We start from the raw sequence: 48100 nt of genomic DNA, 5'->3' as shown, positions 1-48100 counted from the left end.
CCTCAACGTCTTCGTCATCTCCGCCATCGCCAGGGACGTGCCGATCCTCTCGACCTATCGCGGTGTCATCCCCTTCGTCGCCGCAGATATCCTGCGGCTCGCCCTCGTCGTCACCTTCCCGGCGCTGGCATTGTGGTTGGTGAACGTTCTGAGCTGAGGCCTAGTCGACGACGACGTCGACGAAGAGTTCGGATGTGCCGCTGCCGATGCTGCTCGTGCCGGTGACGGCGAAGACGAAACGGTCGGTGCCGCTGAAGCCTGGATAGGGGGTGTAGACGACGCCGGTATGCCCGTCGGCGACCAGCCGTCCGCCGCGCGGCCGCTCGACGATGCTCAGCGAGTCATAGTGGCTCTGTCCGCCGGCCTGCAGGCTGATGCGGCAAGGTTCGCCCGAGACGCTCATGGCGATATGCCCGGGCTGGCCCATGACGAAGGGGCGGGCGGCGACGTTGCAGCGTGCGGAAGCTGCCGACGTGGTGACGGTGAGGGCGGCCAGGGCGAGCGTGGCAGCGCGTAACGGGTGCCGCATGGTCAGCCTCCTTGGCCTCATGCCCGAAGGTCGGGCGCCTGACTAAGCCTCATTCCTCGGACATGGTGGCCTATGCGGCCGCGTCAAGTTCGGCTCAGCCGTTTCGCGTTCGCCCTGGCACGCCGTGCCGCCGGACGCGCCGCCGCGACACCGATGGCGAGAAGCCCGTGCGCCACGTCATCGGTCGACATCTTGCCCGTCGCCGAGTTGATGGCGAGACGTCCCACTGCGAAGGCGGCGTCGAGAGAGCCTTGCGTCGCCGCGTCCATCTTCTCGGAGATCATTCGCATCGCCTCGCCGCGCGACGACACATCCCATGCCGTCGCGGGATCCGACATCAGGATCATGCGATGGGTGATGGTGACAGCCGATGCGACGGCTGCCGAAGCGGACAAGTTGGCAGCGCCCATGGCGGCCTCGGTAAAGCGTGGCATATACCAGAAGAACAATGCGATCCCTCGACCGACCAGACGGGTTGCGTGACCATAGGGCAGTTTGCGACCCTTTGTTTAAATTTCAACGGGGGTGCCCGCGCATGGCTGCCGCGCTGCAGGACGTTCTGCCGAAAGATCCGGACTTCGAGGCGAGGGCCCGTGCCAGCTTCGCGCGGCAGAGCATGATGGCGACTCTTGGAATGAGCCTCGAAACCGTCGCTCCCGGCGCGGTCGAGATGGCGATGCCCTATGCACCGCACATCCTGCAGCAGCATGGCTTCGTGCACGCCGGGGCGATCTCGACGCTGGTCGACAATGCCTGCGGATTCGCGGCGATGACGCTGATGCCGAAAGGTTCGGGCGTCCTCACCGTCGAGTTCAAGGTGAACATGATGTCGCCCGGCAAGGGCGACCGCTTCATCGGCGTCGGCCGGGTCGTCCGGCCAGGCAAGACGATCATGGTGACCCTCGGCGAGTGCTTTGCGGAGACCGGCGGCGAGCGCAAACTCATCGCGATGATGACCGCGACGATGATGGTGGTCGAGACGCCAGGGATCGTCGATTGAGGAGCGAAACATGACGGATCTCATCGTCGAGACTTCAGGCCCGGTCACCACCTTCATCCGCACGCGGTCAGCGGCACGCAACGCCATGAACCCGGAAGGTGCCGAAGCGCTCAGCCGGGCGCTTCTTGCGTTCGAGGCGGATGCAAGCGCCAGTGTCGGGGTCCTTTGGGGCGCGGGCGGCGCCTTCTGCGCCGGTTTCGACCTCAAGCATGCGGCGGCTGCTCCCGACGGCACGCCATTCGGGGGCGATCTCGACATCCCCGATCACGACTCAGACTGGCCGCGCGGGCCGATGGGGCCGACCCGGCTCGCCCTGACCAAGCCGGTGATCGCGGCCATTGCCGGACCGGCTGTCGCCGGCGGCATGGAACTGGCGCTGTGGTGCGATCTCAGGGTCATGGAGGAAGACGCCTATATGGGCGTCTACTGCCGCCGCTGGGGCGTGCCGCTGATCGATGGCGGCACCGTGCGCCTGCCGCGCCTCGTCGGTCAGGGCCGGGCACTCGACCTCATCCTCACGGGCCGCAAGGTGGAGGCGGACGAAGCGCTGCGGATCGGCCTTGCCGACCGGGTGGTGCCGAAAGGCTCTTCCCGCGAGGCCGCAGAGGCGCTGGCGCACGAGATCGCGCGGTTTCCCCAGGGATGCCTCAGGGCCGACCGCGCCTCGGCCCTTGCGCAATGGGACCTGAGCCTGACCGAGGCGCTGCGCAACGAGTGGCGCACGTCCTCGGCCATGGCGGTGAAGGAGGGGATCGCTGGCGCCGGGCGATTCGCCGCTGGAAAGGGCCGCGGCGGCGATTTTGGATCGATCTGATCAGCGCAGCGCCGCCTTGATGACATTGTCGCCGACGCCGACCTCGCGCGCCGTGGCGGCGATGGCTTCCCAGGTGCCGTCTGAGAGCGGCACGCCCTGTTCGAGCTTCTTCGCCCGCGAGCGCAGTTCGGCCTCGCCCGGCACCAGAACCTCGCCGCCGGCCTCGACCGGCCGCGCGCTCTTGTAATAGGCGACATAGTCGGCGCATTCGGCGGGGAAGAAGCCGTCGGGATCGACCACTCTGGGGTCGATATAGATCGACATCATGCCGTTGCAGAAGCGCTTGTCCGGCCCCGTCGTGCCGGCGCCGGTGAGCGCCCCGCCGAGGATCTCGCACATGAAAGCGAGACCTGAGCCCTTGTGCTCGCCGAAGGCCCGGATGGCGCCGGGGCCGTTCATCGGGTCACGGGTGCCCGGGCCGGCCGGATAGGGGCCGTAGAGCACCGCGGGGTCGTTGCTCATGGTGCCGTCCGGCGAGATCAGCGCGTCCGGCGGGATGGGCTTGCCACCGAGAGAAGCGACGAGGACCTTGCCTTCTGCCACCAGGGACGTGGCGAAGTCGAGCAGCAGCGGCGCCTCGCCGGGCCGTGGCACGCCGATGCAATAGGGGGCCGTCGACAGCCTGCGGTCGACGCCGCCGTGGGGAGCGACGAGGATCGAGCCGACGACATTGACGAAATGGATGGAGACGAGGCCCTCGGCCGCCGCCATCTCGGCGAAATCGCCGATCCGCCCGAGATGGCCGGCCTTGCGCAGGGCGACGGCCGCGAGGCCGTGCTGCTTCGCCTTGGCGATGCCGATCCGAACCGCCTGGGGGCCGACCGTCTGGCCGAAGCCGTAATGGCCGTCGAGCACGGTGATGGCCGGCGTGTCGACGATGGCGGTAACGGACTTGCCGGCCTCGACGCGGCCTTCCTTCAGCCAGTCGACATAGCGCGGGACACGGGCGACACCGTGGCTGTCATGGCCGGTCAGGTTGGCCTCGGTGAGATAGTGGCCGATCCGGCGCGCCTCGTCGCCGTCGCAGCCCGCCCTCTCGAATATCGTCGCGACGAGCCCCGCGAGGCGCTCTGCATCGACCGTGGCCATGGACATCCTCCTGTGTTGTTTTGTGTGATCATGGACGCAGGCAGGGATCGCGGATAGGGCCGTGCCGGCACGGTCGGCCTGCATCACCGGCGCTTCCGGCCGGGGGCGCCGCCGTCTAGGCTGACGCAGTCTCAGGAGTTTACGATGCCGACACCCATCCCCGCCCTGACCCCCGGCCGCCTGGCGCGCCCGGACGGTGCCGTCATTCAATACGAGGTCGGCGGCGAGGGCCCTGTCGTGGTCTTCGCCCATGGGCTCGGCGGCAACCATCTGAGCTGGTGGCAGTCGGCGCCGGCCTTAGCCGCAACGCACCGGGTCGTGGTCTTCTCGCACCGGGGATTTGCGCCGTCGACGGCGCCGGGAGGCATGGCCGATCCGCAACTCTTCGCCGGTGACCTGATCGCCCTCCTCGATCACCTCGCGGTTCGCAAGGCGGTGATCATCGGCCAGTCCATGGGTGGCTGGACCTGCGTCGAGACGGCGCTGGCGGCGCCCGATCGCGTCGCGGGTCTCGTGATGGCCTGCACCACCGGTTCCTTCGACTACGACCGATTCGACGATCCGGGGGTCAAGGACTGGCGGCAGGCCATGCCGGCCGTGCTCGCCGACCTTTCTGCGCGTGGCATCCACCGGGCCGCTGGAGCCCGGATGGCCGAGGGCAATCCGCCCCTCCACGCCCTCTACCAAGGCATCGACCGGCTGACATACGGCCTCGACAAGGAGGAAGTCGGCAAGCGCATCCGTACCCAGCGCACACGCGGCGCCACTGACGCAGCCCGTATGGCCTGTCCGGCGCTGTTCGTCATCGGGTCCGAAGATCCGCTGATCTGCCCGCGCGGGATCGAGCTCGTTGCCGGCACCTGGCCGCAGGCCCGGACCCACGTGGTCGCCGAGGCAGGCCATTCGGTCTATTTCGAGCGCGCCGAACTGTTCAACCTGCTGGTCGCCGAGTTCCTCGAGTCGATCGCATGGGTCTGATCAGTTGCCCAGGAAGGAACGCGGAGCCACCGGCGATTCCTTCATGATGAGGATCGAAACCCGGCGATTCGCAGCCAGATGGGGGTCGTCCGGGAACAGCGGCTCGCTGTCGCCCTTGCCGGTGACGGCGAAGATGCGGTCGGGCGGCAGCCCCTGTTCCTCGAGGATCATCCGGACGGCGTTGGCCCTGTCGGCGGTGAGGTCCCATGGCCCGTAACCCGGGCGGCTGAGGACCCGCGCACCGGATGTATGGCCGGTGATGGTGACCCGGTTGGAGAGCTGGCGAAGGGCCGGGGCCAGGGCAGCGATCAGGCGGCGCGTACGCTCGTAGGGCTCGCGGCCGTCGGGCGGGAACATGGCGCGGCCGTCCTGGTCGACGATCTGGATGTCGAGCCCGTCCGGCCGCTCCTCCATGATGATGTTTTTCGAAAGCTCGGCTATTTCCGGGAAGGCCTGCAGCGCCTGCCGCAGGCTGGCGGCTGCAAGCGCCATGCGCCGGTCGGCCAAGGCGTTGATCGCGTCGGGATGGCGCTCGTCGGTGCGCGGCGCAGGGCGGTCGGTGGGCGATTCGGGGGTTGAGGACAGGTTCTGGATGAACGGCCGGGTCGGAATGCCGTGCAGCTCGACCATGCCGGTGAGCAGGGTGTTGCTGGTCGTGCCGAAGGCTTCGCGGAACGAGCCGGTCATCATGTGCTTCTTGCGATCGTCCTGGCTCGACGTCGCGACGATGACGACGAAGAACGACATCAGCAGCGCCATCAGGTCGGCGAAAGTCACGAACCAGCCGTGACCGCCCGCGTGTCCGTCGCCCTTGCGCTTTGCCATCGTATCCTCAGGCCGCTTCGGTCATTGCATGGCGATCGTGCTCGCTCAGGTAGGCAAGAAGCATCTCCCTCACGATCTGCGGGCTCTTCTGGTTCCGGATCTGGATCACGCCATCCATGATGATCGACCGGCAAAGGTCCTCTTCCGCCATCTTCAGATGGCATTTGTCGGCGATGGGCATGCAGACCATGTTGGCGATGACGGCGCCGTAGAGGGTCGCGAGCAGCGCCATGGCCATGATGGGGCCGAGCTTCGAGGGGTCGGTCATGTTGGCGAACATGTTGACCATGCCCAGCAGCGTGCCGATCATGCCGAAGGCGGGGGCGCAATCGCCGATCGAGCGGTAGATCTTCTGAGCCTCGTCGAGCTCGGCGTAGACCTTGTCCTTGTCGGTCTCCATGGCCTGGCGGATGAAGTCGACATCGTAGCCGTCGGCGATGTAGCGCACGCCCTGAGCCAGGACCGGATCCGAGATGTCCAGCTTTTCCAGGGCGTTGGGCCCCTGCTTGCGGGCCACATCGGCAATGGTGGCGATCTCCTCGACGAGCTGGCGCGGGCTGATCGAGCGCATCGCCATGGCCGCCTTGAAGCCCATGGGAATGCCGTGCATCACCACGCCGAGGGGATAGCGCGTCAGCGTCGCCGCGAAAGCGCCGCCGAAAATGATGATGACCGCGTGCTTGTCCGCATACTGCGCGAAATTGCCGCCATCGATGATGATCAGTCCGACGAGGACGGCCACACTCGCGACCAGGCCTAGGACTGTGGCGATATCCATCGAAGACTCCGAACGCGCAACCCTGCTGGTATCTGACACTAGGAGATGCCGCCTAAGACTTGTTTAAGGTTGCCAGGGCGTTGCCGGTTTTCGGACGACTTGCGGAGCCTGCCGTCCGGCAGCTAAAGGGCTAGAGTGACGCACGGAGACCAGTTGCCATGAAGACAATGATCCTCGGAGGTTTGACGATCGTCGCCATGGTCGGGCTCGCCGGCTGTGCGCAAACCCAGTCCTCCGCGCCTCCGGGACCGCCCGTTGTCAATGCGACGCCGCCGCCGTTGCCGCCCGATCCGGCGCTGGGTCCGCACGCGACACAGGGCGCGGCCCAGCCACAGAGTGGCCGCCGCACCCGCTGAGGCGCCACCTTTTCGCCACGGCTTGCCGGTCCACTGCGTCAACCCGTCGCGACAGGATCCGGGGGCAATTTGGCCGGCTGTCCTCTTCTCAAGGCCTGGCGGCAGCCGATCACCGAGCCGCCGGGCTGGAAGCCGCCCTGTGAGATGACTCCCAATGCCTTGCCAGCGGCCTTAACGGACCCATTCATGATCAAGCAAGCTGCTGCCATCGCTGCCTCGGCGGTCCTCCTCACAGGGTGCATGACCGCGCGCGAGACCCCGGTCGTTGCGCCGGTGGCCGCTCAGGCGGTACCCGTCGCGCGCGTCGAGACGTCGGCCCTCCCGGCGCCTGCGTCGGCAGGACAGGTTCCGCCATCGTCGTCGACAGCGGTGCCGCTCTCCGCCCGCACGTCGGCGGTGGCGCCGTCGCGGCTGGAGGTGGATGGCATGCGCACGGCTCCTGGAGCGCGCGAGAGCACGACGCTCAGCAATGTCTCACGCGTGTCGACGGGTGCGCCGACCGGCGGCAATGCGCTGGGCGGTACGATCATGAGCGGCCAGGGGGCCGGCGCGATCCCGACCACGATCGACCGAAACCGGGAGCCGGTGCGCCGCGCCTCCGTTCCCCGCGATCCGGTCGGGCCTGGAACGCCGGCGCCCGTGATCGTTCCCGAGTTGCGCGACACGACCGGCCGTTCGATCCGCAACCGGCAGGAAGTGCAGTTCTAGGCGGTCTGCCGAAACCGGCGAAACATGGGGTCCGTCGCGACGGAGCCTGAGGAAGGCCCGCCGACGCCCGGTCCTCGCCCACAGTCGCCGCCATTGAATGAATTCCGGCAAGCTCACGTTCCCGGGCCCCGTCGTGATCGAGAGCGGGCGCGGCTGGTGCAAGGGCCGGTGCTCCTACCGGTCGACGAACGGCAGTTCACCACCGACATCGTTGCAAGACCTCCGCCGGGCGGGCTATAGGGCGGGCTCATTCGACATGAGGTTCGACGCGCGTGGCCGATGACAAAAAGAGCGGACTGGGCGAAACGGTCCGCGTGGTGATCCACGCGCTGCTGATCGCCTTCGTGATCCGCACGTTCCTGTTCCAGCCGTTCAACATCCCGTCGGGGTCGATGAAGGAGACGCTGCTCGTCGGCGATTACCTCTTCGTCTCGAAATTCTCCTACGGCTATTCGAAATATTCCTTCCCGTTCTCGCCCAACCTGTTCGACGGGCGGATCATGGGATCGGTGCCGACCCGCGGCGACGTGGTCGTCTTTCGCCTGCCGCGCGAGCCCGACGTCGACTACATCAAGCGCGTGATCGGCCTTCCCGGCGACAGGATCCAGATGATCTCCGGTCAGGTCCACATCAACGGAACGCCGGTTCCGCGCCAGCGGATCGAAGACTTCGTGGATACCGAGGACGGCCGGCAGGTGCGCACCCGCCGCTATCGCGAGACACTCCCGAACGGTGTCGCATTCACCACGCTCGACCTCTACGAGAACGGCTTCTACGACAACACGCCGGTCTACGAGGTGCCTCAGGGCCACGTCTTCGTCATGGGCGACAACCGCGACAATTCGACCGACAGCCGTGTCCTGAGCCAGGTCGGCCCGATCCCCCTCGACCACCTGATCGGCCGCGCCCAGATCCTGTTCTTCTCCCTTGAGGAGGGTGAGCGCGCCTGGGCCTTCTGGCGCTGGCCCTGGTCGATCCGCTGGACACGGTTTGGAAATCTCGTGAGGTGACGGGGGCCGTGGCGCCAGGTCGCAAAGCCAAGGTCCAGCGTGCCAGCCTCGACGAGATGGAGGCGCGGATCGGCCATGTCTTCGCCGACAAGGGGTTGCTGGCGCGGGCGCTGACCCATCCGAGCGCCGTATCGGGCATCGAAAAGCGCTCGGGTTCCTATCAACGGCTGGAATTTCTCGGAGACCGGGTTCTCGGTCTCGCGGTGGCGGCCATGCTGTTCAAGGCCCTGCCAGAGGACGACGAGGGCACCTTGTCGCGGCGGCTGTCGGACCTCGTCAGGGCGGAGACCTGCGCCGAGATCGCCATTGTGCTCGGCCTCGGCGACGGCGTCAGTGTCGGGCCGACGGAGAGCCAGACGGCGGTCGGCCGACGCCCCGGCGTTCTCGCTGATCTCTGCGAGGCGGTGATCGGCGCCATTCATCTCGATGCGGGATGGGCGGCCGCGGAGGCCTTTGTCATCCGCAACTGGAGCGAGCGCCTAGTCGCCAACGCACCGCCGCTGCGCGACGCCAAGAGCGCCCTGCAAGAATGGGCGCAGGGCAGGGGGTTCGCCACCCCGGTCTACAAAGTCGTGGCGCGGGCCGGTCCCGACCACGCACCCGTCTTCACCATGGCCGTGATCATACCCGGCCTCGCTGACGGCATCGGCGAAGGCGCTGCCAAGCGGCAGGCGGAGATCGCCGCCGCCACTGCCGTCCTGTTGCGCGAGGGCGTCTGGTCGGCCATGCCGCAACCTGGAAACGCACCATGAGCCAAGATGCCACCCGCTGCGGCTTCGTCGCCATCATCGGCGCGCCGAATGCCGGCAAGTCGACGCTGGTCAACGCGCTCGTCGGCGCCAAGGTCACGATCGTCTCCCACAAGGTGCAGACGACCCGTGCCCTGGTGCGCGGCATTGCGATGGAAGGGGCCTCGCAGGTCATTCTCGTCGATACGCCGGGCCTGTTCTCGCCGAAGCGCCGTCTTGACCGTGCCATGGTCTCGGCGGCCTGGGGTGGCGCTGCCGATGCTGACCGCGTGCTCGTGCTGGTCGATGCCAAGAAGGGCGTCGACGAGCCCGTCGATGCCCTCCTCGACAAGATCGGCGACATCCGCCAGCCGAAGGACCTGGTGCTGAACAAGGTCGATCTCGTCGAGCGTCCGAAGCTCCTCGACCTCGCCACCGCCATCAATGCGCGGGCGACCTTCGACCAGACCTTCATGATCTCGTCGACCACCGGGTCGGGGGTCATGGACCTGAAGCGCCACCTCGCGGCCGTCGTTCCCGCCGGCCCCTGGCACTATCCCGAGGACGAGATATCCGACGTGCCGGCCCGCATGCTGGCCGCCGAGATCACCCGCGAGAAACTATATCACCGTCTGCACGACGAATTGCCCTACGACGCCACCGTCGAGACTGAGAGCTACGAGGAACGCAAGGACGGCTCGATCCGCATCGAGCAGACGATCTATGTGGTCCGCGAAGGGCAGCGCAAGATCATGCTCGGCAAGCGCGGCGACACCATCAAGCTCATCTCGACGACGGCGCGAGAGGAACTCTCGAAGCTGTTCGAGACCAAGGTGCACCTGTTCCTTTTCGTGAAGGTGCGCGAGAACTGGGGCGACGATCCCGAGCGCTACGAGCGCATGGGTCTGGAATATCCGAAAGGCAGGTGAGCCATGCTGTCCGTCAAACCGAAGAGCGCGACGACTCTCTACCGCTATCTGACCGGCCCCGACGATTCTGCGTTTTGCCATCGCGTCAGCGAGGCGATCAACAAGGGCTGGCAGCTCTATGGCCCGCCGACCCTCACCTTCGATGCCGCCAAGGGTCGCGTGATCTGCGGCCAGGCGATCGTGAGGGAAGTCGAGGACGTGGCCTATTCGCCGGACCTGAAGCTGTCCGACTTCTGATCCATGCACTGGATCGACGAGGGGATCGTCCTGGGCGCCCGATCCTACGGGGAATCGAGCGTGATCCTCGAACTGTTCACCCGCAACCACGGCCGCCATCTCGGCCTGGTGCGCGGGGGACGGTCGCGTCGCCAGCAGCCGGTGATCCAGCCCGGCAACACCGTCCATGCGGCCTGGTCTGCGCGGCTCGACGAGCATCTCGGCACCTATGCGATCGAGGCCAAGGTCTCGCGCGCCGCGCGCCTGATGGAGGCGCGCGAGGGCATCGCCGGCATCACCCTTCTCGCCGCAATGGCGCGGCTGATGCCGGAACGCGAGGCTCATGAGGGGATCTACGAGGCGGTCGCACTCATCGCCGATACCCTTCCCGATGTCGCCATCGCCGCGCCGCTGATGGTGCGTTTCGAACTGGAGGTGCTGCGGCTCCTCGGGTTCGGCGTCGATCTGTCGGAATGCGCCGCGACAGGGTCGACGGAGGACCTCGTCTATGTCTCGCCGAAGACCGGGCGGGCCGTGTCCCGTGCCGCCGGTGAGCCCTGGCACGACCGGCTGCTCGCCCTGCCGGCCTTCCTGCGCGGCGCCGCTGTGATCGCGCCGGACGACGTGCGGGCCGGCTTCCGCCTGACCGGTCATTTCCTGTCCCGTCACGTCTTCGAGCCGCGCGGCCTCGCCATGCCCGACGCTCGCGAGGTGTTCCTGCGCTTCGTTGCCTGAACACGTTTGAATTCGCGCCGCCGAGCCTCTACATGGCGCCCATGAGCAAGAGCGTCTTCGAAGACTGGTTCGCCCGGGACCTCGATCCGGCCGCCTATGACCCGGTGGCCGCGGCCCGGCTCGCGATGAAGCCGGCCTATCCCAAGCGCTTCTACCGGGAAGCGAGCGCCGGTCCCTCGGACGCGGGCTGGCGGCTGCTCCTCGACGGCCGTCCCGCGAAGACACCGGGGCGCCATCCGCTGGCCTTTCCGACGGAGAGGCTGGCGACGGCGGTCGCGGCGGAATGGGCGGCCCTCGGCGAATTCATCGAGCCCTTGAAGATGCCGATCACGCGGATCGCCAACTCCATCATCGACGGCGTCGTGCCCGATCCCGCCCCGGTCGCGGCAGAAATCGTGCGCTATGCCTCGTCCGATCTCCTCTGCTATCGCGCCGATGGTCCGGCGACCCTCGTCGCCCGCCAGGCGGTCGTCTGGGATCCGGTCGTCGCCTGGGCCCGCGACGATCTCGGGGCCCGTCTGATCCTGTCGCAGGGCGTCGTCTTCGTCACCCAGCCGCCCTCCGCGCTGGAGGCCCTGGCCGCAGCGCTCCCCAAGCATGACGGCTGGCGCATCGGCGCCACTCATGTCGTGACGACGCTGACCGGGTCGGCGCTGCTGGCGCTCGCCCTGCTGCTCGGCCGGCTCGACGGCGACGCGGTGTGGGCGGCCGCCCATGTCGACGAGGATTTCCAGACATCCCAGTGGGGCGAGGATGCCGATGCGGCCGAGAGGCGTGTCGCGCGCCGCCGCGAATTCGATGCTGCGGCAACCGTCCTCGCTGCCGTGTGACACGCCGGTGAAACGGTGCGGGCGCCATTGCTGCGTGCCCGCCGGCGATCCGGTCGGTCCGGAGACGCCCATGAAGATCACCCTCGATATCGGCAAGCTGGTCGAACAGGGCCGCATGACGGCCGAAGAGGCTATGCGCCTCAAAGCGTTGGCGGCAGAGACGACCGGGTCCCTCGCCATGAACATGCTGATAGGCTTCGGCGTGGTGGCCGTGGCTCTCGGGGTCTTGGGGCTGGTGCCGGAACCGATGGTAGCGGTCGTTCTGGGCGGAATCCTCGGGGGTGTCGGCCTCGGCTTCGTCCTCCGCGGCGAGCAGACCTGGGCGATCCTGGCGCAGGTCTGTCTCCTCGCAGGGGCGCTGATGCTTGCCGGCGGCGTCATGTTCCTGACCAAGGGGTCCGTTCTGGCCCTTCTCGCGGTGACGGCCATCTTCGTCGGCTGCGGCATCGCGGCGCGGTCCGGCCTCCTGATCGCCCTTGCCGTCCTCGCCCTATCGGCGACGATCGGCGCGCGTACCGGTTACATGCGCGCGACCTATTTTCTCGCCGTCGAGCAACCGGCCGTCACCGTCCTCCTGTTCTCGGGGCTGGCGATCGCCGCCTACCAGGCTTCCAAGGTTCTGGCGGCCGACATGGCGCGGCTCGCCATCGTCGCGGCGCGTACCTGCCTTCTGCTGGTCAATTTCGGCTTCTGGGTCGGCTCGCTCTGGGGCGACCGCCTCACCTGGTTCGTCGGTCGGAACGCGACGTCGCGCTACCTGCCCATCATCCCGTCCTGGACCTTCTCGCTCCTGTGGCTGGTCGCCATCGTCGGAGTGGCCATCTGGGCGGCGCGGGCCAACCGCCCGTGGGTGCTGAACCTCGCCGCCGTCTTCGGGGCCATCCACTTTTATACCCAGTGGTTCGAGAAGCTCGGCGCCTCGCCGCTGACCGTGCTGGTCGCGGGGGTGACGACCCTGATCCTCGCCGTCGGCATCTGGAAGTACAATCGGGGAAAGACCATCGCCGCCTGAAGGCGCATCCCCCGACAGTCTCATTGGTTGGCGCGGAGCTTGCGTGCTATCGGACCAGCTTGGCTCGATACCGATGAGGGGCGGGGCACGTTCCCCGGCGCTGCGATGAAGGACGTCCTTGAAAAGCTGGAAGATCGTCGTGCCGAGGCCCGCCTCGGCGGTGGCCAGAAGCGCATCGATGCCCAGCATGCCCGCGGCAAGCTGACGGCGCGCGAGCGCATCGAGCTCCTGGTCGACAAGGGGTCGTTCGAGGAGTTCGACATGTTCGTGCAGCATCGCTGCGCGGATTTCGGCATGGAGAAGTCCCATATCCCCGGCGACGGCGTCGTCACCGGCTGGGGCACGGTCAACGGCCGCACGGTCTTCATCTTCTCGAAGGACTTCACGGTCTTCGGCGGCTCGCTCTCGGGCGCCCATGCCGCCAAGATCACCAAGATCCAGGACATGGCGCTGAAGGCCCGTGCGCCGATCATCGGCCTGTTCGATGCCGGTGGTGCACGAATTCAGGAAGGTGTCGATGCTCTCGGTGGTTATGGCGAAGTCTTCACGCGGAATGTGATCTCTTCCGGTGTCATTCCGCAGATTTCGCTGATCATGGGTCCCTGCGCCGGAGGCGACGTCTATTCCCCGGCCATGACCGATTTCATCTTCATGGTGAAGGACACGAGCTACATGTTCGTGACCGGACCCGACGTGGTGAAGACGGTCACCAACGAGGTCGTCACCGCCGAGGAACTCGGCGGCGCCTCGGTCCATGCGGTCAAGTCGTCGGTTGCCGACGGCGCCTATGAGAACGATCTCGAACTGCTGCTGCAGATGCGGCGGCTCATCGATTTCCTGCCGTCGAACAACATGGAGGGGGTGCCGGAAATCCCGTCCTTCGACCAGCCCGACCGGATCGACATGTCGCTCGACACGCTGGTCCCGGACAATCCGAACAAGCCCTACGACATGAAGGAATTGATCCTGAAGACGGTCGACGAGGGCGATTTCTTCGAGATTCAGGGCAAGTTCGCGCCGAACATCATCACGGGGTTCGCCCGGTTCGAAGGGCGTTCTGTCGGTATCGTCGCCAACCAGCCCATGGTGCTGGCCGGGGTTCTCGATTCCGACGCGAGCCGCAAGGCGGCGCGCTTCGTGCGGTTCTGCGACGCCTTCTCGATCCCGATCGTGACCTTCGTCGATGTTCCCGGCTTCCTGCCCGGCACGTCGCAGGAGTATGGCGGGCTTATCAAGCATGGCGCCAAGCTGCTCTTCGCCTATTCCCAGTGCACCATCCCGCTCGTCACCGTCATCACCCGCAAGGCTTTCGGCGGCGCCTATGACGTGATGGCCTCCAAACATATCGGCGGCGACATCAATTATGCCTGGCCGACGGCACAGATCGCGGTGATGGGCGCCAAAGGCGCTGTGGAGATCATCTTCCGGGCCGACATGAAGGATGCCGAGAAGATCGCCGCCCGCACGAAGGAATACGAGGAACGGTTCCTCTCACCCTTCATCGCCGCCGAACGCGGCTATATCGACGAGGTGATCATGCCGCACTCGACCCGTCGCCGCGTCGCGCGGGCCCTGACCCTGCTGCGCAACAAATCCGCCGACATGCCTTGGAAGAAGCACGACAACATTCCCCTCTGATGGGCTAAGGTCATGAGGTCTGATCTCCATCAAGGACGCGTCATCCGGAACGCGCAACCTTGCGGCGCGTTCGCTCGTGAAGAAGGAGGCCCCCATGTCCATCAAGTCAATCCTGCTCGCCCTCATTGCCGGTGACGGCGCAAAGCCGCAGGGGGCGATCGAATATGCCGTCTCGCTGGCCGCCGCCCATGGCGCCCATCTTTCGGTGGTTGTCGGGGCCATCAAGGTGCCGGTCGTTGTCTATTCCGGAGTGGCGGAGGTCCAGGCGATCGTCGCCGACGAGAACGACACGCGCACCGACAAGGCGGACGAACTCTGCAACGCGATCCGCTATGCCACCCAGACGGCAGGAGTCGCCTCCACGGTCGAAGTGGTAACGGACGCCATCGACCCGCTCTTCGGGCGGATCGGCAAGCGCGGTCGCCTCCATGATTTCTGCGTCTGCGGCCGGCCGCGGCCGGACGACGTCTGGGCAACCGAGCTCGCGGAAACGCTGCTGCTGTCGACGGGTCGTCCGACCATCCTCGCTCCGGACGGGTTCGACCCCGTGCGCGCGACGAATTCGATCGTCGTCGCCTGGGACGGCTCGGCCGTCGCCGCCCGCGCCATCGGTTCGGCCTCGGACTTCATCGACAAGGCGGGTCATGTCGAGATCGTCTCGGTGCTGGGCGATCGCCATGCCGACGAGTTGGTCGCGGGGGCCGATCTTGCGCCGATGCTCGCCCATCACGGCGTCAAGGTCACGGTGACGAACCTTCCCTACAGCCGGAATGTCGGCAAGACGATCGTCGAGCACGCGCAGAACAACCGCGCGCAGATGATCGTCATGGGCGCCTATGCCCATTCCCGCCTGCGCCAGATGGTGCTCGGCGGGACGACGACGACACTGCTGCAATATTCGCCGGTGCCGGTGCTGATGGCGCATTGACGGCGCCTCGATCGCTCCGATCAGAAGCCGGCGGCTCAGGTCGCCGGCTTTTTGCGTCTGGGGGTGACGAGAGACTCGGCCGCGACCCGGGCGATCCCTGGCGGGTGTTCCGCTTTCAGCCGGGCCGAGACCTTTTCGACGCTCCGCCAGACCCTGAGCGCATTGCCGGAGAGAATCCCCTTCAGGGCCGCGTCCGACCAGCCGCGCCGGACGAGTTCGGCGACAAGGTGAGGAAAGCGGGAGGAATCCGCGAGGTCCGGCGGGTTCGGACCGCCAAAGAAGTCGGAGCCAATGCCGATATGGGCGAGGCCCGTGCGCCCGACGATGTACTGGATATGGTCGCAGAGCTCGCCGATGGAGCCCCGCGGCCGGGGGCCGGCCTCCGCTGCGCGCCGCGCCACCGCGGTGTCGATGTCGCTACCCGGCGGCGTCTTGCCGTGGACCTGAAGCGGCGACATCCAGTCGTGGCTCTTCCGCGAAATGAAGTTCGGCACGAAGGTGGCCATGACCACGCCACCATTGGCCTTGATCCGGTCGAGCACGTCGTCCGGCACGTTGCGCGGATGGGGGCAGAGCGCGGCGGCATTGGAATGGGACCACAACAGGGGCGCCGCAGCGACGTCGAGCACGTCATGCTGGGCTTTCGGCGAGGCGTGGGCGAGGTCGACCATCATGCCGATGCGGTTGCACTCGGCTACCAAGGATCGGCCGAAATCCGTCAGTCCGCCATGACGGGGCGCATCGGTGGCTGAATCGATCCAGTCCAGCGTCTCGTTGTGGCAGAGGGTGAGGATGCGCACGCCAGCCGCATGCCAGACCCGGAGCGGCGAGAGCGAGCCGCCGAGACCGACGGCGCTTTCCACCGAGATGACAGAGGCGATCTTGCCGGCCCGCCGGGCGGCGGCGATATCGGCGGCACGCCGCGCCGGGTGGAAGACGTCAGCATGCACCGACTCGATATCGAGGCCGATGGCGATCTGCTCGAGCGTGAAGCGGCCGGGATTGGGTACCGATGTCGGCACGAAGGCGGCGAAGACCTGGGCACCGACCTTTCCCTCGCGCAGGCGCGGGATGTCGGTGTCGCTCTCCTGGTGGACGCGGTCCAGCCCGTAGGCCGCGACATCGCCGTCGGCGGAACGGCGGATGGTGTAGGGCAGGTCGTTATGACCGTCGAAGAGGATGAAGCGCTCCAGCAGGTCGTTGGCCCTGGCGAGGGCCGGGTCGGTCCTGCTCATGTGCGGCTCCTTCAGTCCTCGGCGATGACGACCGCCGGAACACGTTCCACGGCCGTCACGCGGCCCCGTTCGATCGCGAGTGCCAGCTTGCCGTGCTTGAGGGCAAGAGCCTTCTCGCCGAAAAGCTCGCGCCGCCAGCCCTTGAGGGCGCCGATATCGGCCTCGTCGTTCTCGGCGATGCGGTCGAGATCGTCGGAGGTAGCCACCACCTTGGCGGCGACGTGGTGCTTCTCCGCGACCATCTTCAGCAGGACCTTCAGCAGTTCGACGGTCGCCGATTGCGACTGGCTCTGCGGGCGGTGCTTGTCGATGGGCGGCAGCTCGCGCGGATCAAGGGCGAGACCGGCCTGCACTGCCTCGACGACCGCCATGCCGTCGCGGGAGCGTTCCCAGCCCTTGGGGATTGAGCGCATGGCTCCCAGCGCCTCGACGGTCTTCGGGCCGGTGAGGGCGATGTCGAACAGGCTGTCGTCCTTCAGGACGCGGGAGCGTGGCACGTCGCGCGCCTGCGCCTCGCGCTCGCGCCAGGCGGCGACTTCCATGAGGACGGCCAGCTCGCGCGGCTTGCGCACGCGGCTGCGGAACCGTTCCCAGGCCCGTTCGGGTTCCTGGCGATAGGTGTCGGGGGAGGTGAGAACACGCATCTCCTCGGCGACCCAGTCGGCGCGGCCGCGCTTCTCAAGTTCTCCGGTGAGCTTGATGTAGATGTCCCGGAGATGGGTGACGTCGGCGATCGCATAATCAATCTGGGCATTGCTCAGCGGGCGCTTCGACCAATCCGTGAAACGGCTGGTCTTGTCGAGCTGGGTGCCGTTGGTGCGCTGGACGAGCTGATCGTAGGAAATCGAATCACCGTAGCCGAGGACCATGGCGGCGACCTGGCTGTCGAACAGCGGCTCGGGGATCCGCTTCGACAGGTGCCAGACGATCTCCACGTCCTGCCGGGCCGCGTGAAAGACCTTCACCACGGCCGGATCGACCATCAGGTCGAAGAAGGGCGCCAGATCCATGCCCGGCGCGAGCGCGTCCACGGCCACGGCCTCGTCGGGGCCGGCCAACTGGATGACGCAGAGCTTCGGCCAGAAGGTCGTTTCGCGGAGGAACTCCGTGTCGACCGTGACGAAAGGGTGCTTGGCGAGACGCGCGCAGATGGCGGCCAGTTCGGAAGAGGACGTGATCAGCATCGCCTTCTCCTTACAGGAGTCTTGCGCGGATGCGAACGGTCATCCGGCAGAGGCCAGCTGCGTTTCGACGAGGGCGACGATGCGCGGCGCGACCGGCCTTCTGGCAGCCTCGCGGCGTCCAGCTTTGATCGCTCACCTTGCGACAGGTCGGTGGAAAATCGAATGTGTGGCAGGCAGACGTGAAGGTCACTGCCGCCCGATGGCGCGGGCGGCGCCCACGCGGCGCTGCAGTGCAGCGGGGCAGGCTAGGCAGCCGAAGTTGACCGGTTACACTCAGGCGGTCTTCCCGAGGATCCATCGCCCATGACCCATCGCCTCGACGCCGGCGCCGACACAGTTCACTGGGGCTATTTCGAAGCCACATTGAGCCCACGCATCACCATCCGATCGGGGGAGACGATCACGCTGTCGACCGTATCCGGCGGTGCCGACGTCCTGCCGCCGGCCGACTGGGGCATCCCGCCGGCGCTGCTCGCCATCCACCAGCGCTTCGGCGGCCCGACGCTTCCGGGCCACATCTGCACCGGGCCGGTGGCGGTCGCGGGCGCCAAGGCCGGACAGGTCCTGCAGGTCGACATCGAGGCGATCGACCTGCATTACGACTGGGGTTACACCTTCGTCGCGCCGCTGGTCGGGGCGCTGCCGGACGATGTCAAGGCGAAGCGGTTGTTTCATTCCCGCATCGACCGGTCGCGCAAGGTGGCGACCATGCCCTGGGGCCACGAGATTCCGCTCGACCGGCCGTTCTTCGGCGTCATGGCCGTGGCACCGCCGCCTGAGTGGGGCCGGATCAACACGCTGCCGCCACGCCGTAACGGCGGCAATCTCGACAACAAGGAACTCGTCGCCGGCACGCGGCTCTACCTGCCGATCTACGTCGACGGCGCGAATTTCTCCGTCGGCGACGCCCATGGCGCGCAGGGTGACGGCGAGGTCTGCATCACCGCCGTCGAGACCGGCCTCATTGGCACCTTCAAGCTGACGGTGCGCGACGACATGAGCCTGACCTGGCCAATGGCGGAAACCCCCACCCATGCTCTCACCATGGCCTTCGATCCCGATCTCGACACCGCGGTTCAGATCGCGCTGCGCTCGATGATCGATCTCGTGACGGCGCGGGCAGGTCTCGACCGGGACGAGGCCTTCGCCCTCCTGTCGCTGGTCGCCGACGTGCGGGTGACGCAGGTCGTCAACGGCAACAAGGGCATCCATGTGATGCTGGACAAGAAGTGGCTGGCGAAGCTGCGCTGATCCTCAGTCCCAGGGCTCGCCGCGGACGATGAGGTTGGCGAGGGCATCGGTCGCGGCGGCGAGGAGCTTCTCGCCCTTGGCGCGGGTGGCCTTGCGCGCATCGCCGAGAACGCCGGACGGGGTGAGTGTTGCGAAGGACCGGAAACGCTGGGCGGGGGGCGCCAGCACGGCGCGCGGGTCGCCGAAATGGGGGCCGACCGCTGCGGACAGCTTGTCGGTGCGGACGGCGTCCGGCGCCACGGCCATCATCATGGCGGTCTCCGCCTCGCAGGCATGGAGCACACTGGTCTGATCCTCGAGGAGCGGCGCAAAGGCCGGCTGGGCCAGTTCGAAATAGGTTGTGGCGGCGATGACCAGTCCTGTTTCGCGTTCCAGATCCGGCAGGAAAGCATTGAGAGCCGTCATGTTGCCGCCGTGGCCATTGACGATCAGTACCCGCTTGAAGCCGTGGCGGGCGAGGGAGCGGATGAGGCAGAGCAAGAGCGCCCGGTAGGTCGGGATGTCCAGGGTAAAGGTGCCGCCATGGGCCATGTGATGTTCTGCCATGCCCACCCACAGGGTCGGCGCGACCACCGTCGACCGGCGCTCCATGGCCTTCTCGGCGGCGATCCGGCAGACCGCGCCGCAGAGGGTGGTGTCCACCCCGGTCCCCAGATGCGGGCCATGCTGCTCGGTAGAAGCGACAGGCAGCAGCACCGTCGCACCGGCGGTGGCCATGGCGTTCAGTTCGGGAGCGGTCAGTTTCGCCCATTCGACGATCGGATTTCGGGCTGTCGTCATCGTCGGCTCCGGTGGCTGGCTTCGCTGCACGGCGGATCGTGCCCGCAGGAACCGCCGGCGTCGAGACCATGCGCCTCAGCTCCGCTGCCAGGGCGAGGCTGACGCGCCCGGCTGCATTTCGATGACGAATTGTCGATGAATTGTTGACATCGGGACATGTCGGCCCGAATGTCTGATGCCGCGCGGCTGGCTGTCGCCGAACCTTGATGTTCGTGCCAGAAAGACTGCGGCATCGGTGACGGAGGGCTGCCCGGCAGTTCCCCGGACCGACTCGAGGGACCGGACACCAGGCATGACTCAATCCGCCATCACGCGCCTCGCCACCGATATCGGCGGCACCTTCACCGACATCGTGCTGGAACATGGCGAACGCCGCTTCACCACCAAGGTGCTGACCACGCCCCATGCGCCCGAAGAGGCGGTGGTGGAAGGCACGCGGCTGGTGCTGGACCAGGCCGGTATTGGCTTTGCCGATCTCGACGTCTTCGTCCACGGCACGACGCTGGCGACCAACGCGGTGATCGAGCGCAAGGGCGCGCGGACCGCACTGATCGCGACCGAGGGCTTTCGCGATGTCATCGAGATCGCCGATGAGGGCCGCTACGATCAGTACGACATCTTCATCGACAAGCCGCGCCAGCTGGTGCCGCGCGAATTGCGCTTCACCGTCCCCGAGCGCATCGACGTCACCGGCAAGGTGTGGATCGACCTCGATGATGCGGCAGTGAAGAAGGTCGCCAAGGCCCTCACGGCCGCCAAGGTCGAGGCCGTCGCCGTCGCCTTCATCCATTCCTACGCCAATTCCGCCCATGAAGAGCGGGTGCGGGAAATCCTCGCGAAGGAAGTGCCCGACATCGCGGTGACGCTGTCCTCGGAAGTTTGCCCGGAGATGCGCGAATACGAGCGCAGTTCGACCGCGGTCGCAAATGCCTATGTTCAGCCGCTCATGGCCGGCTATCTCGGCCGGCTGAAGGCGCGTTTCGCCGACGAGGGCTATGGCAAGCCGATCCACCTGATGACGTCGGGCGGTTCGCTGGCGACGCTGGAGACCGCGGCGCGCTTTCCGATCCGGCTCGTCGAGTCGGGCCCTGCCGGTGGCGCCATCCTCGCCGCCTATATCGCGGCCGAGCGCGGCGAGGACAAGGTCCTGTCCTTCGACATGGGCGGTACCACCGCCAAGATCTGCCTCATCCACGACGCGACGCCCTACAAGGCGCGGACCTTCGAGGTCGATCGTCAGTCGCGATTCATGAAGGGCTCGGGGCTGCCCGTCCGCATTCCGGTGATCGAGATGGTCGAGATCGGCGCCGGCGGCGGCTCCATCGCCCGCGTCGACACGCTGAAGCGCATCACTGTCGGACCGGATTCGGCCGCTTCCGTGCCGGGCCCCGCCTGCTATGGCCGCGGCGGCGACCTGCCGACCGTCACCGATGCCGACGTCGCGCTCGGCAAGATCGAGCCGGCCCGTTTCGCCGGCGGCGCCATTGCGCTCTATCCGGACAAGGCCGATGCGGCGCTCGATGCCCGTGTCGGCAAGCCGCTGTCGCTGTCGACCGCCATGGCGGCCCACGGCGTCGCCGAGATCGTCGACGAGAACATGGCCAACGCCGCGCGGGTCCATGCGGTGGAACGCGGCGTGGTCGTGTCGGACCATACGATGGTGGCTTTCGGCGGCGCCGCGCCGCTCCATGCCGCCCGCCTCGCCGAGAAGCTCGGCATCGCCCGCGTGGTGGTGCCGGCCGATGCCGGCGTCGGTTCGGCGATCGGCTTCCTGCGTGCCCCGGCGGCCTATGAACTCGTCCATTCAAAGTTCATGCGGCTCGACAAGTTCGACCTCACCGAGGCCAACCGGCTGCTCGCGTCGATGAGCGGCGAGGCGACCGGGCTCGCCAGGGCCGCCGCCGGCAACCGCAAGCTGACCGAAACCCGCACCGCCTTCATGCGCTATGCGGGGCAGGGGCATGAGATCGCCGTTGCCCTTCCCAACCGGGCTCTCGCCGAGAAAGACATGGCGAAGATGCGCGACATGTTCGAGACGGGCTACCGGCAGCTCTTCGCCCGCCACATTCCCGGCGCGGCGATCGAGATCCTTTCCTGGTCGCTGCTGGTCACCACCGACACGGCGCGTCCGCCGCTGCTCGGGAAGCCGAAAGCCAAGCGCGGCCCGAAGCCCATCGGCCTCAGGCCGGTCTTCGACGCCAAGGCCGGCAAGATGCTGAAGGTGCCGATGTACGACCGGCTGGCAATGGAGCCGGGTGCCCGCATCGAGGGACCCGCCATCGTCGTCGAGGCCGGAACCTCGACCTATGTGACGGCCGCCTTCGATGCTGAGATCGATGCCGGCCTCGGCCTCGTCCTCACCGCCCGCAAGGCGGCCAAGCCCGCGGCCAGATCGGCTGCGAAACCTGCCGCGAAGAAGGGAAAGTGACCGTCATGAGCAAGCTTTCCGACATCGAACTGCAGGTCATGTGGAACCGCCTGATCGCGGTGGTCGAGGAGCAGGCGCAGGTGCTGCTGCGCACCGCCTTTTCCCCCATCGTCCGCGAGGCTGGCGATCTCTCCGCCGGCGTCTTCGACCGCGAGGGCAACATGCTGGCCCAGGCCGTCACCGGCACGCCCGGCCATGTCAATTCCATGGCCGAAAGCGTCAAGCATTTCGTCCGGGTCTTTCCCGTCGAGACGATGAAGCCCGGCGACATCTACATCACCAATGACCCCTGGATGGGCACCGGGCACCTCAACGACTTCGTGCTGACGACGCCGGCCTTCCACCGCGGCAAGCTGGTGGGGCTGTTCTCCTGCACCAGCCATCTGATGGACATCGGCGGGATCGGCTTCGGGCCCGACGGAACCGACGTGTTCATGGAGGGGCTCTACATCCCTCTCCTGAAGCTCGCCGACCGCGGCAAGCTGAACGAGACGCTGATGGCGATGATCCGCGCCAATACGCGCCTGCCGATCGATACCGAGGGCGATGTCTATTCACTCGCCGCCTGCAACGACGTCGGTTGCGAGCGTCTCTCCGAAATGATGGAGGAGTTCGGCCTGAAGGACCTGGACGTCCTGTCACGGCACATCCTGAGCCGGTCCAAGGCGGCGGTTCTGGAGGCCATCGCGGCGCTGCCACAAGGCAAGTGGGGCAACACCATGACGGTCGACGGCTACGACGAGCCGGTGACGCTGGCCTGCACCGTCGAGGTGACGAAGAAGGGCATCCATGTCGACTATTCCGGCACGGGGGAGGCCTCGAAGCGCGGTATCAATGTGCCGCTCGCCTATACGACGGCCTATACCGTGTTCGGGCTCGCCTGCATTGTTGGCAAGGACATCCCGAACAATGCGGGATCGCTGGCGCCGCTCACGGTTTCGGCGCCGGAGAACTGCATCGTCAACGCGCTGAAGCCGAAGCCGGTGGCCTCGCGCCACATCATCGGTCAGATGCTGCCCGACGTCGTCTTCGGCGCTCTGCGGCAGGCGGTTCCGGACCGTGTGCCGGCCGAAGGCACATCCTGCCTGTGGAACCTCAACGTGCGCGGCCAGACCGACGAGGCGGGGCTCGGCAATTACGGGTTCATGATGGCGGTGACGTCGAATGGCGGCACCGGCGCGCGGCCGATGAAGGACGGTCTCTCGGCGACGGCCTATCCCTCCGGTGTCAAGGGGACGCCGGTGGAGATCGCCGAATCCATCACGCCGCTCATCTTCTGGCGCAAGGAGTTCCGTGAGGATTCCGGAGGAGCAGGGACCAGGCGAGGCGGCCTTGGCCAGGTCATCGAGGTCGGCAGCCGCATCGGCAAGGCCTTCGACCTGCTCGCCGCCTATGACCGGATCGACCATCCGCCGCGTGGGCGCGACGGCGGCCAGGACGGCGCTGCGGGAGTGGTCTCGCTGAGGTCCGGCAAGAAGCTGAAGGGCAAGGGCTTCCAGCTCATTCCGCCCGACGACCGGCTGGTCGTGATGACGCCGGGCGGCGGCGGTATCGGCGACCCGGCGCGGCGGGACCCGGCGGCTCTGGCGAAGGACGTCAGCGAGGGGCTGGTTTCGCCCAAGGGCGCCAAGGTCTATGGCGGCTGACGACCGGGGCCGTCGGCCTCAGAGGCTGGCGGCCGCCCGTGCGGCCTGATCGTAGAGGCCGGAGAGGGCGCGCATCTCGGTGGCGATGCGGCTGAGCACGGCCGCATCGGTGCCGAAGGCCTTGACGCTCTGGATCAGCAGCGCCTCGCGCACCTCATGGTAGCGCATGACAGCGTCAGATCCCTTCTTGGTCACCGAGACCGCCTTCTCCTTGCCGATCTTCTCGCCCTTCACGAGGCCCGCCTTTTCGAGCTTCTTCACCGCATAGGTGACGAGATGCATGTCCTCGACATTGAGGACGAGGGCGATATCGGCGAGCCGCTTGGGGCGACCGCGATGATAGACCGTGTGGAGGATCATGTTCTCAAGCGCCGAGAGACCCGGCGCGCCGCCGGCCGCCGCGCAGCGGACTGTCCACCGATGAAAAGCGTGGCTGACCATCATCATGCCAAACTCGAACTCGGATAGCGCCGGCAACTCCCCCGAAGCCAGATGGGCGGAGGATACGATCGGACCCAGGGTGGACGGAGGCGTCATCGACTGACCTCGAAGCTGTGCATCAGCACGGCGTGACAGAGTGGCAAGACTGAGCGTCAAAATCAAACAGAGAAAACGACGATAAAACGTCAACATGATGTTGACACATAGCCCTTGTTGCGGGATCGTCGTACCAATGATCGTCGATCAGCGACGGCATGGCAGGCGTTTCGGTTGCGCGTGACCGGTGCTCGCGCAATGCAGATTTCGGCCTTGTCAACGTGGCTGAACAGCGGTCCAATTCCGAACAAGGGCGCCAAGCCCGGCCGCCGACAACGGCGGAACATCCAGAGACAGGAACGAGGAGTCCCGCCAATGTTCGATCGTCGTCAATTCGTGGCCGGCCTTGCCGGTACCAGCATGCTCGCAGCCCCGACGGTTCTTCAGGCGCAGACCGCGTGGGATATGCCGGTGCCCTATACCGATGGCACCTACCACACGCAGAACGTTCGCTGGTGGGTGGACGAGATCGCCAAGGCCACCAATAACGGTATCAAGATTCAGGTCCATTCCAACAACTCGCTGATCCGGTTGCCGGAGATCCTGCGTGCCGTCGGCAGCGGTCAAGTTGCCGCCGGCGAGATCCTCATCAGCCAGTTCGGCAACGAGGACCCGATCTTCGAACTCGACTCGATCCCCTTCCTCGCTCAGGGCTTCGATCAAGGTCAGGCGCTCTACGCCGCCTCCAAAGCCGCGCTGGAAGCCGCCTGCCAGCGCCGCGGCATCCGTGTGCTCTACAGCGTCGCCTGGCCGAGCCAAGCATTCTACTCGAAGACCCCGATCACCTCGGCTGCCGACATGCGCGGCATGAAGTTCCGCACGGTGTCGCCGATCACCTCGCGTATGGCCGAACTGCTCGGTGCCGTTCCGACGCTGGTGCAGGCCTCAGAAGTTGCGCAGGCCTTCGCCACCAACATAGTGACCGGAATGATCACGTCGGGTGCCACGGGCGTGCAGTCGCGTGCCTGGGAGTTTTCCAGTCAGTTCGTTAATCTGCGTGCCTCGATGCCGAAGAATGCGGTGATCGTCAACGAGCGCGCCTGGCAGCGCCTCCCCGAAGCCGTGCGCACGGCCATGACCGAGGTGTCGGCCAAGGCCGAAGAGCGCGGCTGGAAGCTCGCCGGCGAGGTCGAAACCAATTCGATCGAGGAACTGCGCAAGAACGGAATGGCGATCGTCGATCCGTCCGCCCAGTTGCTCGCCGACGTGAAGGCGGTCGGCGCCAAGCTGACCGAGGAATGGATCGCCAAGGCTGGCGATACCGGCCGTAACGTGATCGCCGACTTCCGCAAGCGCATCGGCGCCTGAGGTTCCGGTGCGAGGCCGGGCCGCCGCGGCGGCCCGGTCGATCGGGCTCCGCTCTGCCGCAGTCCTTATCCTCGTCATGCGCGCTGGGCGACGAAAGTCGCGGCCAGCCGTTCAGGACTTCCCAATGCGGAAATCTCTCGACCTCCTTTATACCAGCGCCGCCTGGGCTGGCGCCGCCTGCGTGCTGGGCATCTGCATCCTGATGATGGCGCAGGCCATCCTGCGGCTCGGCGGTGGCATGATCCGCGGCGCCGACGACATCACCGCCTGGATTTGCGCCGCGGCCGCCCTGCTGCCGCTCGCCGCCACTTTCAAACGTGGCGAACTCGTCCGCATGGGCATCTTCATCGATCGCTTCCCAGACCGCACGGCGCGGTGGATCGAACTCGTGGCGCTTGCCATGTGCGCGGCCTTCTCGGCCTACATGACCTATTCGCTCGGCAACATGGTCTACGAGAGCTACGTCTTCAACGACCGCGGCCAGGGTCTCCTGCCGTTGCCGCTGTGGATCCCGCAGACGCCGGTGGCAGTGGGGTCGGCGGTGCTGACCATTGCGCTGATCGACGAGTTCCTCCGCGTCGCCGCGGGCCTCGTGCCCACTTACGTCCAGCAGGTGCGCGACCGCCACGCGGCCGGCGACTATTCCGGCGAGGTCTGACCCATGTCCACCCTTGCGATCGGTGGCGTTTTGCTCGCCGTCATGTTCACCGTCCTGACGCTCGGCGCCTGGATCGGTTTCGGCCTCGCCATCACCGGCTGGGTCGGCATGGCCTTCTTCACCAATTCCTCGCCGAGCCTGAACCTTGCGACCGCCGTATGGCAGTCCGTCGCCTCGTGGGAGCTCGCGGCCCTGCCGCTCTTCGTGTGGATGGGCGAGATTCTCTTCCGCACCAACCTTGCCAACCAGATGTTCGTCGGCCTCGCTCCGTGGCTGCGGCGGGTCCCCGGCCGCCTGCTGCACGTGAACGTCCTGGCCTGCGGCATTTTCGGCTCGGTGTCGGGTTCGTCCGCGGCGACCGCCGTGACCATCGGAAAGATGACTGTGCCGGAGCTGAAGCGGCGCGGCTATCCCGACAACATTTCGCTCGGCTCTCTCGCCGGCTCGGGCACGCTCGGCATCCTCATCCCGCCGTCCATCATCATGGTGGTCTATGCGGTGGCTGCCGAGGTCTCGATCATCCAGATCTTCCTCGCCGGCTTCCTGCCCGGTCTGCTCGTGATGGTTCTGTTCTCCGGCTACATCATCATCTGGGCGCTGCTGAACCCGTCAAAGGTGCCGCCCGACGACCTTGGCTCGACGACGTTGCGCCAGAAGCTCTACGCCTCGCGCGAGCTCATACCCTGCATGCTGCTCATCCTGATGGTCATCTGGGTGATCGTTGCTGGCTACGCCACTGCCACCGAGGCGGCAGCCTTCGGCGCTGCCGGCTCGCTGATCCTCGCCTGGTGGAGTGGCTCGCTGACCTTCGAGAACTTCCGCGAGAGCCTGCTCGGGGCGACGCGTCTGTCGGCGATGATCATGTTCATTCTCGCGGGCGCCGCCTATCTGACGCTCGCCATGGGTTTCACCGGCATCCCCCGGGCGCTCGCCGAATATGTCGCCTGGCTCAACCCATCGAAGTTCCAGCTCATCGCCGTCCTGACGATCATGTACATCATCCTCGGCACTGCGCTGGACGGTGTTTCGATGATCGTCCTGACGACGACAATCGTTTTGCCGATGATCCAGAAAGTCGGCATCGATCCTGTCTGGTTCGGCATCTTCATCGTGCTTCTCGTCGAGATCGCCGAGGTGACGCCGCCGGTGGGCTTCGTGCTCTTCGTGCTGCAATCGATGAGTGGACGCGACAGCTGGTACGTGGCCTATGCCGCTCTGCCCTTCTTCTTGATGCTGGTCATCGCCATCGTCGTCATCACGATCTTCCCCGACATCGTCACGGTGCTGCCGCGCATGTTCGTGGAGGCGACGCAGGCGGGCGGCCCGAGATAGCCATGTCCTTGCGCGTTCCCCGCTTCCTGCCGTGTGGCGATACCGCCGTCACGGTCGAGTTCGGCACCGAGATCGACGACGGGCTCAATGCGCTCTGTCTCGCCTTCGATGCGGCGCTGACGGATGCGGCGATCCCCGGCGTCATCGAGACCCTCCCCACCTACCGATCAGTGCTCGTCCAGGTCGATCCGCTGGTCATCGACATGCCGGCCTTCGAGACGCGGGTGCATGCCATCCTCGCGTCTCTGAAGCAGAGCGGCGCGCCGCCGCGGCGCTGGATCATTCCCGTCGTCTATGGCGGGGCTTTCGGCATCGACCTCGACGACGTCGCGAGAAGCCACGGCATCTCGACCGAGGAGGTTATCCGGCGGCATTGCAGCCGGACCTACCGGGTTGCCATGCTCGGGTTCCTGCCGGGCTTCTGCTACCTCTCGGGGGCCGATCCCTCCATCGCCCTGCCGCGCCGCATAAGCCCGCGCCTCAAGACGCCGGCAGGGACGGTCTCCATCGGCGGGGTCCAGGCCCTTTTCGCTTCGGTCGAGGCGCCGTCGGGCTGGCATCTTCTGGGACGCACGCCGGTGCGCAACTTCATGCCGGACCGCGATCCGGTGTTTCTCGTCGGGGCCGGCGACGAGGTCGTTTTCCGGCCGATACCCGCAGCGGCATGGGATGATCTCGACGCTGCGGCGGCCGCGGGCCGCCCCGTCGCCGAAGTGGTGACGGCATGATCCGGCTTCTCGTCAAGGATTGCGGCGCCGGGACCACCATTCAGGATTCCGGGCGGTTCGGATTCCAGCGCTACGGCGTCGGGCCGGCCGGGGCCATGGACCGCATCGCGCTGGTGGTCGCGAACATGCTCGTGGGCAACGCAGCTGGCGAGGCGGCCATCGAGTTCACGGTGCTCGGCGGTGCTTTCGTCGTCGAGGGCGGCCCTGTGCGCGTGGCGCTGGCCGGCGCCTATGCCGACCTGAAAATCGACGGCGAGGCGGTGCCGCCGCTCACCAGCGCCACGGTGCTGGATGGGCAGAGTGTCACCGTCGGTGCCGCCAAGGCGGGGACCTTCATGGTTCTCGCGGTATCGGGCGGCATCGCGGTGAAGACGGATCTCGGCAGCCGTTCGTTCCACCTGCGCGGTGGGCTCGGCGGCGTCGACCGGGCACCGGTGCGTCCTGGGCAGGTGCTGCCCGTCGGCAGCGCGCCGCATGGGCCGGACCTCACCGCGACCGTGCCGCCGAAGGTTTCCTCCGGCGCCTTCCGCGTCGTGCTTGGGCCGCAGGACGACTATTTCAGCGACGCTGGCATCGCGACCTTTCTCGGCGAGGCGTATCGCGTCTCGGCGGAGGCCGACCGGATGGGCTACCGGCTCAGCGGCCCGGTGATCGAGCACGCCAAGGGCTTCAACATCGTCTCCGACGGCATCGTCACCGGCTCGATCCAGGTGCCAGGATCGGGCGAGCCGATCGTGCTGCTGGCCGATCGACAGACCACCGGCGGCTATCCGAAGATCGCCACCATCATCTCGGCCGACCTGCCGCGCTTCGTCCAACAGCGTCCCGGCAGCGAGATGCGCTTTGCTGCGGTCACGCTGGCCGAGGGCATCGCCGCCGCGCGTGAGCAGGCGGCTATGCTGGCGTCTGTTCGTGCCGGTCTGAAGCCTGTGGGGCTCGGCTTCGACACCGAACATCTCCTGTCGGTCAACCTGGTCGATGGCTGGGTCGACGCCCATGCGCCGCCGGCCGAACCGCCGCTCCATTCCGCCGCCTGAAGGAGGCCGTCATGACAGCCGTCGATCTCAATTCGGATATGGGCGAGGGCTTCGGCCCCTGGAAGATGGGTGACGACGAGGCGATGCTCTCGATCGTTTCGTCCGCCAATGTCGCCTGCGGCTGGCATGCCGGCGACCCCATCATCATGCATCGGACCGCCGAGATCGCGAAGGCCAAGGGCGTCTCCATCGGCGCGCATCCGGGCTTCGGCGACCTCTGGGGTTTCGGCCGGAGGGTGATCCGCGGCGACAGCATGGGCGATCTGGAGAAGCAGATCGCCTACCAGGTCGGCGCCATGCAGGCACTCGCCGTGATGGCCGGCCATCAGGTCACCCATGTGAAGACCCACGGCGCCCTGGGCAATATGAGTAATGACGACGATGACATGGCGATGGCCGTCGGCCGCGCCATCAAGGCGGTCGATCCGAAGCTCGTCTTCGTCGTCATGCCGGGACTGTCGACCGAGAGGGCGGCCGAGAAGCTCGGCCTGCCGATGGCCCGCGAGGTTTTCGCCGACCGCACCTATGACGACAGCGGCAACCTGACGAGCCGCAAGGTGGAGGGCGCCGTCATCCACGATGCGGCGCTGGCCGCCACCCGGGTCCTGCGCATGGTGGAGGACCAGGAGGTCGTCACCGTCACGGGCAAGCGGCTGAAGGTCGGCATCGACACGATCTGCGTCCATGGCGACAATCCCGCCGCGGTCGCCATGGCGCGCACCGTCCGCGACACGCTGGAGGCTGCCGGCATCGCCATCAGGCCTTTCAAGACCGCCTAGAACCGGCCTGGATCTGCCGCAGAAGGCCGCGCAGCGGCTCGAAGGTGAAGGTGACGGTCGCAGTGCCACCGGGCACCTCTACCGCGCGGACGACACCGAAGGCGCGGTGGACGGGCACGTCGCGGCCGTCGATCCGAGCGCTCCACCAGGGGTGCCAGGCATCGGCGAGGACGAGGATGCCGCCGTCGGCGGTGGTGGTCTCGACCGTCACGCCGGTATTGCCATAGGCGAGGATGCGCGCCGTGCCGCCGGCCTGCCGCACCGGCGGGACAGGGCCCTCAACGAGAACGGTCCGGCGCGGATCGAGGCCCGAGGGGAAGCCGGCCACGGCGAGATCGGGCGGTGTCTCCATGGCGGTCGGCGCGACCCAGACGCGGGGCAGGGCGCGGGTGTTCTCATGGATGCGGACGCCGCCGGCCTCGGCGACGAGCGGCAGCGCATCGGCGGGGAGCCGCCGGTCGATGTCGCCGGGCGGCACGCGCGTGACGACGAAGCGCAGCCCGAGAATGTCGGCGAGTTCCGACCGGTAGGACGGGAAGGCGGGCGGAAAGCGCCGCTGGCCCGGCAGCGCGGCGATGTCCTCGGCGCCGACCAGGTTGGCGAAGGCGGCGGAACGCACGGGGTTGAAGCCCAGGACGTCCTCGAAGTCATGCGACATGGCGGCGTTTTGCCATTCGTAGCCGAGGCCGATCAGTTCGACACGGTCGCGCCGCGTCGCGTCGCGGACAGTGAGGGAGCGGATCAGGGCAAGGGCGGGATCGGTGCTGCCCGGCTCCAGCACGGCATAGCTCGCGGGCGGCAGGGCGGTGGATTCACTCGGACCGTTGGTGAGGCGCAGATCCGCCACCAGCACCGCCGCGAGGAGGATCGCCAGTCCGGCCGCGGTCAGGCGCCGGCCGAGCCCGAGGACCAGCAGCGACAGCGCGATCGTTCCCGCGGCGATCGCGAGGTTGGTCCACGCGGCGGGGGGCGCGCCCTTGGAGACGATCAGCGCGCTGGCCAGCGTCACCAGGGCGGCCGCGACCAGCGCCTCGACGCGCCAGCCGGTCCGGAGCGTTCCCGTCAGCAGCCGGTGCGCGCCATAGCCGGCGAGGATGGCGAAGAGCCCGCCGATCACGAAGGCCGCATCGGCCGGGCGCCGGAAGAGATCAACACCCGGCAGGTGCCAGAACAGGCTGAAGGCGGGCGTGTACCAGCCGAGGGCATAGAGCAGCGTGACGACCAGGGCGACGGTGACGAAGCGGATGTCGCGGTCGAGCAGGGCGCCGCTGCGCAGGAGGCCGAGGACGAGGATGAGGGGCAGGGCGCCTGCATAGAGATTGCCCATGTTGCGAGCGAGGAACAGGCCTGTCTCACCCCAGGTCGGGCTCGGCGGACCCCAGTGCTCGGCGAGAGGGCCGGCGGCACCATAGAGATTGCCGACGATCCAGGTGAGGAGATGGGCCGGATGGAGCGAGCCGCGACCGGCGCCGATCTCGTCGATGACGATGCGGTTGGATTCGGCGCCCCACAGGGCCGACATGAGGACCGGAACGGCGACCACCAGCGCACCAGCCAGGGTCGCGGCGGTGAGCGGCCCGAGCGTCGCCCCGACTTTCACCCAGGGCCTTTCTGCCGCGACCCAGTGGGCCAGAACGGTCGCGGCCAGCAGGTAGGCGCAGAGCAGCGCCACCTGGTCGCGACCGAGCACCATCAGCGCCGCCGCCAGTCCCGCCGCGATCCCGTAGAGCACGGAGTGACGGTCCAGGGCGCGGGCGAGACACCACCACGCGATCGGCCACCAGCAGAGCGAGAAGACCTGCGACAGGTGCTGGATGCGCCAGCTCGCCGCAGCGCCGAAGGCGAAGGCGAGGGCGGCGACGAGGCCGCCGCCCCAATGCCAGCCGCGATCCCGGAACAGGAGAAGGACGCCGGTGCCGCCGGCGAAGAGCATGGCGAAAACGGCCCAGTCCATGGCCGTCAGGCTGGGCTTTGCGGTGAGCACGGCGAGCGCCAGGAGCGGTGCCGAGAACAGCACCGATTGCGGATCGGCGATTTCCGGCGACCCCGCGAAGATATTCGGCGTCCAGGCCGGCGAAGCGGCCACATGGAGCGACCGCGCTGCGAAGACGAGGTGAGGGTACCAGTGGGCCTTGGCGTCCCAGGGAATGGTCACCTGGCCGAGGAGCCAGGGCGCCGCGAGGATGAACCAGCCGAGGGCGAAGAGCCCCAGCGCCAGCGAGAGGCGGAACGGCACGGGGTTCTGAGACTGCATGGGCGGCGCCGGGTTCGACCTGCCGCCGTCTTAGCCTAGCCCGGCTCTCCCCGCCATAGCCGCTATTTGCGGGCGGCGAGGCTCGCAAGCAGCGCATCGGCATCGATGGCGTGGCCGGCGCGGTCACGCTTCGACGTCAGGTAGCGCACATTCTCGTCGGTGGCGCGACCAATGACACGGCGCTCGGAACGCACCTCGATACCAGCCGCCGCCATGGCGGCGATCTTGACGGGATTGTTGGTCATCACGTCGATCGAGGTGATCCCAAGTTGCTTCAGCATCTCGGCAGCGAAATCGAAGCGGCGCTGGTCGAGATCGAAGCCGAGCACCTCGTCGGCGTCGTATGTATCCCAGCCGAGCGATTGCAACCGATAGGCACGCATCTTGTTGGCGATGCCGTTGCCGCGGCCTTCCTGATCGAGATAGAGCAGCACGCCGCCGCCGTTGTTCGCCATCCATTCCACGGTATCGCGCAGCTGGTCGCCGCAATCGCACTTCAGCGAGCCGAAGAGGTCGCCGGTCAGGCAGGCCGAGTGCAGGCGCACCGGCACGGGCTGGGCCGGGTTGGGTTTGCCGATAACGATGGCGACCTGGTCGCGCAGACCCTCGCCGCCGCGGAAGACGACGAATTCCGTGTCGGGCGCGCCTTCGAGCGGCACCGGCGCACGGCCGACGATGCGGATCAGGCGCGCTTCCAGCTTGCGGAAATCGCCGATTGCGGAGGCATCCACCGCAAGGACATGCAGGGGGGCATCGCTGCCGGCGGCCAGCGGCACCATGACGACGGCGGGCACGATCAGTGCGAGCCGCGCCAGTTCGAGCGCCGCCTCATCGAGATCGTCGACGGGCGAGACCGGCGCATCGATACGGGCTTCGATCGTCAGTGCGAGGGCTTCGATCCGGGCCGCGTCGATCTTCGGCAGCGCCACACGCGCCGGCATGGCGCGTTCGAGACCGAGCCGGCGCAGACGCGCGGCCGGCAGAAGCAGATGTGCCATGGTCGGGCTGAGGGCGGCTGCCGCCCCTGCCGCGGCATGGTCGATGCCGTCGACACCGAAGGCGAGCACCGTGCGCCCGGAACCATGGATCAGGACGGGGCGTGAGGCCCGCAATTCGGAAATGGCCCGTTCGACCTGGGCCCGGACGATATCGGCCTTGGTGCCGAGAATTCCGGAAGTTTCCATCGACAGAAAGGCCTTTCATGCCCCTGGCAGATGCCGGTTGGACGTCCAGCCGGCGACTTGTACTGCATGTATGGTTTCTGTCCCGGTTTTGGATCAGGCGCAGCGAAAAAAGAGTTACCGCGCATCGTGACATCAATCGGCACAACCGTCATCCGGCGCCGCCGTCATCGCCGCGCAACGACGAAGGCGTCTCATCGCGGTTCTTGGGCCGGCGGGCGGCCCTCTTGCATTCCGCCGGATACCCCGCCCATCATCACGGTCGAGACGCAATGGAGGGATGGCAGCCATGTCGCAGGCGGAAGTCTATTCGACGCCCCACAGGATCGTCCACTGGGCGACCGCGGCCCTGATCATCGGGCTGGTGCCGGTCGGCGTCTACATGACCAGCATCCCCTTTCCGCCCAATCCCGGCGCCAACCCGGAGGTCAAGAACGCGCTCTACGAATGGCACAAGTCCTTCGGGCTGATCGTCCTCCTCCTGGCGGTGGCGCGCGTGGCGCTGAAGGTTACGCAGGGAACTCCGGCACCGGTGCCAACCCTGACGAAGTTCCAGCGCATCGCCTCGGCGGCCACCCATCATCTGCTCTACGTCCTTATCTTTTTCGTGCCCCTCGCCGGCTGGGTCGCCACGTCGATGTGCTACGGCCCGGTCAACCTGTTCTGGACCATCCCGGTGACCCTGCCGATCTCCGGCCAGCCGGCGACATGCTCGGTGATCTATCGGTTCCATTTCGGCGGCGCTGTGCTGATGACGCTCCTCGTTTTCGCCCATATCGGGGCGGCGCTGATGCATCTCGTTGTCATCAGGGATGGCGTCTTCAGGCGCATGTGGCCCTGACGGCTTCCCCGCAAAACGGAAACTGCCGGCATCCAACAGGGAGCCGGCAGTCTCGAACGTTCTGAATGGCAATGTCGGGGCGGCGATTGCGCCGGTTCTAGTGGAGGCTGGAACGGTTCGCTCTCAGGCGCTCGATCTGGTCCTTCAGCTGCAGCTTGCGCCGCTTGAGCTCCGCAATCTCTTCATCCTGTGAGGATGGGCGGGCGACGATCTGGCTCAATTGCCGATCGAGTGCCTCATGACGCTTTTCGAGTTCCGCGAGGTGCGACTGCAAGCTCATCAAAGTCCTCCTTTGAACGAAGAGTCCTGATGGCCTCGGACGAGGTCCGAAACGCATCGGACTGGAACGGAGTGTGGACCTGTATGCGGCAAAGTAAAATCACGGAATGTTACGGCAACTGTCGGCCGTAAAGGGCAGGCTGGGGCAAGCGGCGCCTTGCCCAAGGCGTGGCCGCAGCGGCATACTGTCGGCGGCGCGGGTCGCCTCTCGGATCCGGCACAGTCTCTGGTATCGCAATGGCATCCAACGACATCGACGAGCGCGAGGCGCTGCTTGAGCTCGAAAGGCTGCGGCAGGAACACCGGGATCTCGACGTGGCCATCGACGCGCTGGTGAGCATGCCGGTGGCTGACCGGCTGCAGATTCAGCGGCTGAAGAAACGCAAGCTGATCCTGCGTGACCGGATCGCCTTCCTCGACGATCTTCTGACCCCCGACATCATCGCCTGAAACGATCCGCCCGAGGCCGTTCCGCCGTTGCGAAGATTGGGTCGTGCGGCGTCTTGCTACCGGGGCAACCTCTGCCTATTCTCCGCCGCTTCTTTCGGAATGCCGTCGATCCTCGACGAGCGGGGGAGGCGTCGATGCCGGAAACGGCCGCGAGCGGGGACAAGCCCGTCGCTATCATCATGGGCTCCCAGTCGGACTGGGCGACCATGCGCCATGCGGCCGAGATCCTCGTCGGTCTCGGCATCGGCCATGAGGCTCTCATCGTCTCCGCCCACCGCACGCCCGACAGGCTCTACGATTTCGCCCGGTCGGCGCGTGACAACGGCTTCAAGATCATCATCGCCGGCGCCGGCGGTGCGGCGCATCTGCCGGGCATGGCGGCGGCGCTGACGCCGCTGCCCGTCTTCGGCGTGCCGGTGGAGAGCAAGGCCCTGTCAGGGGTCGATTCGCTCCATTCCATCGTGCAGATGCCGGGGGGCATTCCCGTCGGCACGCTCGCCATCGGCAAGCCCGGTGCCATCAATGCGGCGCTTTTGGCCGCGGCGGTCCTCGCCCTCAACGATCCGGCCCTCGCAGAGCGGCTCGACGCCTATCGCGCCCGTCAGACGGCGGCCATTGCGGAGCGTCCCCGTGACGACATCTGACCGGTCGGTCGGTCCCGACCAGATCATCGGCATTCTCGGCGGCGGCCAGCTCGGCCGCATGCTGGCGCTGGCGGGGGCGCGGCTCGGCCTGCGCTGCCAGGTGTTTGCCCCCGAGCCGGAGAGTCCGGCCTTCGACGTGGTGCGGCGGATCACCGAGGCCGACTATTCCGACGAGAGCGCGCTGGCGCGCTTCGCCGAGGATGTCGACATCGTCACCTATGAATTCGAAAACGTGCCGGCCCGGGCGGCTGATTTCCTGGCGAGCCGGCTGCCGGTGCGACCCGGCCCCATGGCGCTGACGGTGTCGCAGGACCGGATAACCGAGAAGACCTTCGCGCGCGATTGTGGGCTCGCGGTCCCCGACTTTGTCGCTGTCGATTCGGTCGAGGATCTCGTCCGCGCTCTCGAGACGATCGGCCGACCCGCCGTGCTGAAGACGCGGCGCTTCGGCTATGACGGCAAGGGGCAGGTCGTCATCCGCGCCGGCGATGATCCGGCCCGCGCCCTCGCGACCATCGGCAACCAGCCGGCCATTCTCGAGGCTTTCGTGCCCTTCGAGCGCGAGATCTCGGTGCTCGTCGTTCGCGGCGTCGGCGGCGAAATCCGCCATTATGACCCGGTCGAAAACGTCCACCGCAGCGGTATCCTCCGCACCTCGACCGTGCCGGCCGCCATCGACGTGTCGCTCGGGGCGCGGGCTGCCCTGATGGGCACGGTCCTCGCCGAAAAACTCGACTATGTCGGCGTGCTGGCGGTGGAACTCTTCGTCACGCGCGATGGACAGCTGCTGCTGAACGAGATGGCGCCGCGCGTCCACAATTCAGGTCACTGGACCGAGGCCGCTTGCCACTGTTCGCAGTTCGAGAACCACATGCGGGCGGTCGCCGGCCTGCCGCTCGGCTCGACGCGGCGGCACTCGGATGCGGTGATGCAGAATCTCATCGGTGCCGGCGTCAAGGACTGGCGGCGGCATGCCGCCGAGGAGGGCACGGTGCTGCATCTCTATGGCAAGCGCGACCAGCGTGAGGGCCGGAAGATGGGCCACCTGACCCGCCTGTCGCCTCTCAGCCAAGGCTGAGCAGCACGGCGACGCCCACGACAATGAGCGCGATCGCCAGCCCCTCGCGCGGGCTGGTCGCCTGTTTGATGATCGCTCCCGAGACGATGCCGGCGAAGAGCACCTCGACCAGGGCGAGAGTCCGGACCTTGGCGACCGTTTCCAGCGCAAAGGCCAGGAACCAAAACTGCGAGGCAAAGGCGCCGAGGAAGCCCGCCGCGAGCGAGGGCCGCCAGGCACGGAAGATCGCCATCAGGCCTGGCCTGTCGGCGAGGGCGAGATAGGCGGTGAGGACCGCTGTCTGGATCGCCAGGCTCCAGGCGAGGGTCGTCGTGGCGGCGAGGACGAAGCTCTCTGTATCGAGCGTGCGGATGGCGCCGCGAAAGCCGACCGATGCGAGACCGAAAAGCGCCGCGGAAACGACGCCGAGGACGGCTGGCCGCAGCGACTGCTCGGTGCCCGGCTTCCAGGACATGAGGATGATGCCGGAGGTGGCGATAAGGATCGCGGTCCAGGCCCAACCGGTGAGGTGGTCGCCGAGCAGGACCACGCCGAACAGCGCGACGATGACAGGTTCGGTTTTGGTATAGGCCGTCGTGACGACGAAGGAGCGCTCCCGCATCGCTGCGAGCATCAGGGCCGTCGCGCCGATCTGCGCCATCGCACCGACCGTCGTCCAGACCAGGAAGGCGACGGAAATGTCTGGCGCGCGGGCCGGCACGGCGAGGTGGACGCCGGAAAGAAAGATCAGCGCGAAGGGAAAGCCGTAGAGAAAGCGCACATGGGTGGCGCCGATCGTGCCCAGGCGCTCGGTGAGGCTGCGCTGCAGGGCGTTCCGCGCGGTCTGGGCGGCGGCGGCGATGACCGTGAAGACGGCCCAGAGCCAGGGCATGACGATCATCGTAGCACTCCCGATCCATCGCTATCGGGCCTGCGGCGGCGGCTGGTCAATCGCAAGGGCTGCAGGGCAGCGGTGCCCGTGTCAGCGCAGGCCCGCCTGCCGGATCGCCGCGACGCAGGGGGTCGAGAGCTGTGCCTGGTTGGTGCGCAGGCAGGCCGACACCTGCGCCGAATCGGTGCCGGCGCTCGGACATTTGCTGTCGAGGTCGGCCTTGCAGGCCCGGTAGATTCCCATGCGCTGCGAAAACGACAGGTTCTCGTTCTGGCCGAGCGCCGGAAGCGGGGTAACGGCGGCGGCGATGACGAGGGCGACGGCGATGAAGGGTCTGCGGGTCATGGTGGCTCCGGCGATTCAGATGGAAAAGCGTCGCCCCAGCCGAGGCGCCGCGTCAAGCGATGGGCGTCGCGATCACGGCTGGCGACTACGCGCTGCGTCAGGCCGGTGCTCGTACAGAGGGTGAAAGAGGTTCCCGCCTTGTCGGCATGGGGAGGCCGCAGGATCCGCGCCGGCGCGGCGTCGATCCGCAGATACGGCCGTGCCAGGACGAGATAGGCATAGCGTTCGTCCTCGAAGGGGACGTCGGCCGACTTTGCGGCCTTGTGGGCGCGCAGCCGCGGCAGTCGCGCCGAGAAGTGGCACCAGTCCGGCGCCGCGACCGGGCAGGTCGCTGCGCCGGGGCAGGGGGCGGCGACGCGGGCCCCGGCGGCGATCAGCGCGATACGGGCGGCGGCGATGACGGCGAAGCCGGCGGGGGTGCCGGGCTCGACCAGGACGAGGACGCCGCTCGCGGCGGCATAGAGCGCCCGCGCGGTGCCCGCCACCTCGGCGGGTTTCAGTTCGTTGAGGGCGTAGCTCGCGACGACGAGATCGGCCGAGGCCGGCACGACCGCTTCCAGCCGCCCGGTCTTCCAGTCGGCTCCCGCCAGCAGGGCCGGTCCCTCGGTCGCGAGGTCGCGGCCGAGCGCGATCATGCCGGCATGGGCGTCGCGCATCGCGGCTTCGACCAGACCCGGAAAGGTCTCCGCGGCGGCCCAGGTGGCGGTGCCCGGTCCGCAGCCGACATCGAGCAGCGAGCGCGGCGCCAGGTCGACACGCGCTGCCGCCTCCTCCAGGACCGCCGCGCAGGCCGCGTAGGTGGCCGGCATGCGGGCGATGGCGTAGGCGGCGAGATCGACGGGGGCCGGCAGTCGCGAGCCGCGGCCGGCGCGGTAATCCTCGGTGAGGCGCCGGCTGGCGGCGGCGAGGTCGCGTCCGCCGAAGCGGCCGGCGAGCCTGTCGAGCGCCGCGCGCAGGGCCGGCGGCAGATCGGCGCTCAATCCTGCACCGGCACCGTGTAGTTGAGCCCGAGCCGGCCGCCGTCGACGTAGAGGGTCTGGCCGGTCACATAGCTCGACGCGTCGGAGGCGAGGAAAACCGCCGCCTTGGCGATCTCGTCGGGTTCGCCGAGACGGCGTAGCGGTGTGCGCGAGAACAGCCGGTGACGGGCGGCCTTGTCGGTGTTGACGCTCGCCAGCATCTCGGTGGCGATGGAGCCGGGACCGATGGCGTTGACGCGGATGCCGTGCTCGGAGAGCCCGAGCGCCATGACATTGGTCAGCTGGCCGACGCCACCCTTGGAGACGCAGTAGGGGATCTGGTTGACGATGGCGAGCCGGGCATTGACCGAGCTAATGTTGACGATCGTCCCCGGCGTCTTACCGGCCTTGACCTGCTCGACCATTCGGCGGGCGACCGCCTGTCCGACGAGGAAGGAGCCCTTCAGGTTCACCCGCAGCACCTTGTCGAAATCGGCCTCGGCGAGATCGAGGAACTCGGCGCTGTGGACGATGCCGGCATTGTTGACGAGAACGTCGATGTCTCCGGTGAATGCCTTGCGCGCGCCGTCGACGAGGCCGGCAACGGAAGCGGCGTCACCGACATCGGCCGCGACGAAGACCGCCTTGCCCTTCGTGGCGAGTTCCGCCGTTGTGGCGCGCCCGGCCTCCTCGGCGATGTCGGACAGCACGACGCTCGCGCCTTCCGCGATGAAACGCTCGGCGATGGCCTTGCCAATGCCGCGTGCGGCTCCCGTGACGATCGCAACCTTGCCGTCCAGTGCGCCCATGGTGATCCCCCTGCAAAACCTGTTCGAAGTGGTTCTAGACCAGAAGCTCTGGCGGGGGGAGGGGTCGGGGCGCCGGGCTCATACCTTCTGCAGCGGGCGGTGCGGGCCTTCGGGCAGGGTCACCGCGACGGCATCGCCCGGCCGGATCCTGCCGCCCGTCAAGACGATGCCCATGATGCCGGCCTTGCGGACGAGGCCGCCTTTCGCATCGCGGTCGAGCGTCGCCTGCATCAGCCCGTCCTGGAACCTGTCCATCTGGATGCAGGGATTGCGCAGGCCGGTGATCTCGACGACCGCATCGCCAATGGCGAGGCGGGCGCCAGTGGGCAGGGCGAGAAGATCGATGCCCGACGTCGTGATGTTCTCACCGAGCTCGGCGGGGCCGACCACGAAACCCTTGGTGGCCAGTTCGTCGAACAGTTCGGCCTGGATCATATGAACCTGACGCAGGTTGGGTAGTGTCGGGTTGAAGCGCGCCCGCGAGCGATGCTTGACCGTGACGCCGCAATGGGCGTCGCCTGCCACGCCTTCACCGGCGATCAGCGTGATCTCGTCTGCGGCGGCCTTGGAAAACCGGTGCCGGCGGTCGAGGCTGACGGAAATGACCAGGCCCATGTCATGGCTCCGAACGGGAATGGCACCTTCTGCCCGGATGCCCGGTGCCTGTCACCTGCCTGCGGGAGAAACGAGCCGTACGGCAGCGGCCATGGACGGGCCGGAGCGGCGGCCCTATTCAGGCCCGATGCCCCAGACCGTTCTCTTCGACCTCGACGGAACCCTCACTGATCCCGCCCCCGGCATCATCGGTTCCTTCCGCCAGGCCCTGGTCGATCTCGGCCATGTGCCGCCGCCCTTCGCCGAACTCGGCTGGATCATCGGGCCGGCGCTGCGCCTGTCCTTTCCGAAGGTGATGGGGCCTGGGAGTGACCCGGAAGCGGCGGTCGAGCGCTACCGCGTCCATTATCGGGCCGGCGGCATGTACGACCTGACGCTCTATCCCGGCATGATGGATGCAGTCGCCCTCATCGGGGCGACCTGCGAGCACATGTTCGTCTGCACGGCCAAGCCCGAGCCCTATGCGGTCCCGACCATCGAGCGCTTCGGCTATGCGCCGCATTTCGCGCGGGTCTATGGGGCGGCTCTCGACGGCAGCCTCGATGACAAGGCCGACATCATCGCCAAGATCATCGCCGAACAGGGGATCGATCCCGCCCGCACCGTGATGATCGGCGACCGGATGCATGACATCCACGCTGCCCGGCGCCACGGCATCGCAACCGTCGGCGTCGCCTGGGGTTACGGCGGGATTGCCGAACTGACGGAGGCGGGAGCGACCGCGATCTGCCAGAGCCCGGAAGATTTGCCGGCGCTGGTGGCCGGTCTGGCGCCCTAAGCGCCTTGCACTCACCAGTCGGATCGTGTAGTGCCCGGCCCATTCCACACGCGGACCCGCGGCTGAGGACGATTGTCCATTGCCGCTCCGGTGGTGACAGATCCCATTCGGGGTCGGCCATAGTCCGCGGAGGCACAACCGGAGAAGACCATGGCGCTGCCCGATTTCAGCATGCGTCAGCTTTTGGAAGCTGGCTGCCACTTTGGCCATCAGGCCCACCGCTGGAACCCGAAGATGAATCAGTACATCTTCGGCGTCCGCAACAACATCCACATCCTCGACCTCGCCCAGACCGTGCCGATGCTCCATCGCGCGCTGGTCGCCGTGTCCGATACGGTCGCCAAGGGCGGCCGCGTGCTGTTCGTCGGCACCAAGCGCCAGGCCCAGGACGGCATCGCTGCCGGTGCCAAGCAGTGCGCGCAGTACTACGTGAACTCGCGCTGGCTCGGCGGCACGATGACCAACTGGAAGACGGTGTCGGGTTCGATCTCGCGTCTGCGCAAGCTGGACGAGGCTCTCGGTTCGGGCGGCGCCGGCTACACCAAGAAGGAAGCGCTGACCCTCGCCCGCGAGAAGGACAAGCTCGAGCGCGCCCTCGGCGGCATCAAGGACATGGGCGGCGTGCCCGACCTGATGTTCGTGATCGACACCAACAAGGAGGCGATCGCCATCCTCGAGGCCAAGCGCCTCGGCATTCCGGTCGTCGCCATCGTCGACACCAACTGCGATCCGGACGGCATCACCTATCCGATCCCGGGCAACGACGACGCCGGCCGCGCCATCTCGCTCTATTGCGACCTGATCGCCCGCGCCGCCATCGACGGCATCGGCCGCGCGCAGGGTTCGTCGGGCATGGATATCGGCGCTTCCGAGAAGCCGCTGGTCGAGGATATGCCGGAGGCCGCAGCGCCCTCCGGTGTCGAGCGTCTCGCCGGCCCCCGCGGCCCGGCGGACGAGCTCATCAAGCTCACCGGCGTGTCGCCGGAGATCGAGAAGCAGCTCAACAACCTCGGCATCTTCCACTACTGGCAGGTCGCCGGCTTCACCCCGGTCGATGCCGCCGAGATCGGCGACAGCGTCGGCCTTCCGGGCCGCGTCCAGGGCTGGATCGACCAGGCCAAGTCGCTGGTCGAGGCCGAGGCCGCCTGATCCAGGCCGTCAGCCGGCGTCATCCGCCCGACACGAAATTCGTGTCGAGCGGAGATCGGTTCTGAGTTCCGGCCGGCTCGCTCCCGCGGGCCGGCCGTTTCCCTTCCCAACCAGACTGAATTCGAGGACGGACCCATGGCGAACATCACCGCCCAGATGGTCAAGGAACTGCGCGAGATGACCGGCGCAGGCATGATGGACTGCAAGTCCGCGCTGAACGAGACCGCCGGCGACATCGAGGCTGCGGTCGACCTGTTGCGCAAGAAGGGTCTGTCGAAGGCCGCCAAGAAGGCCGGCCGCGTCGCCGCGGAGGGCCTCGTCGGCATCGTCACGGCCGGCGCGAAGGCCGCCGTGGTCGAGGTCAATTCGGAGACCGACTTCGTCGCCCGCAACGATCAGTTCCAGGGCCTGGTGAAGTCCATCGCCGAAGTGGCGCTGAAGACCGGCAACGACGTGGACGCCATCCTTGCCGCGCCTTTCCCCGCCGGCGGCACGGTCGCGGACGCCATCGCTTCGGCGGTCGCGACGATCGGCGAGAACATGACGCTGCGCCGCGCCTCGGTCCTGTCCGTGTCGGACGGCGTCGTCGGCAGCTACATTCACAACGCGGTTGAGCCGGGTCTCGGCAAGATCGGCGTTCTGGTGGCGCTCGAATCGACCGGCAGCAAGGACGAGCTCGCCGCGCTCGGCCGCATGATCGCGATGCATGTCGCCGCCGCGAACCCGCTGGCGCTGGATGCGGAGGGTCTCGACCCGGCCGTCGTCGCCCGGGAGAAGGCGATCCTCGCCGAGAAGAACGCCGGCAAGCCCGAGAACGTCATCGCCAAGATCGTCGAGTCGGGCATCAAGACCTATGCCAAGGAGGTCTGCCTCCTCGAGCAGCTCTACATCCATGACGGTGGCAAGACGGTAGCCCAGGCCCTGAAGGAGATGGAGAGCAAGGTCGGCGCGCCGATCAAGCTGACCGCCTTCACCCGTTTCGCCCTCGGCGAAGGCATCGAGAAGGCCGAGAACGATTTCGCTGCGGAAGTCGCGGCGCAGGCCGGCGTCAAGACCTGATCGCGTCGACCATCGACGTCGAGGGAAGGGGCGGGCGACCGCCCCTTTTTTCGTGAGCGCGATCCTGTCAGCCGGCCAGCACCGCCTCGACGTCGTTCAGCCGGTCCTTGCCGAAATACATATCGCGGCCGATGAAGAAGGTCGGCACGCCGAAGGCGCCGCGGCCGACCGAGGTCTCGGTGTTGCCGATGAGGCCGGCCTTGACGTCGGGCGCCTGGGTCGCCTCGATGAGGGCGGCACCATCGAACCCGGAGGCGTCCATCGCGGCCTTGAAGACGGCGGGGTCGTCCATTTTCTTCGGCTCTTCCCACATGTGATGGAAGCCGGCCTCGGCATAGGGTGCGAGCTGCCCCTGCTTGTCCATGGCGACCGCCCCGCGCATGAGCATGAGCGTGTTAACGGGGAAGAACGGGTTCATCTTGAAGCGCGTCAGACCGTGCCGCGCGATAAACCGGGCGATTTCCAGCCGCTCATAGGCGAGCTTGTTGCGCACCCCTGCGAAGGCCTCGAAGGGGGAGCGGTTGTTGGTCGCCTTGAAGATGCCGCCGAGCAGCACCGGCACATAACGGACCGTGGCGCCGGTGCGCGTCGCGAGGCCGGCGAGGGCCTTGTGGGCGAAATAGGCGTTGGGGCTGCCAAAATCGAAGTGGAACTCGACGAGGCGGGGCCCGGATCGCGGCATCGGCTCCTCGCCGTTGGAGACATCGTCGACAACAATCGTTCCACGCGGCGCCGCTTGTCGAATGTGTGTGTGTGTAGGCTGCGGGCCGCCGGGCTGGCATATCGAGGTGATGGCGGAGCCAACCTAGATCGTGTATCGGCACGACGCAAAGCGGTATCGTCACGCGGCGGGTGGTCGTTCGGCACGGCCGCGTCGTCTGAACGGTTGCGCGGATCGGGCATTGCGCTAAACCCGGCCTTCGCAACGATCTCATGACGACTGCGAATCGGGGGAACGATATGGCCGGGCCACGCTACAGGCGCGCGCTGGTGAAAGTGTCCGGCGAGGCCCTGGCGGGCGATCAGGATTTCGGTTTCGACGCGAAGACCGTCCGGAACATCGCCGAGGACCTCATCGCCGCGGCGAAGGCGGGCACTGACATCGCGGTGGTCGTCGGCGGCGGCAACATCTTCCGCGGCCGGCAGATCGCCAGCATCGGCCTCAGCCGCGTCGATGCCGACGCGATCGGGCGCCTTGCGACCGTCATGAACGCCATTGCGCTCGCCGGACAGATCAGCGCCCTCGGCCATCCGGCTGTCGCGCTCTCGGCGGAACCCGTGCCGGAGGCGCTGGACGTCTACACGGTGCGCCATGCGCTCGCGCATCTGGCTGCCGGCAAGATCGTCGTGCTCGGCGGCGGCATCGGCGTGCCGCTGCTGACGACGGATACCACCGCCACCATGCGGGCGGTCGAACTCGGCTGCGACGTCGTGCTGAAGGGCACCAATGTCGATGGCGTCTATTCCGCCGATCCCAAGCGCGACCCGACCGCCGTGCGTTTCGACCAGCTGAGCGCCGACGAGGCGATCGCCCGCGACCTCAAGGTGATGGACACAGCCGCCTTCGCGCTTGCCCGGGAGAACCGACTTCCGATAATCGTGTTCTCCCTCGATGCTCCTGGCGCGGTCGCGTCGGTGCTGGCGGGCGAGGGCCGCTGCACCGTGGTCACCGTCTGACCGCGCAATCGTCATTCCCGCGGATATCTCCGCGCAATCTCCAAGAGGCGTACCCCATGGCCGCGTCCCCGACCTTCGATCTTGCCGACATCACGCGTCGCATGCAGAGCTCGATCGCATCCTTCAAGCACGAACTGGGGACGCTCCGTACCGGTCGCGCCTCGCCGAACCTGCTCGACCCGATTCAGGTCGAGGCCTACGGCCAGTCGATGCACATCAATCAGGTCGCCACGGTGAGCGTGCCCGAGCCGCGGCTCCTGTCGGTGCAGGTCTGGGACCGGGCCATGGTCGGGCCGGTCGAGAAAGCCATCCGCGAATCGAGCCTCGGCCTCAATCCACAGACCGAGGGCCAGGTGATCCGCCTGCGTATCCCGGAACTGACGCAGGATCGCCGCAAGGACATGGTCAAGGTCGCTCACAAATATGCCGAGGGCGCGCGCGTCACGGTTCGCCATATCCGTCGTGACGGGATGGACGTGCTGAAGGCGAAGGAGAAGGATCATTCGATGAGCGAGGACGACAATGCCCGTGCCGCCGACCAGGTCCAGAAGGAAACCGACAAGCACATCGCCGAGATCGACCTGCTGCTCGTACAGAAGGAAAAAGAGATCATGACGGTCTGAGCGCGGACACGGACATGAACATGGTGGACCGACAAGGCCTGGCCGCAGAACACGGCGTTGCGACCGCAGCGCCAGCGGCTCTGCCGCGCCATGTCGCCATCATCATGGACGGGAACGGCCGCTGGGCGAAGCAGCGAGGACTGCCGCGTATCGAGGGCCACCGGCGCGGTGTCGACGCGCTCCGGCGCACCCTTCGGGCTGCCCGCGAGATCGGCATCGAGATCGTCACGGTCTATTCGTTCTCGTCCGAGAACTGGTCACGGCCGCCGGCCGAGGTCTCGGCCCTGATGGGTCTGCTCAAGCGCTTCATCCGCAACGATCTTGCGGAACTGCACGAGGCGGGCGTTCGCGTCCTCATCGCCGGCGATCGCGACAATCTCGAGCCCGACATTCGCCTGCTCCTGACGGAGGCGGAGGCGCTGACCCGGGCCAACACCCGGCAGACACTGATCGTCGCCTTCAATTACGGGTCGCGCCAGGAGATCGCGGCGGCGGCCCGTGCGCTGGCCGAGGAGGTGGCGCGCGGGGACCGCAGTGCCGCCAGCATCACCCCCGAGGCGATCGCGGCGCGCCTCAACACGGCAGGCGTGCCGGATCCGGACCTCGTCATCCGGACCTCCGGCGAGATGCGCCTGTCGAACTTCCTGATGTGGCAGTCAGCCTATGCTGAACTCGTCTTCCAGCCCATCCTCTGGCCCGATTATGGTCGCGAGGCGCTGATGGAGGCGCTCGTCGAGTACAGTCGCCGCGAGCGTCGCTACGGCGGCCTCGGCGCCGTCGGCGCCTGAACATGCGGCCCGATCAACGCCCCGCCGGCGCCTTTTCCGATCCCGATCTGAAGAAACGGATTCTCTCAGCGCTCGTTCTTGTCCCGGCGGCGATCTTCACCGCCTGGCTGGGCGACTGGCCCTTCGCCCTGTTCTGGCTCTGTGGTGCGGCGCTCGTGCTGTGGGAGTGGAACCGGCTCGTTCTGCCGGGAGCACCGATGGCACTCTATGCCGGCGAACTCGCCGCGCTGGCCGTCGCTCTTGGCCTGGAGCGCTATTTCCTCAATCCGGGATTTGCGATGATCGCGCTCGGCGCCGGTGCCGGCGTCGCCCTGGCACTCAGCCCGCAGGGGCGCTCGCGCTGGGCGATCGCCGGTCTTCTTTATGCGGCCGCGGTGGTGCTGGGACCGACGATCCTTCGGGACGACAACAATCTCGGCTTCGTTGCCATCCTCTGGCTCTTCGCCGTGGTCTGGGGCACCGATGTCGCCGCCTATTTTGCCGGTCGGTCGATCGGCGGGCCGAAGCTCTGGCCGCAGATGTCGCCGAAGAAGACGTGGTCGGGCTTCATCGGCGGTACGCTCATCGGCACGGCCATCGCCCTCCTCGTGGTGAAGACGGCCGGCGTGCAGCTCGGTCTCGGCCTTGCGCTGACCACCTTGGTGATCGCCGCTCTCAGCCAGGGCGGTGACCTGTTCGAATCGTTCGTGAAGCGCCGTTTCGCCGCCAAGGACGCGGGATCGATCATCCCCGGCCATGGCGGGGTCATGGACCGACTCGACGGGTTCCTCGTCGCCGCCGTGGCGGCTGCGACACTTGGCCTGATGCGTGGCGGCGTCGGCAATCCCGCAGCCGGCCTGCTGGTGTGGTGAGGTTGATGCGCAGGCTCACGATTCTCGGCGCGACGGGCTCGGTTGGAACCAGCGCCCTCGACATCGTGGCGCGGCATCGCCACCGATTCCCGATCGAGGCGGTGACGGCGAACGGCGATGCGGCGGGTCTCGCCCGGATCGCCCGTGACCACGGTGCACGTTTTGCCGCAGTCGCGGACGAGGCGGCCTATCCGGCCTTGCGCGAGGCTCTGGCGGGAACCGGGATCGAGACCGGTGCCGGTCCGGCCGCTGTCGCCGCCGCGGCGGCAAGGCCGGCGGACATGGTGCTTGCGGCGATCTCGGGTGCGGCCGGGGTCGAGCCGGTGCTCGCCGCCATCGGTCAGGGCACGACCGTCGCGCTCGCTAATAAGGAAAGCCTCGTCGCCGCGGGCGCGCTCGTCATGGGTTCGGCCCGGGCGAGGGGGGTGCAGGTGCTGCCGGTCGATTCCGAGCACAATGCCGTCTTCCAGGCGCTTGCGGGCTCCCGCATGGAGGATGTCGAAACGGTCTGGATCACTGCTTCCGGCGGGCCGTTCCGGACCTGGGACGCAGCGGCTATCGCCGCCGCACGGCCGGAGGACGCTCTCAAGCATCCGAACTACACCATGGGCGCCAAGGTCACGGTGGATTCCGCCGGCCTGATGAACAAGGGCCTCGAGCTGATCGAGGCGCATCATCTGTTCTCGCTGCCGCCTGACCGTCTCAGGGCGCTGATCCACCCGCAGCAGGTGGTCCACGGCATGGTCGGATATCGTGACGGCTCGATCGTCGCCCAGCTCGGTGCGGCGGACATGCGGGTGCCCATCGCCCATTGCCTCGGCTTCCCCGACCGGATCGACGGAC

Annotated in this window: 53 protein-coding genes (1 of these 53 running past the window's edge); 34 read left to right on the top strand and 19 right to left on the bottom strand. The window is 67.3% G+C overall.

The window, feature by feature from the left end:
* Positions 1–160: 160 nt before the first annotated feature.
* Together Q8O26_RS04635 and Q8O26_RS04630 are read right to left on the bottom strand one after the other, a co-directional pair.
* Complete coding sequence (locus Q8O26_RS04635) at positions 161–529, bottom strand: Ig-like domain-containing protein (RefSeq protein WP_305573949.1); 369 nt, start codon at positions 527–529, stop codon at positions 161–163.
* 83 nt (positions 530–612) lie between these two features.
* Positions 613–939 (bottom strand): hypothetical protein, encoded by a 327-nt coding sequence (locus Q8O26_RS04630; protein ID WP_305573947.1) that lies wholly within the window; start codon positions 937–939, stop codon positions 613–615.
* A gap of 125 nt (positions 940–1064) precedes the next feature.
* Here Q8O26_RS04630 and Q8O26_RS04625 point away from each other — a divergent pair, with 125 nt between their 5' ends.
* Together Q8O26_RS04625 and Q8O26_RS04620 are read left to right on the top strand one after the other, a co-directional pair.
* Positions 1065–1529, top strand: a complete 465-nt coding sequence (locus Q8O26_RS04625; RefSeq protein WP_305573945.1) for a PaaI family thioesterase — start codon at positions 1065–1067, stop codon at positions 1527–1529.
* A 10-nt stretch (positions 1530–1539) separates the two neighbouring features.
* Positions 1540–2343: a crotonase/enoyl-CoA hydratase family protein gene (locus Q8O26_RS04620; protein WP_305573943.1), complete on the top strand. Its 804-nt coding sequence runs from the start codon at positions 1540–1542 to the stop codon at positions 2341–2343.
* Here the strand turns inward: Q8O26_RS04620 and Q8O26_RS04615 are convergent, their stop codons facing one another.
* Positions 2344–3432 carry a malate/lactate/ureidoglycolate dehydrogenase gene (locus Q8O26_RS04615; protein WP_305573941.1) on the bottom strand — a complete coding sequence of 363 codons (1089 nt, stop codon included), beginning with the start codon at positions 3430–3432 and terminating at the stop codon, positions 2344–2346.
* A 144-nt stretch (positions 3433–3576) separates the two neighbouring features.
* Between Q8O26_RS04615 and Q8O26_RS04610 the strand changes: the two genes are divergently transcribed.
* The gene (locus Q8O26_RS04610) at positions 3577–4410 is read left to right on the top strand and encodes an alpha/beta fold hydrolase (RefSeq protein WP_305573939.1); all 834 of its coding nucleotides are present in this window, start codon (positions 3577–3579) and stop codon (positions 4408–4410) included.
* Here the strand turns inward: Q8O26_RS04610 and Q8O26_RS04605 are convergent, their stop codons facing one another.
* The 3 genes from Q8O26_RS04605 to Q8O26_RS04595 all read right to left on the bottom strand — a co-directional run bounded on the left by Q8O26_RS04605 (position 4411) and on the right by Q8O26_RS04595 (position 6797).
* Positions 4411–5235, bottom strand: a complete 825-nt coding sequence (locus Q8O26_RS04605; protein WP_305573937.1) for a flagellar motor protein MotB — start codon at positions 5233–5235, stop codon at positions 4411–4413.
* Positions 5236–5242: 7 nt separating this feature from the next.
* Positions 5243–6013, bottom strand: a complete 771-nt coding sequence (locus Q8O26_RS04600; RefSeq protein ID WP_305573935.1) for a motility protein A — start codon at positions 6011–6013, stop codon at positions 5243–5245.
* A gap of 637 nt (positions 6014–6650) precedes the next feature.
* The gene (locus Q8O26_RS04595; protein WP_305573933.1) at positions 6651–6797 is read right to left on the bottom strand and encodes a hypothetical protein; all 147 of its coding nucleotides are present in this window, start codon (positions 6795–6797) and stop codon (positions 6651–6653) included.
* On the opposite strand from Q8O26_RS04595, the gene Q8O26_RS04590 reads away from it, so the two are divergent.
* The 10 genes from Q8O26_RS04590 to Q8O26_RS04545 all read left to right on the top strand — a co-directional run bounded on the left by Q8O26_RS04590 (position 6796) and on the right by Q8O26_RS04545 (position 15103).
* A complete protein-coding gene (locus tag Q8O26_RS04590) occupies positions 6796–7077 on the top strand; it encodes a hypothetical protein (protein ID WP_305573930.1) in 282 nt (93 codons plus the stop codon). The two genes, Q8O26_RS04595 and Q8O26_RS04590, sit on opposite strands and share 2 nt — an antisense overlap.
* Positions 7078–7349: 272 nt before the next feature.
* Positions 7350–8087, top strand: coding sequence for a signal peptidase I (gene lepB, locus Q8O26_RS04585; protein WP_305573928.1), 738 nt, complete (start codon positions 7350–7352; stop codon positions 8085–8087).
* Between the two features lie 8 nt (positions 8088–8095).
* A complete protein-coding gene (gene rnc, locus Q8O26_RS04580) occupies positions 8096–8839 on the top strand; it encodes a ribonuclease III (RefSeq protein ID WP_305573926.1) in 744 nt (247 codons plus the stop codon).
* Positions 8836–9744: a GTPase Era gene (era, locus tag Q8O26_RS04575; protein WP_305573924.1), complete on the top strand. Its 909-nt coding sequence runs from the start codon at positions 8836–8838 to the stop codon at positions 9742–9744. Before rnc ends, era begins: the two co-directional genes overlap by 4 nt.
* Positions 9745–9747: 3 nt before the next feature.
* A complete protein-coding gene (locus Q8O26_RS04570; RefSeq protein WP_305573922.1) occupies positions 9748–9981 on the top strand; it encodes a DUF1737 domain-containing protein in 234 nt (77 codons plus the stop codon).
* Between the two features lie 3 nt (positions 9982–9984).
* Positions 9985–10695, top strand: a complete 711-nt coding sequence (recO, locus tag Q8O26_RS04565) for a DNA repair protein RecO (RefSeq protein ID WP_305573920.1) — start codon at positions 9985–9987, stop codon at positions 10693–10695.
* 32 nt (positions 10696–10727) lie between these two features.
* Positions 10728–11525 (top strand): ATP12 family chaperone protein, encoded by a 798-nt coding sequence (locus Q8O26_RS04560; RefSeq protein WP_371134449.1) that lies wholly within the window; start codon positions 10728–10730, stop codon positions 11523–11525.
* A 70-nt stretch (positions 11526–11595) separates the two neighbouring features.
* A complete protein-coding gene (locus Q8O26_RS04555) occupies positions 11596–12537 on the top strand; it encodes a hypothetical protein (RefSeq protein ID WP_305573918.1) in 942 nt (313 codons plus the stop codon).
* A 105-nt stretch (positions 12538–12642) separates the two neighbouring features.
* Positions 12643–14175: an acyl-CoA carboxylase subunit beta gene (locus Q8O26_RS04550; protein ID WP_305573916.1), complete on the top strand. Its 1533-nt coding sequence runs from the start codon at positions 12643–12645 to the stop codon at positions 14173–14175.
* 94 nt (positions 14176–14269) lie between these two features.
* The gene (locus Q8O26_RS04545; protein WP_305573914.1) at positions 14270–15103 is read left to right on the top strand and encodes a universal stress protein; all 834 of its coding nucleotides are present in this window, start codon (positions 14270–14272) and stop codon (positions 15101–15103) included.
* Between the two features lie 35 nt (positions 15104–15138).
* On the opposite strand, the gene Q8O26_RS04540 is transcribed toward Q8O26_RS04545, so the two are convergent.
* Both Q8O26_RS04540 and rnd read right to left on the bottom strand, forming a co-directional pair.
* On the bottom strand, positions 15139–16338 hold the full coding sequence (locus Q8O26_RS04540; protein ID WP_305573913.1) for a dipeptidase: 1200 nt from the start codon (positions 16336–16338) through the stop codon (positions 15139–15141).
* Positions 16339–16349: 11 nt separating this feature from the next.
* Entirely contained in the window at positions 16350–17522 is a 1173-nt protein-coding gene (gene rnd / locus Q8O26_RS04535; RefSeq protein WP_305573911.1) for a ribonuclease D, read from the bottom strand.
* Positions 17523–17825: 303 nt separating this feature from the next.
* Here rnd and Q8O26_RS04530 point away from each other — a divergent pair, with 303 nt between their 5' ends.
* Entirely contained in the window at positions 17826–18773 is a 948-nt protein-coding gene (locus Q8O26_RS04530) for an acetamidase/formamidase family protein (protein ID WP_305573909.1), read from the top strand.
* 3 nt (positions 18774–18776) lie between these two features.
* Here Q8O26_RS04530 and Q8O26_RS04525 read toward each other — a convergent pair whose 3' ends face one another.
* The gene (locus Q8O26_RS04525; protein WP_305573907.1) at positions 18777–19553 is read right to left on the bottom strand and encodes a creatininase family protein; all 777 of its coding nucleotides are present in this window, start codon (positions 19551–19553) and stop codon (positions 18777–18779) included.
* Positions 19554–19845: 292 nt separating this feature from the next.
* On the opposite strand from Q8O26_RS04525, the gene Q8O26_RS04520 reads away from it, so the two are divergent.
* A complete protein-coding gene (locus tag Q8O26_RS04520) occupies positions 19846–21981 on the top strand; it encodes a hydantoinase/oxoprolinase family protein (RefSeq protein ID WP_305573905.1) in 2136 nt (711 codons plus the stop codon).
* Positions 21982–21986: 5 nt separating this feature from the next.
* A complete protein-coding gene (locus Q8O26_RS04515) occupies positions 21987–23627 on the top strand; it encodes a hydantoinase B/oxoprolinase family protein (protein ID WP_305573903.1) in 1641 nt (546 codons plus the stop codon).
* Positions 23628–23645: 18 nt separating this feature from the next.
* On the opposite strand, the gene Q8O26_RS04510 is transcribed toward Q8O26_RS04515, so the two are convergent.
* Positions 23646–24164: a winged helix DNA-binding protein gene (locus Q8O26_RS04510; RefSeq protein WP_305573902.1), complete on the bottom strand. Its 519-nt coding sequence runs from the start codon at positions 24162–24164 to the stop codon at positions 23646–23648.
* Positions 24165–24362: 198 nt separating this feature from the next.
* On the opposite strand from Q8O26_RS04510, the gene Q8O26_RS04505 reads away from it, so the two are divergent.
* From Q8O26_RS04505 to Q8O26_RS04480, 6 genes are all read left to right on the top strand, one after another.
* On the top strand, positions 24363–25472 hold the full coding sequence (locus tag Q8O26_RS04505) for a TRAP transporter substrate-binding protein (RefSeq protein ID WP_305573900.1): 1110 nt from the start codon (positions 24363–24365) through the stop codon (positions 25470–25472).
* Between the two features lie 124 nt (positions 25473–25596).
* Positions 25597–26130 carry a TRAP transporter small permease gene (locus tag Q8O26_RS04500; protein ID WP_305573898.1) on the top strand — a complete coding sequence of 178 codons (534 nt, stop codon included), beginning with the start codon at positions 25597–25599 and terminating at the stop codon, positions 26128–26130.
* A 3-nt stretch (positions 26131–26133) separates the two neighbouring features.
* Positions 26134–27462, top strand: coding sequence for a TRAP transporter large permease (locus tag Q8O26_RS04495; RefSeq protein WP_305573896.1), 1329 nt, complete (start codon positions 26134–26136; stop codon positions 27460–27462).
* Between the two features lie 2 nt (positions 27463–27464).
* The gene (gene pxpB / locus Q8O26_RS04490) at positions 27465–28190 is read left to right on the top strand and encodes a 5-oxoprolinase subunit PxpB (RefSeq protein WP_305573894.1); all 726 of its coding nucleotides are present in this window, start codon (positions 27465–27467) and stop codon (positions 28188–28190) included.
* Positions 28187–29227 (top strand): biotin-dependent carboxyltransferase family protein, encoded by a 1041-nt coding sequence (locus tag Q8O26_RS04485; RefSeq protein WP_305573892.1) that lies wholly within the window; start codon positions 28187–28189, stop codon positions 29225–29227. Before pxpB ends, Q8O26_RS04485 begins: the two co-directional genes overlap by 4 nt.
* Positions 29228–29238: 11 nt before the next feature.
* Complete coding sequence (locus Q8O26_RS04480; protein ID WP_305573891.1) at positions 29239–30006, top strand: LamB/YcsF family protein; 768 nt, start codon at positions 29239–29241, stop codon at positions 30004–30006.
* On the opposite strand, the gene Q8O26_RS04475 is transcribed toward Q8O26_RS04480, so the two are convergent.
* Positions 29993–32260, bottom strand: a complete 2268-nt coding sequence (locus tag Q8O26_RS04475) for a hypothetical protein (protein ID WP_305573889.1) — start codon at positions 32258–32260, stop codon at positions 29993–29995. The two genes, Q8O26_RS04480 and Q8O26_RS04475, sit on opposite strands and share 14 nt — an antisense overlap.
* A gap of 62 nt (positions 32261–32322) precedes the next feature.
* Positions 32323–33444 (bottom strand): GTP cyclohydrolase II RibA, encoded by a 1122-nt coding sequence (gene ribA, locus Q8O26_RS04470; RefSeq protein ID WP_305573887.1) that lies wholly within the window; start codon positions 33442–33444, stop codon positions 32323–32325.
* A 286-nt stretch (positions 33445–33730) separates the two neighbouring features.
* Between ribA and Q8O26_RS04465 the strand changes: the two genes are divergently transcribed.
* Positions 33731–34282, top strand: a complete 552-nt coding sequence (locus Q8O26_RS04465; RefSeq protein ID WP_305573885.1) for a cytochrome b — start codon at positions 33731–33733, stop codon at positions 34280–34282.
* Positions 34283–34379: 97 nt separating this feature from the next.
* Here Q8O26_RS04465 and Q8O26_RS04460 read toward each other — a convergent pair whose 3' ends face one another.
* Entirely contained in the window at positions 34380–34562 is a 183-nt protein-coding gene (locus Q8O26_RS04460) for a YdcH family protein (RefSeq protein ID WP_305573883.1), read from the bottom strand.
* A gap of 236 nt (positions 34563–34798) precedes the next feature.
* Between Q8O26_RS04460 and Q8O26_RS04455 the strand changes: the two genes are divergently transcribed.
* From Q8O26_RS04455 to Q8O26_RS04445, 3 genes are all read left to right on the top strand, one after another.
* On the top strand, positions 34799–35011 hold the full coding sequence (locus Q8O26_RS04455) for a YdcH family protein (RefSeq protein WP_305573881.1): 213 nt from the start codon (positions 34799–34801) through the stop codon (positions 35009–35011).
* Between the two features lie 134 nt (positions 35012–35145).
* Complete coding sequence (gene purE / locus Q8O26_RS04450) at positions 35146–35655, top strand: 5-(carboxyamino)imidazole ribonucleotide mutase (RefSeq protein ID WP_305573879.1); 510 nt, start codon at positions 35146–35148, stop codon at positions 35653–35655.
* On the top strand, positions 35642–36733 hold the full coding sequence (locus Q8O26_RS04445; RefSeq protein WP_305573877.1) for a 5-(carboxyamino)imidazole ribonucleotide synthase: 1092 nt from the start codon (positions 35642–35644) through the stop codon (positions 36731–36733). The genes purE and Q8O26_RS04445 overlap by 14 nt, the downstream gene beginning before the upstream one ends.
* Here the strand turns inward: Q8O26_RS04445 and Q8O26_RS04440 are convergent.
* The 5 genes from Q8O26_RS04440 to Q8O26_RS04420 form a co-directional block, all read right to left on the bottom strand.
* Positions 36720–37613: a DMT family transporter gene (locus tag Q8O26_RS04440; protein WP_305573875.1), complete on the bottom strand. Its 894-nt coding sequence runs from the start codon at positions 37611–37613 to the stop codon at positions 36720–36722. The genes Q8O26_RS04445 and Q8O26_RS04440 overlap by 14 nt on opposite strands.
* Positions 37614–37694: 81 nt before the next feature.
* On the bottom strand, positions 37695–37949 hold the full coding sequence (locus Q8O26_RS04435; RefSeq protein WP_305573873.1) for a cysteine rich repeat-containing protein: 255 nt from the start codon (positions 37947–37949) through the stop codon (positions 37695–37697).
* The gene (locus Q8O26_RS04430; protein WP_305573870.1) at positions 37946–38929 is read right to left on the bottom strand and encodes a small ribosomal subunit Rsm22 family protein; all 984 of its coding nucleotides are present in this window, start codon (positions 38927–38929) and stop codon (positions 37946–37948) included. Before Q8O26_RS04430 ends, Q8O26_RS04435 begins: the two co-directional genes overlap by 4 nt.
* Positions 38926–39717: an SDR family NAD(P)-dependent oxidoreductase gene (locus tag Q8O26_RS04425; protein ID WP_305573868.1), complete on the bottom strand. Its 792-nt coding sequence runs from the start codon at positions 39715–39717 to the stop codon at positions 38926–38928. The genes Q8O26_RS04430 and Q8O26_RS04425 overlap by 4 nt, the downstream gene beginning before the upstream one ends.
* Positions 39718–39795: 78 nt before the next feature.
* On the bottom strand, positions 39796–40332 hold the full coding sequence (locus tag Q8O26_RS04420) for an MOSC domain-containing protein (RefSeq protein ID WP_305573867.1): 537 nt from the start codon (positions 40330–40332) through the stop codon (positions 39796–39798).
* Positions 40333–40459: 127 nt separating this feature from the next.
* Here Q8O26_RS04420 and Q8O26_RS04415 point away from each other — a divergent pair, with 127 nt between their 5' ends.
* The 3 genes from Q8O26_RS04415 to tsf all read left to right on the top strand — a co-directional run bounded on the left by Q8O26_RS04415 (position 40460) and on the right by tsf (position 43318).
* Positions 40460–41110: an HAD hydrolase-like protein gene (locus Q8O26_RS04415; RefSeq protein WP_305573865.1), complete on the top strand. Its 651-nt coding sequence runs from the start codon at positions 40460–40462 to the stop codon at positions 41108–41110.
* 150 nt (positions 41111–41260) lie between these two features.
* Complete coding sequence (locus tag Q8O26_RS04410) at positions 41261–42259, top strand: 30S ribosomal protein S2 (protein ID WP_305573863.1); 999 nt, start codon at positions 41261–41263, stop codon at positions 42257–42259.
* Positions 42260–42394: 135 nt separating this feature from the next.
* Positions 42395–43318: a translation elongation factor Ts gene (gene tsf, locus Q8O26_RS04405; protein WP_305573861.1), complete on the top strand. Its 924-nt coding sequence runs from the start codon at positions 42395–42397 to the stop codon at positions 43316–43318.
* A 67-nt stretch (positions 43319–43385) separates the two neighbouring features.
* Here the strand turns inward: tsf and Q8O26_RS04400 are convergent, their stop codons facing one another.
* The gene (locus Q8O26_RS04400) at positions 43386–44000 is read right to left on the bottom strand and encodes a 2-hydroxychromene-2-carboxylate isomerase (protein ID WP_305573859.1); all 615 of its coding nucleotides are present in this window, start codon (positions 43998–44000) and stop codon (positions 43386–43388) included.
* Positions 44001–44278: 278 nt separating this feature from the next.
* Between Q8O26_RS04400 and pyrH the strand changes: the two genes are divergently transcribed.
* The 5 genes in view from pyrH to dxr are tightly spaced (at most 56 nt apart) and all read left to right on the top strand, a layout consistent with a single transcriptional unit that may run on beyond the window.
* Positions 44279–44995: a UMP kinase gene (gene pyrH / locus Q8O26_RS04395; RefSeq protein WP_305573857.1), complete on the top strand. Its 717-nt coding sequence runs from the start codon at positions 44279–44281 to the stop codon at positions 44993–44995.
* Between the two features lie 56 nt (positions 44996–45051).
* On the top strand, positions 45052–45618 hold the full coding sequence (gene frr, locus Q8O26_RS04390; RefSeq protein ID WP_305573856.1) for a ribosome recycling factor: 567 nt from the start codon (positions 45052–45054) through the stop codon (positions 45616–45618).
* 20 nt (positions 45619–45638) lie between these two features.
* Entirely contained in the window at positions 45639–46406 is a 768-nt protein-coding gene (locus Q8O26_RS04385; protein ID WP_305573957.1) for an isoprenyl transferase, read from the top strand.
* A 2-nt stretch (positions 46407–46408) separates the two neighbouring features.
* Positions 46409–47257: a phosphatidate cytidylyltransferase gene (locus tag Q8O26_RS04380; RefSeq protein WP_305573854.1), complete on the top strand. Its 849-nt coding sequence runs from the start codon at positions 46409–46411 to the stop codon at positions 47255–47257.
* A 5-nt stretch (positions 47258–47262) separates the two neighbouring features.
* A protein-coding gene (gene dxr / locus Q8O26_RS04375) for a 1-deoxy-D-xylulose-5-phosphate reductoisomerase (protein WP_305573852.1) crosses the window boundary here: on the top strand, positions 47263–48100 show its 5' portion. It continues 332 nt past the right edge of the window; only the first 838 of its 1170 coding nucleotides appear in the window; its start codon is at positions 47263–47265; its stop codon lies beyond the right edge, outside the window.

Source organism: Phreatobacter sp., from assembly GCF_030691135.1.
Classification (GTDB): Bacteria; Pseudomonadota; Alphaproteobacteria; order Rhizobiales; family Phreatobacteraceae; genus Phreatobacter.
The sequence above is the reverse complement of the archived record's forward strand: the minus strand, read 5'-3'. Positions and strand labels throughout refer to the sequence as shown.

Excerpts from the sequence above, each read along its gene's own strand:
- Q8O26_RS04635 (WP_305573949.1), bottom strand. The coding sequence starts at position 529 with ATGCGGCACCCGTTACGCGCTGCCACGCTCGCCCTGGCCGCCCTCACC.
- Q8O26_RS04630 (WP_305573947.1), bottom strand. The coding sequence starts at position 939 with ATGGGCGCTGCCAACTTGTCCGCTTCGGCAGCCGTCGCATCGGCTGTC.
- Q8O26_RS04625 (WP_305573945.1), top strand. The coding sequence starts at position 1,065 with ATGGCTGCCGCGCTGCAGGACGTTCTGCCGAAAGATCCGGACTTCGAG.
- Q8O26_RS04620 (WP_305573943.1), top strand. The coding sequence starts at position 1,540 with ATGACGGATCTCATCGTCGAGACTTCAGGCCCGGTCACCACCTTCATC.
- Q8O26_RS04615 (WP_305573941.1), bottom strand. The coding sequence starts at position 3,432 with ATGGCCACGGTCGATGCAGAGCGCCTCGCGGGGCTCGTCGCGACGATA.
- Q8O26_RS04610 (WP_305573939.1), top strand. The coding sequence starts at position 3,577 with ATGCCGACACCCATCCCCGCCCTGACCCCCGGCCGCCTGGCGCGCCCG.
- Q8O26_RS04605 (WP_305573937.1), bottom strand. The coding sequence starts at position 5,235 with ATGGCAAAGCGCAAGGGCGACGGACACGCGGGCGGTCACGGCTGGTTC.
- Q8O26_RS04600 (WP_305573935.1), bottom strand. The coding sequence starts at position 6,013 with ATGGATATCGCCACAGTCCTAGGCCTGGTCGCGAGTGTGGCCGTCCTC.
- Q8O26_RS04590 (WP_305573930.1), top strand. The coding sequence starts at position 6,796 with ATGCGCACGGCTCCTGGAGCGCGCGAGAGCACGACGCTCAGCAATGTC.
- Q8O26_RS04595 (WP_305573933.1), bottom strand. The coding sequence starts at position 6,797 with ATGCCATCCACCTCCAGCCGCGACGGCGCCACCGCCGACGTGCGGGCG.
- era (WP_305573924.1), top strand. The coding sequence starts at position 8,836 with ATGAGCCAAGATGCCACCCGCTGCGGCTTCGTCGCCATCATCGGCGCG.
- Q8O26_RS04570 (WP_305573922.1), top strand. The coding sequence starts at position 9,748 with ATGCTGTCCGTCAAACCGAAGAGCGCGACGACTCTCTACCGCTATCTG.
- recO (WP_305573920.1), top strand. The coding sequence starts at position 9,985 with ATGCACTGGATCGACGAGGGGATCGTCCTGGGCGCCCGATCCTACGGG.
- Q8O26_RS04560 (WP_371134449.1), top strand. The coding sequence starts at position 10,728 with ATGGCGCCCATGAGCAAGAGCGTCTTCGAAGACTGGTTCGCCCGGGAC.
- Q8O26_RS04555 (WP_305573918.1), top strand. The coding sequence starts at position 11,596 with ATGAAGATCACCCTCGATATCGGCAAGCTGGTCGAACAGGGCCGCATG.
- Q8O26_RS04550 (WP_305573916.1), top strand. The coding sequence starts at position 12,643 with ATGAAGGACGTCCTTGAAAAGCTGGAAGATCGTCGTGCCGAGGCCCGC.
- Q8O26_RS04545 (WP_305573914.1), top strand. The coding sequence starts at position 14,270 with ATGTCCATCAAGTCAATCCTGCTCGCCCTCATTGCCGGTGACGGCGCA.
- Q8O26_RS04540 (WP_305573913.1), bottom strand. The coding sequence starts at position 16,338 with ATGAGCAGGACCGACCCGGCCCTCGCCAGGGCCAACGACCTGCTGGAG.
- rnd (WP_305573911.1), bottom strand. The coding sequence starts at position 17,522 with ATGCTGATCACGTCCTCTTCCGAACTGGCCGCCATCTGCGCGCGTCTC.
- Q8O26_RS04530 (WP_305573909.1), top strand. The coding sequence starts at position 17,826 with ATGACCCATCGCCTCGACGCCGGCGCCGACACAGTTCACTGGGGCTAT.
- Q8O26_RS04525 (WP_305573907.1), bottom strand. The coding sequence starts at position 19,553 with ATGACGACAGCCCGAAATCCGATCGTCGAATGGGCGAAACTGACCGCT.
- Q8O26_RS04520 (WP_305573905.1), top strand. The coding sequence starts at position 19,846 with ATGACTCAATCCGCCATCACGCGCCTCGCCACCGATATCGGCGGCACC.
- Q8O26_RS04515 (WP_305573903.1), top strand. The coding sequence starts at position 21,987 with ATGAGCAAGCTTTCCGACATCGAACTGCAGGTCATGTGGAACCGCCTG.
- Q8O26_RS04510 (WP_305573902.1), bottom strand. The coding sequence starts at position 24,164 with ATGACGCCTCCGTCCACCCTGGGTCCGATCGTATCCTCCGCCCATCTG.
- Q8O26_RS04505 (WP_305573900.1), top strand. The coding sequence starts at position 24,363 with ATGCAGATTTCGGCCTTGTCAACGTGGCTGAACAGCGGTCCAATTCCG.
- Q8O26_RS04500 (WP_305573898.1), top strand. The coding sequence starts at position 25,597 with ATGCGGAAATCTCTCGACCTCCTTTATACCAGCGCCGCCTGGGCTGGC.
- Q8O26_RS04495 (WP_305573896.1), top strand. The coding sequence starts at position 26,134 with ATGTCCACCCTTGCGATCGGTGGCGTTTTGCTCGCCGTCATGTTCACC.
- pxpB (WP_305573894.1), top strand. The coding sequence starts at position 27,465 with ATGTCCTTGCGCGTTCCCCGCTTCCTGCCGTGTGGCGATACCGCCGTC.
- Q8O26_RS04485 (WP_305573892.1), top strand. The coding sequence starts at position 28,187 with ATGATCCGGCTTCTCGTCAAGGATTGCGGCGCCGGGACCACCATTCAG.
- Q8O26_RS04480 (WP_305573891.1), top strand. The coding sequence starts at position 29,239 with ATGACAGCCGTCGATCTCAATTCGGATATGGGCGAGGGCTTCGGCCCC.
- Q8O26_RS04475 (WP_305573889.1), bottom strand. The coding sequence starts at position 32,260 with ATGCAGTCTCAGAACCCCGTGCCGTTCCGCCTCTCGCTGGCGCTGGGG.
- ribA (WP_305573887.1), bottom strand. The coding sequence starts at position 33,444 with ATGGAAACTTCCGGAATTCTCGGCACCAAGGCCGATATCGTCCGGGCC.
- Q8O26_RS04465 (WP_305573885.1), top strand. The coding sequence starts at position 33,731 with ATGTCGCAGGCGGAAGTCTATTCGACGCCCCACAGGATCGTCCACTGG.
- Q8O26_RS04460 (WP_305573883.1), bottom strand. The coding sequence starts at position 34,562 with ATGAGCTTGCAGTCGCACCTCGCGGAACTCGAAAAGCGTCATGAGGCA.
- Q8O26_RS04455 (WP_305573881.1), top strand. The coding sequence starts at position 34,799 with ATGGCATCCAACGACATCGACGAGCGCGAGGCGCTGCTTGAGCTCGAA.
- purE (WP_305573879.1), top strand. The coding sequence starts at position 35,146 with ATGCCGGAAACGGCCGCGAGCGGGGACAAGCCCGTCGCTATCATCATG.
- Q8O26_RS04440 (WP_305573875.1), bottom strand. The coding sequence starts at position 37,613 with ATGATCGTCATGCCCTGGCTCTGGGCCGTCTTCACGGTCATCGCCGCC.
- Q8O26_RS04435 (WP_305573873.1), bottom strand. The coding sequence starts at position 37,949 with ATGACCCGCAGACCCTTCATCGCCGTCGCCCTCGTCATCGCCGCCGCC.
- Q8O26_RS04425 (WP_305573868.1), bottom strand. The coding sequence starts at position 39,717 with ATGGGCGCACTGGACGGCAAGGTTGCGATCGTCACGGGAGCCGCACGC.
- Q8O26_RS04420 (WP_305573867.1), bottom strand. The coding sequence starts at position 40,332 with ATGGGCCTGGTCATTTCCGTCAGCCTCGACCGCCGGCACCGGTTTTCC.
- Q8O26_RS04415 (WP_305573865.1), top strand. The coding sequence starts at position 40,460 with ATGCCCCAGACCGTTCTCTTCGACCTCGACGGAACCCTCACTGATCCC.
- Q8O26_RS04410 (WP_305573863.1), top strand. The coding sequence starts at position 41,261 with ATGGCGCTGCCCGATTTCAGCATGCGTCAGCTTTTGGAAGCTGGCTGC.
- tsf (WP_305573861.1), top strand. The coding sequence starts at position 42,395 with ATGGCGAACATCACCGCCCAGATGGTCAAGGAACTGCGCGAGATGACC.
- Q8O26_RS04400 (WP_305573859.1), bottom strand. The coding sequence starts at position 44,000 with ATGCCGCGATCCGGGCCCCGCCTCGTCGAGTTCCACTTCGATTTTGGC.
- pyrH (WP_305573857.1), top strand. The coding sequence starts at position 44,279 with ATGGCCGGGCCACGCTACAGGCGCGCGCTGGTGAAAGTGTCCGGCGAG.
- frr (WP_305573856.1), top strand. The coding sequence starts at position 45,052 with ATGGCCGCGTCCCCGACCTTCGATCTTGCCGACATCACGCGTCGCATG.
- Q8O26_RS04385 (WP_305573957.1), top strand. The coding sequence starts at position 45,639 with ATGGTGGACCGACAAGGCCTGGCCGCAGAACACGGCGTTGCGACCGCA.
- Q8O26_RS04380 (WP_305573854.1), top strand. The coding sequence starts at position 46,409 with ATGCGGCCCGATCAACGCCCCGCCGGCGCCTTTTCCGATCCCGATCTG.